A 57,671-nucleotide genomic window follows, 5' to 3' on the forward strand; every position below is an offset into this window, starting at 1 on the left:
CGCCGTAGGCAATAGATCCTTCCCCAAATGGTTGTTTCAACAGGCGGGGCGAAAACTATGGATGGGCTTTCCCTCAGCCTTGGGGTTATGGGCCACCAGGATCCGTCTTCAGGTGCCGGGGGCCGAGCACGCAGCAAGCTATCATCTCGAGCTGACCGCTCCGGAGGGAGTAGAAGTCGTCCGGGCGCGCCTGCTGGCGGATCGACTAAACGATGGCGACCCTCTCCACACCAATGACTGCGTCAAAGGGCACACGGCGACCGTGGGCCTTCACGCGGTCGAGGTCCCCAATGGTTCGCTGTGCCAGGCGCAGGTCGATTTCAGGGTCACCTCGAAGGGCTGGCTTACCAACGCCGTCTTTTCCTGCGGCTTTGTCACGGCGGTGTTGCTCGCGCTCTCCTTGCAGGCGACGGCTGCTGACGTGTCGTGGTCGACGGGGCAGGTCACCAACATCATTGCACTGCTCATCACGACGGCCGCGGCAGTGGGCGCAATTATTGCGCATTCGTCCTTTACCGGCGTCGCGGCCCGTATGGTTGCTCGTCTGCGCGGTTTGGCAGCCGTTGCGGTCGCCCAGCCCGTCGTAGCGGCAGGGGCTCTGGCATTTGCTCCGGAGGTCGATGGTCGCACCTCGACGGTCCGGCTCGACGGCGGCACTATCGCTGTCCTGTGGACGGCGACCAGTGCAGCGGGCGTCGTATTCGCGCTGATCTTCAGCGCCCTCATGTCGAGCCTGTACTGCGAGCGCCGAGGCTACAGGGTGGCGTCTCCCTGGGACCAGACGACGGACGAGGAACGTGAAAAAAAGGACCCACCGGCAACTCTTGATGAGGCTCGCGAGAGATACAAATTCACTCGGTCTGCCATCGGAATACTCTCTGCGGAGGGATGGCACGAGCGGTACGCATGGACCAATGACAAGCAGCGTGCGGCGGTCAGGGCGCTTGAAGGCCTGGCGCCGAAGTCACCTCGGGTGCTTCGGGGGTGCGAGCTGGACCGGCAGTTTCACGCGTGCGGCATGAGCGCTTCGTGTCACACCAGAAGGCCCTCCGTCGACAGCACCCCCTCTTGAACCGACCATGATTCAAGTCGTCGCCTTCAAGGCCCGGCAAGCTCGCGGCGCGGCGAGTCCGCACTCCCGACACCCGCTACAGATGCGCAACCGCCGTCCCGTCGCGGCTCCGCACACCCGGGGTACATTGGGCCCATGGCCAGCGAAGCGATGATCCTCGACGTCGATTCACCGGACGGACCGCGGGCGGTCCGCCTCTCCAGTCCGTCCCGCCTGCTCTGGCCCCGGGCGGGCCTGACGAAGCTCGACCTCGCGCGGTACCTCCTCGACGTCGCGCCGGCGTTCCTGACCGCCAACGGGGACCGGCCTGTCTCTCTGCAGCGCTTCGGCGGGGACGTGGACGGCGAGCACTTCTTCAGCAAGAACCCGCCCAAGGGTGCGCCCGACTACGTCCGCAGCGTGACGGTCACCTATCCCAGCGGCCGCCAGCACCCCCAATTGGTGCTGGACGAACCCGCCGCGGCCGTATGGGCGATCCAGATGAACACCGTCGTCTTCCACCCCTGGGCATCCCGGGCGGGCGCCCCCGATCTGCCCGACGAGCTGCGCATCGACCTCGACCCGCAGCCCGGCACCACCTTCGCGGACGTCGTCGCCGCCGCCCACGAGCTCCGTGCGGTGCTCGGTGAGGCCGGATTGGTGGGCTTCGTGAAGACCTCGGGCAACCGCGGCCTCCACGTGTTCGCGCCCATCGAGCCGGCCCACGAGTTCCTCGAAGTACGGCGCGCCGTCATCGCCGCGGCGCGGGAGCTCGAGCGCCGCATGCCGGAGGCCGTGACGACGGCGTGGTGGAAGGAGGAGCGCGGAGCGCGCATCTTCGTGGACTACAACCAGGCCAACCGGGACCGCACCATGGCCGGCGCCTACAGCCCGCGGGCCCTGCCGCACGCGCCCGTGTCCTGCCCCGTCACCTGGGACGAACTGGACGGCGTCGACCCCGCCGCCCTCACCATCGCCACCGTGCCCGAGCGGCTGCGCAGCCTCGGCGATCCGTGGGAGCATCTCCACGCCGAGCCCGGCAGCATCGACGTGCTGCGCGCCTGGTGGGACCGGGACGTGGAGAACGGCCTCGGCGAGCTGCCCTTCCCGCCGGACTTCCCCAAGATGCCCGGCGAGCCGATGAGGGTGCAACCGAGCCGCGCACGCAACCGCGCCTGATTCCTGCTGTCCTGCCCGCTGTCAACGCTCCGCCCCGGACCGGGCCGCCCTGCGGGGCGCCGTCCTGCTTTGGTAGAACAGGAAGGACCGTTGCCGCGCCCGGCAGGAGCCGGGCCTGACTCCGCGCCGGCCCCGCGCCCGGCCACTGGGAGACCCATGAAGAAGAGCGTGCTGTCAGCCACCGTCCTGGTGCTCCTCGTGACGGGCTGCGGCGGCAACCCCGCCACTGGCCCCGAACCCGCCGGACCCACGCCGAACCCCGCCGAGACCGCCACGGAGCAGGCCGCGGCGCCGTCGGACGCCCCCTCGGTCGAGGGCCTCGCCGACGCCGACAGCGGTACCTTCGCGTTCCTCCTCGACGCCGCGAAGGGCGAGATCGTGCTGCCCGCCGAGGCGCCCGAGGAGGTCGAGGGCCTGCGGACCCAGCTGGGCGAGGAGGCGGTGACCTACGCGCTCGTCACGGTGCAGAACCCTGAGGGCGGTCCGACGCTCGACCTCGAGACGATCACGGTGTCCACCCCGGAGGGCCAGGACCTCGAGCTCAGGCCTGCGTCCACCGTGATCGAAGAGTGGGGTGCGGCGGCGAACGGCGGGGAGTCCTCGCCCGACGTCGTGGGGCTCGTCGAGCAGTACAGCGGAGGAGCGCTGCCGGGTCAGACCAGCGAGCTCCTCATGATCGGCGGGTTCCCCGAGGTACCGGACATCGTGCGCACCGTGACCGTGCAGCCGGCAGGCGGCGGAGAGCCGGTGGAGGCGACCGTCCGTCCCGAGTCCTAGGTGCCTCCCCGGCCGCTGACGCGGCGTGCGCCGGAGTAAACTTGGCCCCATGCTGAGCACCGAGCACTCCCGCACCGCGGTCGTCATCGAGGACGACGACGACGTCCGCGACCTGCTGCACACCGTGCTGACCGGAACGGGGTTCCGCGTCCACACGGCGCCCGCGGGGCTCGCCGGCGTGGAGATGGTCCGGCGCCTGATGCCGGACGTGGTCACCCTCGATGTGGGACTGCCGGACATCGACGGCTTCGAGGTGGCCGAGAGGATCCGCCGCTTCTCCACCACCTTCATCGTCATGCTGACGGCGCGTGCGGACCCGTCGGACGAGAAGCGCGGGCTCGACGCCGGAGCGGACCGCTACCTGCGCAAACCCTTCCGGCCCGCCGACCTTCGCCGGCACATCCAGGAAGGCACGAGGACGGCCGACGCCTGACGCGCCGACCCGTTCAGTGCGAGTGCGCGCCCGCGTCGGTCTCCAACTCCGGCGCGATGACCGCGTCGGACACCAGGCCCGTGACCAGCGCGTAGACGCCCTTGTGCAGGTAGTCCACCACCTTCTCGCCGAAGGGCCACAGGCGCGGGGCAGCTCCTGCTCCCGTCGCGTTCTCGAGCGTCTGGTCGAATGCGAGGCGCACGACCGCATGGGCCGCGGTGGCGGACGGCCCTCTGATGCCCGTCACGGACCAGACGCCCCTGAGCGCCCCGAGGGTGGCGCCGGTCAGCCAGTGCATGGCATGGTTCCAGCCCGGGTAGAGCGCGGTATTGCTGGTGGGCCGGCCGAACAGACTGCGCAGCGTCCGCCCGGGGATGTGCGAGTCGGGGCGGTGCGTGAGGCGCTGCTCCACGAGCTCGCCCGCGGTCATGGCAGCCGTGCCGAGAAGACCGACCGCCGCTCCGCGCAGTGCTGCCCGCGCCAGGGCGGGCCCGCGCCCGGCCACTAGTCGTCGTCCCCGCGGGCGTCGTCGTCGAGATCGGTGTCGATGCCGTTGTTGTCGTCGTAGTTCCCGGTGTCGGTGCCGGAGTTGTCGCTGTCCTGGTTGCCGAGGTCGCAGCCGCCGAGGAAGAGGCTGCCGGCGGCGAGGAGAGCGGCGATGGTCTTCAGCTTCTTGTCAGCCATGGGTCCGTTCCGAGGTGCTCGATCCGTCGGGCGCCGGTTCCGGCGTCCTTTCCCACGGTAGGCAGGGCGCGGGAGTGGGGCAACCGGACGCTCAGGGCACGGCAGTGCTTGCAATCGCGGCCCCCGTGCCCCGTCCGTTCGCCGCTGTCCCGCGCCGCCCCTGCCGGGATCAGCCGCGGACGTCGCGGATCATGTTCGTGATGCGGGCCGTCGAGAGCCTGCGGCCCTGGTCGTCCGTCATCACCACTTCGTGGGTCGTGAGGGTCCGGCCGAGGTGGATGGCCGTGGCGGTGCCGGTCACGAGGCCGGAGTCCGCACTGCGATGGTGGGTGGCGCCCACCTCGATCCCCACGGCCTGCCGCCCGGGGCCCGCGTGGAGCCCTGCCGCGAAGGAGCCGAGGGTCTCCGCCAGCACGACGTGCGCGCCGCCGTGGAGGATGCCGGCGACCTGCTGGTTGCCCTCGACCGGCATCGTCGCGACCACCCGCTCCGCGCTCATCTCGGTGAAGACGATGCCCATCTTGACGGTGAGCGCGCCCACCCCGTAGCGCCCCAGCCACCCGTGCATCTCGGCGGGGACCCCGGCGGCGACCAGTTCGGCCAGCCGGTCCTCGGAAGGTGTGGAGGGGGCGTCGGTCCGGGTGCGGTTGTCTGTCATGGGAACTAGGCTGGCACCTGTGAGTCAAACAGCCAAACCCGCCACCCTGACCGTCGATACCCCTCCGGAGACACCGCTGGAGACGCCGTCGACGCCGGCGGTGCCGGCCCGCCGCAGCGACGGTTCACGCAACCGGCTCCTCGTCATCGACGGTCACTCCATGGCCTTCCGGGCCTTCTACGCCCTGCCCGCCGAGAACTTCTCGACCGACACCGGCCAGCACACCAACGCCGTCTACGGGTTCACGGCGATGCTCATCAACCTCATCAAGGACCAGAAGCCGAGCCACGTCGCCGTGGCGTTCGACCTCGACACCCCGACCTTCCGCTCGGAGGAGTACACCGAGTACAAGGGTGGCCGCAACAAGACGCCCGAGGAGTTCCACGGGCAGGTGGACCTGATCATCAAGGTCATGGAGGCCATGCGGATCCCCACCATCTCCCTCGACGGCTACGAGGCGGACGACATCCTGGCGACCCTCGCCCACCAGGCGGCCGAGGCGGACTGGGACGTGCAGGTTGTGAGCGGGGACCGCGACGCCTTCCAGCTCGTCAACGACCGCGTGACGGTGCTGTACCCGAAGCAGGGCGTGACCAACATCCCGCAGATGGACGCCCAGGCCATCGAGGAGAAGTACTTCGTGCCGCCCCACCAGTACTCCGACCTCGCCGCGCTCGTGGGCGAGAGCGCCGACAACCTCCCCGGCGTGCCCGGCGTCGGGCCGAAGACCGCCGCCAAGTGGATCAAGCAGTACGGCGGGCTCGAGGGCATCCTCGAGAACCTCGACAAGATCGGGGGGAAAGTCGGAGACTCGCTGCGCGCCAACATCGACGACGTCAAGCGGAACAGGCGCCTCAACCGCCTCCTGACCGACCTCGAGCTGCCGGTGGACCTCGACGCCATGGTGTCGCAGCACCCGGACCGCCCGGCCGTGGAGGATCTCTTCGACTCGCTGCAGTTCAACACGCTCCGCAAGCGCCTCTTCGACCTGTTCGGCGAGGAGGAGACCGAGGACGAGGGCGACGAGCAGAGCGCGCCCGCTCACGTGCTGCTCGAGGACGCCGAGGCGCTCACGCAGTGGTTCCGCTCGACCAATCAGGCGCAGGCGTCCGTGGCCCTGGCGACCGAGACGACGGGCGGCACCCCTGACGTCGTCGGCATCGCGGTCGTCACCGGACTTCATGCCGCGTTCATCCCGCTCGAGCCGCTCGACGCGGCGGCCGAGAAGGTCCTCGGGGACTGGCTGTCCGCCACCGACGCCCCGAAGATCGTCCACGACTTCAAAACCGTGTTCAAGCTCCTGTCCGCCCGCGGGTTCCACCTGGCCGGCGAGGTGGACGACACCGCGATCTCCGGGTATCTCATCCAGCCCGACCGCCGCAGCTACGACCTCGCCGACCTCGCGCAGTACCACCTGCGCCTGTCCATCACAGCCTCGGCGAACGACTCCTCCGGGCAGCAGGCACTGGACCTCGGCGGGAACGACGTCGCATCACCCGCCGTCGTCGCCGCCTACGCCGCACTGCGCCTCAGCGAGCACTTCGCCGGCCAGCTCGTCGAGAAGGGTGCCAACCAACTGCTCGGCGGGCTCGAACTGCCGCTCGCCGAGGTGCTCGCCCGCATGGAGCTCACGGGTGTGGCCGTCGACCTCGACGGACTCGACCGGCTGTACGACGACTTCTCGAAGACCATCAGCGCCGCCGGCTCCGAAGCGTTCCGGATCATCGGCAAGGAGATCAACCTCGGCTCGCCCAAGCAGCTGCAGACGGTCCTGTTCGACGAGCTCGAACTGCCGAGGACCAAGAAGATCAAGACGGGCTACTCCACCGACGCGGACGCCCTCACCGACCTGATCACCAAGACGGGCCACCCGTTCCTCGAGCAGCTCCTCGCGTACCGCGACGCCACCAAGCTGCGCCAGACCGTGGAGGGCCTTCGGAAGGCCGCGGGCGACGACGGTCGCATCCACACGACCTACCTGCAGACCATCGCGGCGACCGGGCGCCTGTCCTCGACCAACCCGAACCTGCAGAACATCCCCGTCCGCTCCGACGAGGGGCGGCGCATCCGCGAGGTGTTCGTCGTCGGCCAGGGCCGCGACGGCCAGGCGTTCGAGAGCCTCATGACGGCCGACTACTCGCAGATCGAGATGCGCATCATGGCGCACCTCTCCGGCGACGAAGGGCTCATCTCCGCCTTCCAGGAGGGCGAGGACCTGCACCGGTTCGTGGGCTCGCACATCTTCGGGGTCGCGCCCGAGCAGGTGACCAGCGCCATGCGCTCGAAGGTGAAGGCCATGTCCTACGGTCTCGTCTACGGACTGAGCTCGTTCGGGCTCTCCAAGCAGCTGAACATCTCCGTCGACGAGGCGCGCACCCTGATGCGCGACTACTTCGAGCGGTTCGGCGCGGTGCGCGACTACCTGCGCGGCATCGTGGAGCAGGCCCGCAAGGACGGCTTCACCTCGACGATCGAGGGACGGCGCCGCTACCTGCCCGATCTCTCCAGCGACAACCGCCAGCTGAGGGAGATGGCGGAGCGCGCGGCGCTCAACGCGCCCATCCAGGGATCAGCCGCCGACATCATCAAGAAGGCCATGCTCGGCGTCGACGACGCCCTGACCACGCGGGGGCTGGCCTCGCGCATGCTGCTGCAGGTGCACGACGAACTGGTCCTCGAGATCGCCCAGGGCGAGGCCGAGGAGGTCGAGGCGCTGGTCCGCGAACAGATGGGCAGCGCCGCCGACCTCACCGTGCCGCTCGACGTCTCGGTCGGAACCGGCGCCACCTGGCACGAGGCCGCGCACTAGGCGACCCGACCAGCTGCCCGGGCCTGCCGGGCCGCCCGGGGCAGGTGGTCGGGCAGGATCGCCCCCGCTAGGGTGGTGAGGTGTGAGCCACTACGCACCCGACCTGCAGACCGAAACCTTCACCCTCGGCCCCGACGAGGACGCCACACCGGACGGGCGCTTCGCCAAGTGGCTCGACGCCGAGGGGATCGGCTTCCACGAGGGGACCTTCGACCCCGAGGACGTCCCCCTCTACCTCGCTGCATACCAGGCCGACCGGCGCGTGCTCTGGGGCGTCCACGACCGGGCCCAGCCCGCCGAAGCGCTCGGTGCGGACCAGCCGGTGGCCACCTACGGCACCATGGTCCACGCCCTCAACGTCGGAGCCGCGCAGCTCGACGCGCACCAGATCACCGCTGTCACGGTCCGCACCAGCCACCGGCGCAACGGCATCCTCCGCTCCCTGATGATGCGGGACCTGCGCGAGGCGAAGGAGCGGGGTCTGGCGCTGGCGATCCTGACGGCCTCGGAGGCCACGATCTACGGGCGCTTCGGATTCGGCTGCGCGACCTTCACCCAGAGCATCGAGGTGGACGTGCGCGAACGCTTCGAGGTGACGGCGCCGAGGATCGGCACGACGACGCTCGTGGCCCGCGAGCACGCCATCGGCCTGGCCGAGAGGATCTTCGCGGGCTTCCAGGCAGCGACGTTCGGCTCCGTGGGCCGGCAGTACGCCTACCCGCGCCGCGCCTCGGGCGCCTGGGGCCGCGAGCGACCCGTCGAGGACCGCGCCGTGCGGATGGCCGTGCACTACGACGACGCCGGGGAGCCCGCCGGGTTCGTCAGCTACCGGTTCGCCGGCTGGGACTCGGAGCCCCCGACGATGAAGATCGTGGACCTCGTGGCCTCCACGCCGTCGGCCTACCTCGAGCTGTGGCGCTACCTCGGGTCCCTGGACCTCGTGGAGCGCATCACCTGGGACGGTGCGCGGCTCGACGACGCCCTGCCCTGGGCGCTGCGGGACCGGCGCTGCTACCAGGTCAAGGGCACCGACGACGTGCTCTGGGTCCGGCTGCTCGACGTGCCGGCCGCGCTCGGGAAGCGCTCGTACCGGGGCAGCGGCCGGCTCGTGCTGGAGGTGGTGGACGAGCACGGGCTCGTCGACGGCTCCTACGTGCTGACCGTCGTCGACGGCGCGGCGCAGGTCGAACCCGTCGACACGGCCGCGGCCCCGGACGCCACCCTGACGGCCAACGCGCTCGGCTCGCTGTACCTCGGGGGAGTGGGCGCCTCCACGCTGGCGGACGCCTGCGGTCTGACGGCCCACGCCGACGACGCCGTGAGCCTGCTCGACTCCCTCTTCGGGCGGGCTCAGCAGCCCTACTGCATCACCCACTTCTAGGCGCCGAGCCGCGGGTGAGGGCGCGTTCCGCGTGCCATCCGGCGCCTCTGCGCTGCTTTGACGGTGTTGGAGCCCGCGGCTAGACTAATCAGGCGCGTAGTGCGCTCTGGCAGGTCCCGATGAAGATCGGGCGCCCGCGGGGTGCGCCACTCCTCCTGAATCTTTCGAGGTTCTTTCCATTTCGTCCACATCCGGACATCGGAACCCGCTCCCGGCGCAGCCGGAATCGCGGGGTCCGCCATGACCGGAGCAAGTCATCATCCACAACGGAGCCCCAACTACATGACCATCACCACCACCGAGAAGCAAGGTGCCCCCGTCGTCGCCATCAACGACATCGGCACCGCTGAGGACTTCCTCGCAGCGATCGACGCCACCATCAAGTACTTCAACGACGGAGATCTCGTCGAGGGTACGGTCGTCAAGGTCGACCGCGACGAGGTCCTGCTCGACATCGGTTACAAGACCGAGGGTGTCATTCCTTCCCGCGAGCTGTCCATCAAGCACGACGTCGATCCCGGGGACGTCGTCTCCGTGGGCGATCAGGTCGAGGCTCTGGTGCTCACCAAGGAAGACAAAGAAGGCCGACTGATCCTCTCCAAGAAGCGCGCTCAGTACGAGCGTGCCTGGGGCGACATCGAGAAGGTCAAGGAAGAGGACGGCGTCGTCACCGGCACCGTCATCGAGGTCGTCAAGGGTGGCCTCATCCTCGACATCGGCCTGCGCGGCTTCCTGCCCGCGTCCCTCGTCGAGATGCGTCGCGTCCGCGACCTGGCTCCGTACATCGGCCAGCAGATCGAAGCGAAGATCATCGAGCTCGACAAGAACCGCAACAACGTCGTGCTGTCGCGTCGTGCGTGGCTCGAGCAGACGCAGTCCGAGGTGCGCTCCACGTTCCTCAACAAGCTCGAGAAGGGCCAGGTCCGTCCGGGCGTCGTCTCCTCGATCGTCAACTTCGGTGCGTTCGTGGACCTCGGCGGCGTCGACGGTCTCGTGCACGTCTCCGAGCTCTCCTGGAAGCACATCGACCACCCCTCCGAGGTCGTCGAGGTCGGTCAGGAAGTCACCGTGGAGGTCCTCGAGGTCGATCTCGACCGCGAGCGCGTCTCCCTCTCGCTGAAGGCCACGCAGGAAGATCCCTGGCAGACCTTCGCCCGCACGCACGCCCTGGGCCAGGTCGTCCCGGGCAAGGTCACCAAGCTCGTTCCCTTCGGCGCGTTCGTCCGCGTCGAGGACGGCATCGAGGGCCTCGTGCACATCTCGGAGCTGGCCGTCCGCCACGTGGAACTGGCCGAGCAGGTCGTCTCCGTGGGTGACGAGCTCTTCGTCAAGGTCATCGACATCGACCTCGAGCGCCGCCGCATCTCCCTCAGCCTCAAGCAGGCCAACGAGGGCGTCGACGCGGACAGCACCGAGTTCGACCCCGCGCTCTACGGCATGGCCGCCGAGTACGACGAAGAGGGCAACTACAAGTACCCCGAGGGCTTCGACCCCGAGTCGAACGAATGGCTCGAGGGCTACGAAACGCAGCGCGCCGCCTGGGAGGCCCAGTACGCCGAGGCACAGTCCCGCTGGGAGTCGCACAAGAAGCAGGTCGTGCAGCACGCGTCCGACGACGCCGCCGCAGCGAACGAGCCCGTCGAGTCGAACTCGACGAGCTACTCGTCCGAGCCCGTCGTCACGGACTCCGGTTCGGGTACGCTCGCTTCCGACGAGGCTCTCGCCGCACTGCGCGAGAAGCTGACCGGAGCGTAAGCACCGCGCGTCAGCGGTCCGCTGACGCACAGCACAGGGAGGGTCTCCGCCGGTCGGCGGGGGCCCTCCTTGCGTTTTCGGTGGCCCTGCCGTTGCCGCGGCGTCAGCGGCGCGTCGACACCGCGACGGTGAAACGCGGGGAGCGGTCGAGCTGGCGGGTGGGGCCGACGAGACGCTCGAGGACGGGCCGGTAGCGGAGGTGGCTGTTCCACACCGTCCAGAGTTCGCCTCCCGGGGCCAGCACGCGGTCGCAGGCGCCGAACAGCCGGTGCGCGATGCCCGCGTGGACGGTGCTGCCGATGTGGAACGGCGGATTCAGGACGATCACGCCCGCCGAGGCATCCGGTACCGCCGACAGGGCGTCGTCCCTGCTCACCCTCACCTGGTCCGCCACGCCGTTCGCCTCCGCCGTGGCGAGCGTGGAGGCGGTCGCCGACGCCGACTGGTCCGTGGCATGGACGGTCAGGTGGGCGTCGTTCAGGGCGAGGAAGGCCGTGATCGCGCCGTTCCCGCACCCCAGGTCGATGACCTCCGCCGGCCGGGACGGTCCGGACAGTGGATCCGTCAGGCCACGCAGGTGGGGGAGCAGCAGCTGCGTCCCGGGGTCGAGGGCGGCGCCGCCGAAGGTCGCCCCGTAGGCGCGGAGCTCCAGCGGCGCGCCGAGGCCGACGTCGTACCTCGCGCTCCGGGGGAAGGGGGACGCGGCTCCGGGGCGCGGCCCCGACGCGACGAGGACCCGTGACTTCTGGCGGGCGAGCCCCGCGGAGACGGCCGTGAAATGGCGGGCGAGCACAGCGTTCATGGAGAGTGACATGTGCTTGACCCGACCCGCGGCGAGGACCTGAACATCGGGTGGGGCGTACTGTGCGATGGCCCCGGCGATCTCGTCCAGCTCGTCGAGGGATCGGGGCAGCCGCAGGAGCACGGTGGTGACGCCGTCCAGCAGGGCGGCAGTGAGCGGGAAGGACCGGTAGGTACCCTGCAGCCCCAGGTCCGCCGCGTTCAGGGCCAGGGCCCGTTCGTGCACCACGCCGTCCTGGAACGCGCGGACGGCAACCCCGGACGCCTGCGCCGCGCCGAGCGTGAGGGCGCCGTAGGCATCGTTGACGGTCGCGATGCCGCCCCCCGCACGGAGACGGTCCGCGGCCGTGTCGAGGAGCAGACGGTCGGCGGCATCGACGGCAACCAGTTCCGGTGCCTCCACATCGGGACGGCGGCGCAGGAGGTCGACACTGAACGGGCTCACCCTCTTCATCCTAGGTGGCTCACCGCGCCGCTCAGGAAGCGTCCGGCCCGGTGTCCTCCGGGCGAGGACCATCGGCCAATGTGCCGTCGGGACGGGTGCCGTCCGCGGGCGCGTCCGTGGTCGTCGTGTCGAGGAGCCAGTCCAGCGGACGACCGGTCGGGCCGGCCGGGTCCGGGGCCCACGGCGCTTCCGGTGCCGCGTCCCCGTCCCCGTCGCCGTCCCCGGTACCGGGGACGAGGTCCGTGCTGTACGGGGCCCGGGGCGGCGCGGGCAGGCGGTCGATCAGCTCGTTCGCGGCATGCGCGAGGAGGTCGCGCTGCAGGGGAGGGAGGGTGAAGGATCCGTGGAGGTAGGCCTCCACCTCGTACTCCCCGGCGTCGCCGGCCAGCCCGAAGTAGTGCAGCCACAACTCGCCCGGGTCGATCTGCGCTGCGCGGATCGCTCGAAGGAGGTGGATGCGCTGGTATTCGTGGTCCGGATGGTTCTCCACCTGCTGTGCCTTAGCGGGGGCTGCCGGCGGTGCCGTCGATCACGGAGAGGGCTACCGCCCGCAGGTCCACTCTCGTGGACGACGCCTGCGAGAGCATCCTGCGCATCGCGGCGTCGTTGTCGATCGCGTGCCGTTCCATGAGGATGCCCCGCGCGGTGGAGACGAGGTCACGGGTCGCGATGGCGTCCCGCAGTGCCCGGCTCGCCGCCGCCGCCGAGCTGTCCGCCTGGACGTTGCCGAGCAGTGTCGCCGCCGGGGACGCGAGGAGCTCGAGCTGCTTGCGGTCCTGCGGGGAGAACGCAGACGGGAGCGGCGAGTAGACCTTGAGCGCGCCGATGCTCCTGCCGTCGTAGATCAGCGGGGTGCTGAGGGTGGAGCGCAGCGGGAGGTGACTGACGGCATCCCGCCACAGGGGCCAGCGCTCGTCCTCGTGGATGTCGTCGATCTGCACCGTGACCTCCGCGGCCCAGGCGGTGAGGCACGGGCCCTGACCGAGTTCGTACTGCAGCGCATCGGCTTCGGCGACGACCTGGTCGGTGAATCCGGTGCTGCGCCGTCGGCCCTGCGGGTCGAGGAGGGAGACGCCCGCTCCGAGCGAGCCGGGGACCGACTTCTTGATGGCTTCGGCGAGGTCCTCGACCGCACGCGACGCCGTCTGTTCCGTCAGGAGCAGGCCCTTGAGCCGCGCGAAGACGAACGTCAGTTCTTCCATCGGTGATGTCACGGTTCCAGCCTCGGCAGCAGGGCAAATGCGGTCGGACCAACGCTATCAGGATCCATACGTCGTCCAACGGCATACGGGCCGGGTCTTACGGTTGCGGGGCGGCTCCCGAGCGGGGTGCGGGGGCACCTGCCGGCATCCGCGACCAGTGGCCGGCACCGTCCACGACCTGCTTGCCCCGCGGCGATCCGCGTGTCTAGGGTTGAATTACTAAGCACCCTTTCCAACGAGCCCAGGAGTCGACATGACCGGATCAGGCCACGATGCATTGCCGCTGCCCGACTACGACCACATCCCGCTCGGAACACTGCCGACGCGCATCACGGGCCTCGATGAGAGCGGCCTGCAGGCACTCCTCGACTACGAGGAGGCTCATGGCGACCGCCTGCCCGTGAAGCTCGTGCTGCAGCACAGGCTCGAGGCCGTACAGGGTGGCGCCGAACTGTCCGAGGGCGCCGCCACCTCGATGCCGGAGGTCGGCAGTACGGCCGGCGGGTCGCCCGTGATGCCCGCGACGTCGGGCCCGCCCATCAATCCGCCGTCGCACGGCGACCCGACCAACCCTGCCATGCCGCGCTGAGCCTGCGACACCCTCCGGGCCGCCGTCAACCCGCGCAGCCCGACGCATCGAGCACATGCCCGGTGTCGTGCCGTCCGCCTCAGCCGGCGGACGGCACGGCGGTGAGCAGCTGTTTCTCCTCGACGAGTTCGGTGGAGAGGGTCTTGTAGCCCACGGAGTCGAACAGCACCGTGATGATGCCGTCCTCGTATCCCATGACCGTCCCGCGCCCCCATTCGGGGTGCTCCACGACGGTGTCGACGTCGAAGGGCACGTGCGCTTCCGGTACCGCGTCGCCGGGCTGCTCCGCGAGGGTTCCGGCCGACTCCTGCCGGGAGCAGGTGTCGCAGTTGCCGCAGGCCTCCGGCAGTTCCTCCCCGAAGTAGGAGAGCAGGAACTGACGCCGGCAGCCCCGCGTCTCCGCGTAGCGGCGCGCCATCTCGACGCGCGACCGGTCGATGCGCTCACGGTTCTCCGCCTGCGTGACCGCCGCCTCGACGGCGTCAGCGGTGGACATCTTCCGCGCCCGGTACCCCTTGACGCCGTCCGTGACCGCGCCGGCGGCCTCGAGCAGGTTCAGGAGGCCCGCCAGTTTCCGGGGCGGGAGGCCGGAGAGCTCCTTCAGCTTCTTCGTCTTCACTGGCTTGCCCTGCGCACAGAGGAGGGCGAACAGCTCCCTCAGCTGCGTACGGTTGACGGACTTCGCCGCGAAGAACCGACGGAGCGACAGATCCTCCGGTCGGTAGTGCAGGACGGCCTTCGAGGGGAGCCCGTCGCGTCCTCCGCGGCCGATCTCCTGGTAGTAGCTGTCGAGGGAATCCGGGATGTCGGCGTGGAGGACGAAGCGTACATCCGGCTTGTCGATGCCCATCCCGAAGGCGGTGGTCGCGACGACGACGTCGATCGACCCGTCGAGGAAACCCTCGTGCACCGCCTGCCGCTCCTTCTTGAGCCGGCCGGCGTGATAGACGTCCGCGCGACGCCCGCGCTCCTGGAGGTCGGCGGCAAGCGCGTCGGCGGACTTCTTCGTCGCGACGTACACCAGGCCGGGCCCTTCGAGGTCGAGGACCCGGTCGCGCACGGCGCGTTCCTTCTCGCCGGCCTCCACGTGTTGCACCACCTCGAGGGACAGGTTGGGGCGGTCGAAGCCCTCAACGATTACCGTGGGATCGGCCAGGTGGAGCCGTTCCACGATCTCCGCCTGCACGGGGTGGGAAGCCGTCGCGGTGAGGGCGACCACCGGTGCCCGCAGGTCCCTGAGGAGGTGGCCCAGCTGCAGGTAGTCGGGCCGGAAGTCGTGTCCCCAGGACGCCACGCAGTGCGCCTCGTCGACCACCACGAGCGACACGTCGAGCGCCTTCAGGCGGGCGGCCACCTCATCGCGCGCGATCTGCTCGGGCGCGAGGAAGAGGAACTTCGCCCGCGTCGCCTCGTCGTCGTCTCCTGCAGCCTCCCACGCGGCGTCGAGCTCGGCCTTGCTCACCGCGGAGTTGATGACGTAGGCACGGGTGGACCCTGCGCTCTCGTTGATCGACTCCGCCTGGTCGTGCTGCAGGGCGATCAGCGGGGAGATGACGACGGCCGCCCCGGGCAGCGCCATCGCGGGTACCTGGTAGATGGCCGACTTGCCGGAGCCGGTCGGCATGACGCAGAGGATGCTCCGGCCCTCCAGCACCTCCTTCATGGCGTGCTCCTGGCCGGGGCGCAGGTCGTCCCAGCCGAACGTGGCGGCGGCGGTCGATTGCAGGTCGTGCAGGGTGATGGTCACTGTGCTCCTCACGGACGGTCAGTCCCCTCAGCGTATTCAGGCGCACCGACACCCGGCCGCAGCCACCGCCGGTCCCGGGCGGGGTTGACAGCGGATGCGGGAGCCCGGGCTAGGGTTGGTCCATGCTGCGTGTGGGACTGACAGGAGGCATCGCCGCGGGGAAGTCCGCCGTGGCCGGCCGGCTCGCCGGGCGGGGTGCCGTCGTCGTCGACGCGGACCTTCTCGCCCGCGAGGCCGTGGCGCCCGGTTCCGCCGGCCTCGACGAGGTCGTGTCCGCCTTCGGCCCGCGGGTCCTGGGGGTGGACGGTGCGCTGGACCGGCCGGTGCTCGGGGCCCTGGTCTTCGCGGACGCCTCCGCGCGGGAACGCCTCAATGCGATCGTGCACCCGCGCGTGCGGGCCCTGGCCGCGGGGCTCATCGACGCGGCGCCGGAGGACGCCGTCGTGGTCGAGGACATTCCGCTGCTCGTGGAGACCGGGCAGGCGGCGCGCTTCCACCTCGTCGTCGTCGTCGATGCGCCGGACGAGTTGCGCATCGACCGCATGGTAGGACAGCGGGGCATGGACCCGGCGGACGCGCGACGGCGCATCGCGGCCCAGGCCTCACGTCCGGACCGGCTGCGGGAAGCGGACGCGGTCCTCACCAACGACCGGAGCCTCGACGACCTCCTGGCCGCGACCGATGCGCTCTGGGACGGGCGGATGATCGCGTTCCGGGACAACCTCATGGCGGGTACGCCCGCCGGGGAAATCATCGGCCCGGTCGCTGCAGGGCTTGCCGGGACCACCGGACTCGCTCGGCGCGTCCGGGCGAAGCTCGCCGCGCTGCTGCCGCCCGACGCCTCGATGGAGACCCTGGGCGGCGCCGGCGGACAGCAGGACGGGCATGACCCGGCCACGCCGGACCTGCACGACGCCGGGCGCGTGACGGTGCGCGTGACGGTCGCCCCGGACGGCGATCCGGAGGCCGTGTCCGCAGCCGTGCGCGCCGCAGGATTTCCCCGCGCCCTGCGCGCGGACCGCCTTCGGGACCTGTCCGTGGAGGCTGCGGGGGCGGTGCACCGCGCTGCCGATCCGGGGGTCGACGTCACGGTGGTCGTGAGCGCTCCTCCGGCTCCGGCCTGAGCCTCCGCGCCGGCTGCGAGCTGCGTTCAGCCGCCAGCAGATCCGAGGAGAAGTGTCACAGCCAGGGGCTACCGTTAAGCCATGAGTCTTGCGCAGGATATCAAGCGTGTCGTCGCTCCGTTCGAGGTCATCAGCGAGTACCGGCCGGCCGGCGACCAGCCCACCGCCATCAAGGAGCTCGCCGAGCGCATCAACGCGGGCGAGAAGGACGTGGTCCTCCTCGGGGCCACCGGTACCGGCAAGAGCGCCACCACCGCCTGGCTCATCGAGCAGGTGCAGCGCCCCACCCTCGTCATGGTGCAGAACAAGACGCTCGCCGCGCAGCTCGCCAACGAGTTCCGGGAGCTCCTGCCGAACAACGCGGTCGAGTACTTCGTCTCCTACTACGACTACTACCAGCCCGAGGCGTACGTTCCGCAGACGGACACCTTCATCGAGAAGGATTCCTCCATCAACGAGGAGGTGGAGCGCCTCCGGCACTCGGCCACCAACGCGCTGCTCACGCGCCGCGACGTGATCGTCGTCGCCACGGTCTCCTGCATCTACGGACTCGGCACGCCCGAGGAATACATCAACAAGATGGTCACGCTGCGCCGCGGCGACCAGATGAACCGCGACGAGCTCCTGCGGCAGTTCGTCGGGATGCAGTACACGCGCAACGACATGGATTTCCACCGCGGCACCTTCCGCGTGCGCGGCGACACCGTCGAGATCATCCCGATGTACGAGGAGCACGCGCTGCGCATCGAGTTCTTCGGCGACGAGGTCGAGAACATCTACACGCTCGATCCGCTGACCGGGAACGTCATCCGCGAGGAGGAGGAGATGTACGTCTTCCCCGCCTCGCACTATGTCGCCGGGCCCGACCGCATGACGCGGGCCATCAAGGACATCGAGGACGAGCTGCAGCAGCGGCTGGCCGAGCTCGAGTCGCAGAACAAGCTCGTCGAGGCGCAGCGCCTCCGGATGCGCGTCACCTACGACCTCGAGATGATGCAGCAGATGGGCTTCTGCAACGGCATCGAGAACTACTCGCGCCACATCGACGGGCGGGACCCCGCCTCCGCACCGCACTGCCTGCTCGACTACTTCCCCGACGACTTCCTGCTCGTCGTCGACGAGTCCCACGTGACCATCCCGCAGATCGGCGCGATGTACGAGGGGGACTCCTCCCGCAAGCGCACCCTCGTGGACCACGGGTTCCGGCTCCCCTCCGCGATGGACAACCGCCCGCTGAAGTGGGACGAGTTCCTCGACCGCATCGGACAGACGGTCTACCTCTCGGCGACACCCGGCAAGTACGAACTGGGCAAGGCCGACGGCTACGTGCAGCAGATCATCCGCCCCACGGGTCTCGTGGACCCCGAGGTGGTCGTCAAGCCCACCAAGGGGCAGATCGACGACCTGCTGGGCGAGATCCGCAAGCGCACCGCCGTGAACGAGCGCGTGCTCGTGACCACGCTGACCAAGCGGATGGCCGAGGACCTCACCGGGTACCTCCTCGAGCACGGGGTGAAGGTCGAGTACCTCCACTCCGACGTGGACACCCTGCGGCGCGTGGAACTGCTGCGCGAACTGCGCATGGGCACGTTCGACGTCCTGGTGGGCATCAACCTCCTCCGTGAGGGCCTCGACCTGCCCGAGGTGTCGCTCGTCAGCATCCTCGACGCCGACAAGGAGGGGTTCCTGCGCAGCACGACGTCCCTCATCCAGACCATCGGCCGCGCCGCCCGCAACGTCTCCGGCGAGGTGCACATGTACGCGGACCGGATCACCGACTCCATGGAGCGCGCGATCGACGAGACCAACCGGCGCCGCGCCATCCAGGTGGCGCACAACCTCGAGCACGGGATCGACCCCACGCCGCTGCGGAAGCGGATCGCGGACATCACCGACACCATCAACCGCGAGGACGCCGACACCCGGGCGCTCCTCGAGGAGGCCGCGAAGGGGCGGAAGCCGAAGAAGGGCGCCGGGCGGCACGACGGTCTCGCGTCGGTACCGGCCGAGGACCTCACGGACCTCATCCAGCAGCTGACCGACCAGATGCACGCCGCCGCAGCGGAGCTGCAGTTCGAGCTCGCCGGGCGGCTGCGCGACGAGGTCGGCGATCTCAAGAAGGAACTCCGGCAGATGCAGTCCGCCGGCCACGCCTGATCTGCGGCGGTGCGAGGCGGTCGGCCCGGGCCGGGGGCGACGTCGACGGTGTCCTACCGTGTCCTACCGTGTCCTACCGTGCCCGACGATGCTGTCAGGTCGGGCCGCGTCAAGGGTGCAGGCGGGAGACACCACCGATAGCGGGTATTCGTCCGCCGTGCGCCAGCCCGGGTAGCATTGACCGGACGTAGGGGAGTATCCCAAGCGCTACGAACGTCAGCACGCAGGGCACAGTTGCCCTGCCGGGCGTAGCGGCGAGACGGCATCATGCCGCCGCGGAGAGACTTACGGCGATCACCTGCACCCCCGGAAGGTACTTCATGCCCGCTCTGCCCCTGGCATTCGAGATCGGCACGTTCGTCGTGCTCGGGATCATCCTGCTGTTCGACCTGCTCCTCGTCGTCAAGCGCCCCCACGAGCCGTCGATGAAGGAGGCGGGACTGTGGGTCACCTTCTACGTGGGCCTCGCGCTCGTGTTCGCGGCCCTCATGTTCGTCTTCACGGGCGCGGAGTACGGCAGCCAGTTCGTCGCCGGCTGGATCACCGAGTACAGCCTGAGCATCGACAACCTGTTCGTCTTCATCATCATCATGGCGCGGTTCTCGGTGCCCCGGAAGTACCAGCAGGAAGTGCTGATGGTGGGCATCATCATCGCGCTGATCCTGCGCGGCATCTTCATCGCCCTCGGCGCGGCCGTCATCGAGAACTTCAGCTGGATCTTCTACATCTTCGGCGCCTTCCTCCTCTACACCGCCTACAAGCAGGCCACGGACTCCGGTGAGGACGAGGAGGACGCGGGCGACAACAAGCTCATCGCGAAGCTCCGGTCCGTCCTGCCGATGTCCGACTCCTACGACGGCAACAAGCTGCGCACCGTCGTCGACGGCAAGAAGGTGTTCACGCCCATGCTCATCGTCTTCGTGACGATCGGCCTGACCGACCTCCTCTTCGCCGTCGACTCGATCCCCGCCATCTTCGGCCTGACGCAGAGTGCGTTCATCGTGTTCACCGCGAACATCTTCGCCCTCATGGGCCTGCGCCAGCTCTACTTCCTCCTGGGCGGCCTGATGACGCGCCTGATCTACCTGAAGCACGCGCTCTCCGTGATCCTCGCCTTCATCGGCGTCAAGCTCGTCCTCCACGCGATGCACGTCAACGAGCTCCCCTTCATCAACGGCGGCGAGCACATCGAGTGGGCCCCCGAGATCCCCACCTTCGTGTCCCTCGCCGTGATCGTCGCGACGATCGTCATCGCGGTCGTCGCCAGCCTGATCCGTTCGCGGGCCGACGAGAAGGCCGCCGTCCGTTCGGCCTCGACGTCCTCGCCCGCCGTGGCCGACGGACTGGACGAGGCCGCTGACGAGGCCGGCGCGAAGGAACCGCGCCGCTAGACCCGGACGCAGACAGGGAGGGACCCCGCACGCGATGTGCGGGGTCCCTCCCTGTCTGCGTCCGGAGCACGGCGCCGTCCGGGCCGAGCGCGTCCGGTCAGGAACGCGTCATGCCGAGCAGCCGCTCGAAGATCGCCTCGCCGTCGTCGGCGATGCCGTCGTGGTGGAACTCGTCCGTCTCCCACACCTCGAGCCGACGGACGGCGGCTGCCGTGGCGAGGGAGAGCCCCCTGTCCACATAGATGTCGTGCCGGTACACCGCTGCCGCGGCGGGGACGGTGTTCGTCGCGAGGACGTCCCGGTCGTACAGGCTGCCCCAGTCCTCCTTCGCCGCCAGGATGTCCGCGACCTCGCGCAGCGGACGGAGGGCAGGGTCCTCCTCGAAGTACCAGGGGTAGACCATCTCGCCGGTGAACAGGACCTCGGCGGCGTCGTCGCGGAACTGCGGGTACTCCTCGAGCACGCGCCGGGCTGCCCAGTCGGAGGCGAAGCCCTGGCAGTAGATGGACTCGTGCAGCAGCGCGTACAGCGGGTGCGACGCACGGCTGACGACGCCCTGGACCTGTTCGAGGAACCATGCCGACAGGCGGGGCCCGTCCAGCGTGTCGGTGAACGCGTCCTCGAGGAGGTAGTGCAGCCCGTGCACCCTCGTGTTCCCGCCCAGGAAGGAGCCCACCATCTGGAAGCGCCGTACCGTCAGGCGTTCACCGCTGGGCAGGTGCTCCTCGACGGCCTCGAGGTGGCGGGCGATACGCGTGACCAGGTCGCGGTCCTCGGGGTACCACGAGAAGTACTCCCGGTTGCGTTCCTCGACCCGGGCGAACGTGGCCCGGTACACCTCGTCGGGCGGGCCCGCTAGGGGAGCGAGCCCGCCGGTGAGGAGCGCGCGCTCGATCCCTTCCGGGGCGTTCGAGAGGTAGGTGAGGGTGCAGAAGCCGCCGTAGCTCTGCCCGAAGACGGTCCACGGTCCGCTGCCGAGACGGTGGCGGATCAGCTCGGCGTCCGCGACGATCGAGTCAGCGCGGAAGTGGGTGAGGTACTCGGCCCGGGCCTGCGGCGACGGCAGCACCGCGAGCGTCGCGGCGTCGGCGGGCGTGGAGAGCCCCGTGCCCCGCTGGTCGAGCATGAGGATCCGGAACTCCTTCGCGGCGGCCTTCATCCAGCCCGAGAGCTGCGTGGTGCGGACACCCCGGCCACCGGGTCCACCCTGCAGGAAAAGGAGCCACGGCAGGCGGGCGGTGTCCTCGTCGCTGTGCTCGAGCGAGGAGTACTCCCGGGCGAACACGTCGATGTGGGGGGACGCCGGGTCCCCGTGGTCGAGCGGCACGCGGAAGGTGTGGCCCGTGGCGCGCAGCCCGCGCATGAGGGCGGTCCGGCCGACGACGTGACCGTCGGCGTCCGTCGCGGACCCGGCAGCGGTCCCGGCGGCCGGGGGTGACGCGGGCGGTGAAGCGGGCTGTGGAGCGGGGGCCGATGGCGGCGTGGACGGCGTCGTCACAGCGCGGCCACCTCGGCGAGGGCGCTGCCCGTGAGCCGGAAGGTGCTCCACCCGGTCTGGGGGCGGGCGCCGAGCTGCTGGTAGAAGCGGATGGACGGCTCGTTCCAGTCGAGCACCGACCACTCCACGCGGGCGTACCCGCGCTCGGCGGCGATCCTCGCGAGGTTGGCGAGCAGCGCCTTCCCGTGCCCCGCTCCGCGCGCCTCGGGGCGCACGTACAGGTCCTCGAGGTAGATGCCGTTGACGCCCTCCCAGGTGGAGTAGTTGAGGAACCAGAGCGCGAATCCCTGGACCTGCCCCTCGGCCTCGGCGACGTGGGCGAAGATCGTGGGGCGGTCGCCGAACAGGGCGTCCTCGAGGGACCCGACGGTGTTCCTGACGGCGTCCGGCTCCTTCTCGTAGAGGGCGAGATCGTGGATGAGCTGGAGGATGACCGGGACGTCCGCCGGCCGTGCTTCGCGAATCGACATGCCCCAAGACTAGCGAAGCGCGCGTGGCGGCTCAGGCGGCGATGGGCGCCCCGACACCGAGGATCCGTACCACCGGGCTGCCCGCCTCGTCCGACGCCGGGAGGTCGATCTCGGCGTTGATGCCCCAGTCGCCGTTCCCCTCGGGGTCCTTGAGGATCTGGCGCACCCTCCACACTCCCGGTGCCTTGGTGATGAGCAGCAGGGCCGGCCCCCGGGCCTCGGGGCCGTCGTCGATGTCCTCGTAGTCCCCGAAGTAGCCGTCGAGGGCCTCGGCCCAGCGGTCGGCGGTCCACCCCGAGTCGGCGTCGAGGGCGCCGAGCGCCTCGTCCCGTTCGTCGGCGAAGAGTTTCACGCGCTGGAACATCTCGTTGCGGACCATGACCCGGAAGGCGCGCTCGTTGGACGTGACCGAGGGCGGTTCCTCGGGGAGGTCCACGGCGTCCCCCGGGGCCGGCGTGAGACCGGCGGAGAGCTGGGTCCACTCGTCGAGGAGGCTGCTGTCGACCTGCCGCACCAGTTCGCCGAGCCACTCCATGATGTCGCTGAGGTCCTCGCGCAGGGCTTCGACGGGCACGGTGTGGCGCAGGGCCTTGTAGCAGTCTGCGAGGTAGCGCAGCAGGATCCCCTCGGAGCGCGTGAGGGCGTAGAACGCCACGTACTCGCCGAAGCTCATGGCCCGCTCGTACATGTCGCGCACCACCGACTTGGGGGCCAGCTCGAAGTCGTTGAGCCACGGCGCCGACGTCCGGTACACGTCGAATGCCTGCTGCAGCAGCTCCTCGAGCGGCTTCGGGTAGCCGATCTCCTCCAGGCGGGCCATGCGCGCGTCGTAGTCGATGCCCTCGGCCTTCATGGCGGCGACGGCCTCCCCGCGGGCCTTTTTCTCCTGGGCGTTGAGTACCTGCCGGGGCTTTTCCAGCGTGGCCTCGATGACCGAGACGACGTCGAGCGCATAGCCCGGCGCCTCGGGGTCGAGGAGCTCGAGGCTCGCGAGGGCGAACGGGGAGAGGGGCTGGTTCAGGGCGAAGTTGGCCTGCAGATGGACCCGGAGCCGCACCTGCCGGCCGTCCGGCTCGGGCACGGGCAGGCGCTCGACGATCCCGGCGGTCACGAGCTCCCGGTAGATCCCGATGGCGCGGCGCATGAGCCGCAGCTGGGAGGCGCGTGTCTCGTGGTTCTCGGTGAGCAGCCGCTTGACGGCGGTGAAGGGGTCCCCGGGCCGCTCCAGCAGGTTCAGGAGCATGGAGTGGCTGACGGAGAACGACGACGTCAGGGGATCGGGGATGCTCTCGACGAGCCGCTCGTAGGTGGGCTTGCCCCACGACACGAAGCCCTGGGGCGGCTTCTTGCGCACCACCTGGCGCAGCTTCTTCTGGTCGTCACCGAACTTGGAGACCGCCTTCGCCATGGCTCTGGTGTTCTCGACCACGTGGTCGGGCGCCTGCACGACCACCGTGCCCGCGGTGTCATAGCCCGCCCGCCCGGCGCGTCCGGAGATCTGGTGGAACTCGCGCGCGTTGAGCAACCTCGTGCGGACGCCGTCGTACTTGCTCAGGGCCGTCAGGAGCACGGTGCGGATCGGCACGTTGATGCCGACCCCGAGGGTGTCGGTGCCGCAGATGACCTTCAGCAGCCCGGCCTGGGCGAGCTGCTCGACGAGGCGCCGGTACTTCGGCAGCATGCCGGCGTGGTGCACGCCGATCCCGTGGCGGACCAGCCGGTTGAGGGTCTTGCCGAACCCCGAGGAGAACCGGAACGTCGCGATGAGGTCCGCGATGCGGTCCTTCTCCTCGCGCGTGCACACGTTGACGCTCATGAGGTTCTGCGCCCGCTCGATCGCTTCCGCCTGGCTGAAGTGCACCACGTACACGGGCGCCTGCCGGGTGGAGAGCAGTTCCTCGAGGGACTCCTGCACCGGTGTCTCGACGTAGTAGTAGTGCAGGGGGATGGGCCGTTCCACGGACGTGACCGTCGCCGTCGGTCGGCCCGTGCGCTCGGTGAGGTCCTTCTCGAAGCGCGTGACGTCGCCGAGGGTCGCGGACATGAGCAGGAACTGCGCCTGCGGCAGTTCGAGCAGCGGGACCTGCCACGCCCAGCCGCGCTGCGGGTCCGAGTAGAAGTGGAACTCGTCCATGACCACGGTGTCGACGTCGGCCAGGGCGCCCTCCCGCAGGGCGAGGTTCGCGAGGATCTCCGCGGTGCAGCAGATGATCGGCGCGTCCTGGTTCACCCCGGAGTCACCGGTGATCATGCCGACGTTCTCCGGCCCGAAGATGTCGCAGAGCGCGAAGAACTTCTCGGACACGAGGGCCTTGATCGGCGCCGTGTAGTAACTCGTCCGTCCGTCCGCGAAGGACTTCAGGTGGGCCGCGACAGCGACCAGTGACTTCCCGGAACCGGTGGGGGTCGCGAGGATCACGTTGTTGCCTGAGACGAGCTCCATGGCGGCCTCGTCCTGCGCGGGGTAGAGGGCCAGGCCGCGCGCCGTCGCCCACGCCGTGAAGGCCTCGTAGACCGCGTCCGCGGTGAGTCGGCCGTCGTCGTGCCGGGGCAGGTGCTCTTGGATCCTCATGGTCCGTTCAGCCTACCGGTGGGCGCGTTAGGGTGGATCATGCGCTGGGACCCTGGACTGTATGCCCGCCATGCCGGTCATCGCGGGCGGCCGTTCTTCGACCTCGTGGCGCGGATCGACCACCCTTCTCCGCGGAGCGTCGTCGACCTCGGCTGCGGCCCGGGGGACCTGACGGAGGCGCTCGCGCGGCGGTGGCCCGACGCGACGGTGCGGGGGATCGACGCCGGCGCCGACATGATCGACGCCGCCCGCCGCCGCCCGGCCCTGCCGAACCTGTCCTTCGAGGAGGGCGACCTCCGCGGCTACCGGCCGGGATCCGACGACGTCGTCGTCACCAACGCGGCCCTCCAGTGGGTGCCCGGCCACCAGGACCTCGTCTCGGCCTGGGCGGACGGGCTGCCGGCAGGAGGCTGGCTCGCGCTGCAGGTCCCCGGCAACTTCTCCGCACCGTCCCACGTCCTCATGCGCGAGCACGCAGCCAGTCCCCGCTGGGCCGGGACGCTGCAGGGTGTGCTCCGCCACGACGACGCGGTCGGCGCCGACTACCTGCAACTGCTCCTCGCCGCGGGCCTCGACGCCGACGTGTGGGAGACCACCTACCAGCAGGTGCTGCCGGGGGAGGACGCCGTGCTGGGCTGGGTGCGCGGCACCGCGCTGCGGCCCGTGCTGGAGGTGCTGGGGGCCGGGGACGCCGCCGGGTTCGAGGCCGGCTACGCGGAGCTGCTCCGGACGGCCTACCCGCGGGGCGAGCACGGCACGGTGTTCGGCTTCCGCCGGATCTTCGCCGTCGGGCACCGCCGCGCCTGAGGCGGCCCGGTTCCGGCCGGCCGCAGCCGGCCGCAGCCGGTTCTTGTTCCTACCAGCCGCGCTGCTTCCACTCCGGGAGGGAGCCCCGCTCCGCGCCGAGCGTGGTGCCCTTGCCGTGCCCCGGGTGCACGACGGTGTCGTCCGGCAGGCGGTCGAAGATCCGGGTCACGACGTCGTCGTACAGGGACGCGAACCGCTCCGGGTCGCCCTGCGTGTTGCCCAGCCCCCCGGGGAACAGGGAATCGCCCGTGAACACGTGCGCCGGCCCGTGGGGATCCCGGTAGAGGATCGCGACGGAGCCCGGCGTGTGGCCCCGGAGGTGGATCGCCTCGAGGTCGAAACCCTCGAAGGACCCCACGTCGCCGTGCCGCAGCGGGACGTCCGTCGGTACGGCGATGTCCGTGACGTCTTCCTCGCCCGCGGCGGTGCGCGCCTTCGCGACCTCCGCGACCTCGGCGAGCGCCCGGACGTGGTCCCAGTGCGAGTGCGTGGTGATGACGAGGGCCACGCGGGCCTCGGCGTCCGTGTCCTCCTGCGCGTCCGCGAGCAGGCCGAGGATCGCCGGCGCGTCGTCCGCGGCGTCGATGACCACCTGCGCGCCACTCGACTTCGAGGTGAGGACGTACACGTTGTTGTCCATCTCGGACACTGCGATGCTGCGGATGGTGAGCTCGCTGAGGTCGTGCAGGGGGCCGGTCATGAGCACAGTGTAGACACGGCGCGCACGGGCGGGCACGGGGGACGCGAACCCGGCGGGTAGGGTGTCGAGGACACCGCGGCTTCCTCCGGCCCGGCGGCAGATCCTCCCGGAAAGGGGCAGGGCGTGGAGCAGGACATCCCCCGGTGGCTCAAACTCGATCCGCAGAGCGCGGTACCACCCTTCGAGCAGGTCAAGCAGGCCGTCCTGGCGGCCGCCGCCTCGGGAAAGGCCGCCGTGGGGACCCGACTGCCGCCGGTCCGCGCGCTCGCGGCGCACCTCGGCATCGCTGCCAACACCGTCGCCCGGGCGTACCGCGAACTTGAGCAGGCAGGGGTCGTGGAGACCCGGGGCCGGGCCGGCACGGTCATCACCGCAGGGGGAGACGAGGCGCGCCGTCGGGTCGCCGTTGCGGCGGATGACTTCGCCGCCGTCGTCCGGTCCTCGGGGCTGTCCGAGCGCGACGCCGTCGCCTTCGTGCAGGCCGCATTGCGCCGAGCGTGAACGGCGCGCCGCAGGCCGCGGCAACCACGCGGAAAACGCACCATTCGAATATGTCTTCGAAGGCCTTTTCACCTACAGTGGATGGGTGTCTATTGCAAATTCCCTCGAGCAGCACGCCCACAATCCGGAGCCGGCCCCCCAGGACCTGTCCCGGCTGATCGTCAAGGGCGCGCGCGAGCACAACCTGCGCAACGTCGACCTCGACCTGCCGCGCGACGCCATGATCGTGTTCACGGGCCTCTCCGGCTCGGGCAAGTCGTCGCTGGCCTTCGACACCATTTTCGCGGAGGGCCAGCGTCGCTACGTCGAGTCCCTCTCGGCGTATGCCCGGCAGTTCCTCGGCCAGGTGGACAAGCCCGACGTCGACTTCATCGAGGGTCTCTCACCGGCCGTGTCGATCGACCAGAAGTCCACGAGCAAGAACCCCCGGTCCACCGTGGGCACCATCACCGAGATCTACGACTACATGCGCCTCCTCTGGGCGCGCGTCGGCCGCCCCCACTGCCCGGTCTGCGGTGAGCCCGTCGCGAAGCAGACACCCCAGCAGATCGTCGACCAGCTCCTCGAGCTCGACGAGGGCACGCGCTTCCAGATCCTGGCGCCCGTCGTGCGGGCCCGCAAGGGCGAGTTCGTGGACCTCTTCCAGGAGCTCACCGCCAAGGGCTACTCGCGTGCCCGCGTGGACGGCAAGCTCATCCAGCTCAGTGATCCGCCGAAGCTCGGCAAGCAGTACAAGCACACCATCGAGGTCATCATCGACCGCCTCGTGGTCAAGGGCGGTATCCAGCAGCGCCTCACCGACTCCGTCGAGACCGCCCTGAAGCTCGCCGACGGCCGCGTGCTCGCGGAGTTCGTCGACCTGCCCGAGGACGACGCGAAGCGCCTCCACGCCTTCTCCGAGCACCTCGCCTGCCCGAACGAGCACCCGCTGGCCATCGACGAGATCGAACCGCGCTCGTTCTCCTTCAACAACCCCTTCGGCGCGTGCCCGGCCTGCACCGGCATCGGCAGCAAGCTCGAGGTCGACGAGGAGCTCGTGGTCCCCAACCCGGACCTCAGCCTCGCCGAGGGTGCCATCGCCCCGTGGTCGCTGGGCACCGCGACGCTCGAGTACTGGACCCGCCTGCTCGAGGGGCTCGCGTCGGAGCTGAGCTTCGACATCACCACCCCCTGGCGGAAGCTCCCCGACCGCGCCCGCGAGGCCGCGCTGTACGGCAAGGACCACAAGGTCGTGGTGCAGTACAAGAACCGCTTCGGCCGGGAACGCAAGTACAGCACCGGCTTCGAGGGAGCCATCCAGTACATCCAGCGCAAGCACGCCGAGACCGAATCCGACAACGCGCGGGACCGCTACGAGGAGTACATGCGGGAGATCCCGTGCCCCACCTGCGGTGGCGCACGCCTCAACCCCGCGTCGCTCTCGGTCCTCATCAACGGCCGCTCCATCGCCGAGGTCTCCGCCATGCCGATGCGCGACTGCGCAGAATTCCTCGACAACCTCGTGCTGACCGGCCGTGAGGCGCAGATCGCCAACCAGGTCCTCAAGGAGATCCAGGCGCGCCTGACCTTCCTGCTCGACGTCGGCCTGGAGTACCTCAACCTCGAGCGGGCCTCGGGCACGCTGTCCGGCGGGGAGGCGCAACGCATCCGCCTCGCCACGCAGATCGGCTCCGGCCTCGTCGGCGTGCTCTACGTGCTCGACGAGCCGTCCATCGGGCTGCACCAGCGCGACAACCGCCGGCTCATCGAGACCCTCACGCGCCTGCGGAACCTCGGCAACACGCTCATCGTGGTCGAACACGACGAGGACACCATCGCCGAGGCCGACTGGATCGTCGACATCGGACCGGGCGCAGGGGAGCACGGCGGCCAGGTGGTGCACTCGGGCCTCCTCGAGGACCTCCTCGCCAACGAGCAGTCCCTGACCGGCGACTACCTCTCCGGGCGCCGGAAGATCGAGATCCCGGCCAAGCGCCGCAAGATCGACCGGTCCCGGCAGCTGAAGGTCGTCGGCGCGCGCGAGCACAACCTCGTCAACGTGGATGCCAGCATCCCGCTCGGCGTACTCACCGCCGTCACCGGCGTGAGCGGCTCCGGCAAGTCGACCCTCGTCAACGACATCCTCTACAAGGTCCTCGCCAACAAGCTCAACGGCGCCAAGCAGGTCGCGGGCCGGCACAAGCGCATCGACGGCCTGGAACACCTCGACAAGGTGATCCATGTCGACCAGAGCCCCATCGGGCGTACGCCCCGGTCCAACCCGGCCACGTACACCGGTGTCTTCGACAACATCCGGAAGCTCTTCGCGGAGACCACGGAGGCCAAGGTCCGCGGCTATCTGCCCGGCCGGTTCTCCTTCAACGTCAAGGGCGGGCGCTGCGAGGCGTGCTCCGGCGACGGCACCCTGAAGATCGAGATGAACTTCCTGCCGGACGTGTACGTGCCGTGCGAGGTGTGCCACGGCGCCCGGTACAACCGCGAGACCCTCGAGGTGCACTACAAGGGCAAGACCATCGCCGACGTGCTCGACATGCCCATCGAGGAGGGCGCGGAGTTCTTCGCCGCGTTCAGCCCAATTGCCCGGCACCTGAACACGCTGGTCGAGGTGGGCCTCGGCTACGTGCGCCTCGGGCAGCCCGCCACCACGCTGTCCGGCGGCGAGGCGCAGCGCGTCAAGCTCGCCAGCGAGCTGCAGAAGCGGTCGAACGGCCGGAGCATCTACGTCCTCGACGAACCCACCACGGGTCTGCACTTCGAGGACATCCGCAAGCTCCTGCTCGTGCTGCAGGGCCTCGTGGACAAGGGCAACACCGTGGTGACGATCGAGCACAACCTCGACGTGATCAAGAGCGCCGACTGGGTGATCGACCTCGGCCCCGACGGCGGCTCCGGCGGCGGGCAGATCATCGCGACGGGCACGCCCGAGCAGGTCGCCCGGAACGAGGCGAGCTACACGGGGACGTTCCTCAAGGAGGTCTTCGAGAAGGCGCAGTAGCCGGACCCGCCGGTCCGGGTATGCCGGGCAGGGTATGCATGGCGCGTGCCCTGCCCGTGCTATGGCAAGCTTGCCCGGTGGCATATATGCATTCGCTGATACTCTTCGACCTCGACGGAACGCTCGTCGACCCGGCGGGAGCGATCACCGAGGGTATCGCGGACGCCCTGCGCCGCCACGGCCTCCCCGTGCCGGGTGACGACGCCCTCCGGGCCATGGTGGGCCCGCCCCTCGTCTCCTCGCTGACCGAGCGTGCCGGCGTGCCCGTCTCCCGCGTGCAGGACGTCCTCCACACCTACCGCACGGGGTACGTGGACACGGGCATGGCACGGAGCCGTCCCTACCCCGGGATCGCCCGCTGCGTGGAGGCGCTGGCGCGTCGCGGCGCGGTGGTCGCGGTCGCCACCCAGAAACCCGAGTGGCTCGCCGAGGAGCTCCTCACCGCGCAGGGGCTCCGGCACCTCTTCGCCTCGGTGCACGGCTCCCCACGGGACGAGACCAGGGCCGCTGCCGGGAAGGCATCGATCATCCGGGCGGCCCTCGAGCGGCACCCGGGCGCGGCCGGCTCCGCGGTCATGATCGGCGACCGGCGGCACGACGTCGAGGGCGCCGCGGCGAACGGCCTGCCGTGCATCGGCGTCCGCTGGGGCTTCGCGGCACCGGGCGAACTGCAGGGCGCCGGGGCCACGGCCGTCGTCGAGTCCGCGGACGAGCTCCTGGAGGTGCTCGGTGGGAGTCTATGACCTGACGCGCAGCACCACCCGAGGGCTCATCGCAGGTCTCTGCCGCCCCACGGTCGAGGGACTGCACCACGTCCCCGCGGACGGTCCGTTCATCGTCGCGGCGAACCACCTGTCCTTCCTCGACAGCGTCCTCGTGCAGGCACTCATGCCCCGCCCCGTGGCCTTCTTCGCCAAGGCCGAGTACTTCACGGGCACCGGCGTAAAGGGCGCCCTCATGAAGTCCTTCTTCGAGGGCGTGGGGTCCATCCCCGTCGAACGCGGGCAGCAGGCCGCCAGCGTGCAGGCCCTCAAGACCCTCCTCGACCTGCTGGAGAAGGGCGACGGCGTCGGCATCTACCCGGAGGGGACCCGCTCCCGCGACGGGAGGCTCTACCGGGGACGGACCGGCGTGGGCTGGCTCGCGCTCACCACCGGCGCCCCCGTGGTGCCGGTGGGACTGATCGGCACCGATGCCCTGCAGCCGGCCGGGAAGAAGGGCGTCCGGCCGCAGCACTTCACCCTCCGGGTCGGCCGGCCGCTGGTCTTCGCGAAGACCGGCCCCGGGCACCCGCTGCCCGCCCGGCGCAACGCCACGGACGCCATCATGGACAGTATCGCGGCGCTCACCGGCCAGGACCGGGTGCCGCACTACAACCAGAGCCCCGCCGCCGAGTAGCCGGCTCGCGGCGGGCACCCGGCGGGTCGGGCGTCAGCGGTGAGCGGAACCGGGCGGCCCGCGTCGGGGCGTGTCGGCGTCCGCACCTAGGATTGACGTGTGGCGAATCCAGTGACATACCGGCCGAAGACCGGCGAGATCCCGCTCGATCCGGGGGTCTACCGGTTCCGGGACGAGCACGGCCGCGTCATCTACGTCGGCAAGGCGAAGAACCTGCGCTCCCGCCTCAACTCCTACTTCGCGAACCCGCAGGGGCTGCTGCCCAAGACCCGCAGCATGGTCTTCACCGCGGCGAGCGTCGAATGGACGGTCGTTGGCAGCGAGCTCGAGGCGCTGCAGCTCGAGTACACGTGGATCAAGGAGTTCGACCCGCGGTTCAACGTCATGTTCCGCGACGACAAGACCTACCCCTACCTCGCCGTCACCATGGGGGAGAAGTACCCCCGCGTACAGGTCATGCGCGGCGACAAGAAGAAGGACACGCGCTACTTCGGGCCGTTCTACCCGGCGAAGGCGATCCGCGAGACGGTCGACACCATGATCCGCGTCTTCCCGGTCCGTACCTGCAGCGCCGGGGTGTTCAAGCGCGCCGAACGGACCGGCAGGCCATGCCTTCTCGGATACATCGACAAGTGCTCCGCGCCGTGCGTGGGCCGCATCAGTCCCGAGGACCACAAGGCCCTGGCGGGGGATTTCTGCGACTTCATGTCCGGTGAGGCCAAGAAGTTCATCTCCGGGCTCGAGAAGAAGATGGCCGAGGCCGTCCAGGAACTCGACTACGAGTCCGCGGCGCGTCTCCGCGACGACATCGCGGCCCTCCGACGCGTCTTCGAACGCAACACCGTCGTGCTCAGCGAGGACACGGACGCCGACATCTTCGCGATCAGGGAGGACGAGCTCGAGGCCGCGGCCCAGGTCTTCCACGTCCGCGGCGGGCGCATCCGCGGCCAGCGCGGCTGGGTGGTGGAGAAGGTCGAGGACATGGACACGCCGGACCTCGTGGAACACCTGCTGCAGCAGGTCTACGGGGAGGGCAGCAGCAGCAACGAACAGATCCCGCGCGAGGTCCTCGTCCCCGTCCTGCCGAGCAACTCCGACCAGATGCTCGAGTGGCTGCGCGGTCTCCGCGGCGCCCGCGTGGACGTGCGCGTGCCGCAGCGCGGTGACAAGGCCACCCTCATGGGCACGGTGGAGCAGAACGCCGCCGAGGCCCTCCGCCTGCACAAGAGCCGCCGCGCCGGCGACATCACCACCCGGTCCACCGCGCTGCAGGAGCTGCAGGAGGCCCTCGACCTGCCCCAGCCGCTCATGCGCATCGAGTGCTTCGACATCTCCCACGTGCAGGGCACCAACGTCGTGGCGTCGATGGTCGTCGTCGAGGACGGGCTGCCGCGCAAGTCCGAGTACCGGAAGTTCTCCATCACGGGCGACGCCGCCCGCGACGACACCGCCTCCATGTACGACGTCATCCACCGCCGGTTCCGCAACTACCTCGCGGGGAAGGCGGGCCCGGCGCGGGACGCCGCTGCCCCCGACCCGGAGACCGACCCCGTCGACGACGACGCGTCGGTCCTCGCACACCCGGCCGTGGACGAGCCGTCCGACGATGGCCCGCTGCAGGACACGACGACGGCGATCACCCGCAACCGGTTCGCCTACCCGCCGAGCCTCGTGGTCGTCGACGGCGGTCCGCCGCAGGTGGCCGCCGCGTCGCGGGCGCTGGCCGATCTGGAGATCGACGACGTCTTCGTGATCGGACTCGCCAAGCGGCTCGAGGAGGTGTGGATCCAGGACAGCGAGTTCCCGGTGATCCTCCCGCGCGCCTCGGAGGGGCTGTTCATGCTGCAGCGCATCCGCGACGAGGCGCACCGCTTCGCCATCACGTTCCACCGGCAGAAGCGCGGCAAGTCGATGACCGCCTCGGCGCTCGACGAGATCGCCGGGCTGGGCCCCGCCAAGCGCAAGGCCCTGCTCAAGCACTTCGGGTCGGTCAAGAAGATCCGGGCGGCCACCGTCGAGGAGCTCGTCGAGGTACCCGGCGTGGGCCCCACGCTCGCCGAGACCATCCGCACGTCCCTCGCCGTCGCCCCCGAGGACGCGCCCGCCCCGGCCGTGAACATGGCCACGGGCGAGATCATCGAAGATTAGTTAGGCTGAAGGCGCGGCCGCAGGTGCCGCGCCACCCCCAGGGCAGGCCGGGAGACCGGATGCCCCGTCGAGCCGGAACGGATGCACCACGATGACTGAGGCCACGAGCCTGACTCCGGTCGAACCCGCCGAATCCGAGCTGCTGGTGGTGACCGGCATGTCGGGGGCCGGCCGCAGCACGGCCGCGAACGCCCTCGAGGACCACGGGTGGTACGTGGTGGAGAACCTCCCGCCACAGATGCTCACCACGCTGACCGAGCTCGTCGCGCGGACGCCCGAGACCATCCCCAAGCTGGCCGTCGTCGTCGACGTGCGCGGCAAGGAGCTGTTCCGCGACATCCAGGCGTCCCTCGCGGGCCTCCGCTCCGCCGGCGTGAAGTACCGCGTGCTGTTCCTCGACGCCGACGACGCCGTGCTGGTGCGGCGCTTCGAGCAGGGCCGCCGGCCGCACCCGCTGCAGGGCGACGGCCGCATCCTCGACGGGATCGCCGCCGAACGCGAGGTGCTGAAGGAACTGAAGCACTCCTCGGACGACGTCATCGACACGACCGACCTCAACGTGCACGCCCTGGCCACCAAGGTCACGGAGCTGTTCTCCGAGTCCGGGCCGATCGTGCTGCGGCTCAACGTCATGAGCTTCGGGTTCAAGTACGGCCTCCCCGCGGATGCCAACTACGTGGCGGACGTCCGCTTCATCCCGAACCCCCACTGGGTGCCGGCCCTCCGTCCCCAGACGGGGCTCGACGCGCCGGTCAGCGACTACGTGCTCGGGGCGCAGGGCGCCGGAGACTTCATCGAACGCTACGTGAACGCCCTGATCCCCGTCCTCGACGGCTACCGCCGCGAGAACAAGCACTACGCCACCATCGCCGTCGGCTGCACGGGCGGCAAGCACCGCTCGGTGGCCGTCACGGAGGAGATCGCGCAGCGCCTGGCCCAGCTGCCGGGAGTGCAGGTCGCCGCGCACCACCGCGACCTCGGTCGTGAGTAGTGGGACCGTTCTCCGGGCCGCTGCCCCTCGTCCCGCCGTCCGCGCGCCGGCAGGGTGACTCCGGCGCCGGGCCGTCCGTCGTCGCCCTCGGCGGCGGCCACGGACTCTCGGCGTCCCTCTCGGCCCTGCGGCTCCTGACCCAGGAACTGACCGCGGTGGTCACGGTCGCCGACGACGGCGGCTCCTCCGGCCGCCTCCGCCACGAACTCGGGGTGCTGCCGCCCGGGGACCTGCGCATGGCCCTCGCCGCCCTGTGCGACGACACGGACTGGGGCCGCACGTGGCGCGATGTCATGCAGCACCGTTTCACCGCGCGCCACGGCGTCGAGAGCCCGCTGGACAACCACGCCATGGGCAACCTGCTGATCGTCACACTGTGGGAGCTGCTGGGGGATCCGGTGGCGGGCCTGCAGTGGGCCGGCGCCCTCCTCGGTGCACGCGGGCGGGTCCTGCCCATGGCCAGCGTCCCGCTGACCATCGAGGGGGACCTCCTCAGCGAGGTACAGGGAACCCTGCGCGTCACGACGGTGACGGGCCAGGCGAAGCTCGCCGTCGCCTCCGAGACGGGCAACGTGAGCAATGTCCGGCTCCTCCCGCCTGCCGCCCCGGCGTGCACGGACGCCCTGGATGCCATCGAACTGGCCGACTGGGTGATCCTCGGGCCGGGCTCCTGGTACACCTCCGTGCTGCCGCACCTGCTGCTGCCGGAGCTGCGGGACGCCCTGTGCCGCACGTCCGCGAAGCGGTGCCTCACCATGAACCTCAGCAACGACACCAAGGAGACCCAGGGCATGAGCGCCGTGGACCACCTCCACGTGATCTCGCGCTACGCACCGGATCTCACGGTCGACGTCGTGCTCGCGGACCCGTCCGTGATCGCCGACCGGGACGAGTTCGAGCAGGTCGTGGCGGGAATGGGCGGACGCGCCGTCTTCGGTACAGTGGGAGCTTCGACCGGTAGGCCCGTCCACGACCCGCTCCGGCTGGCGACGTCCTACAACGACATGTTCGGAGAGAACTAGGAGTGCATCTGTGGCCCTGACCGCCGACGTCAAAGAGGAGCTCTCGCACCTCGACGTCAAGAAATCCTCGGTCCGCAAGGCCGAGGTGTCCGCCCTCCTGAGGTTCGCGGGCGGCCTCCACATCATCTCGGGCAGGATCGTCATCGAGGCCGAGGTGGACCTCGCCTCGACCGCCCGCCGGCTTCGCGCGGCCATCGCCGAGGTGTACGGCCACAACAGCGAGATCATCGTGGTCAGCGGCGGCGGACTCAAGCGCGGCAACCGGTACGTGGTCCGCGTGGTCCGCGACGGCGAATCCCTGGCCCGCCAGACGGGCCTCCTCGACAGCCGCGGCCGCCCCGTGCGGGGCCTGCCCTCCGCCGTCGTCAACGGCTCGACGGCGGACGCCGAAGCCGTCTGGCGCGGTGCGTTCCTGGCGCACGGCTCGCTCACCGAACCGGGCCGGTCCTCCTCGCTCGAGGTCACCTGCCCCGGCCCCGAATCCGCCCTCGCCCTCGTCGGCGCCGCACGCCGCCTCGACATCTCCGCGAAGGCGCGGGAGGTCCGTGGCATCGACCGGGTGGTCATCCGCGACGGTGACACCATCGCGGCACTCCTCACGCGCATGGGAGCCCACGACGCGCTCATGGTGTGGGAGGAGCGCCGCATGCGCAAGGAGGTCCGTGCCACGGCCAACCGCCTCGCCAACTTCGACGACGCGAACCTGCGCCGCTCCGCGCAGGCCGCCGTCGCCGCCGGAGCGCGCGTGGAGCGCGCCCTCGAGATCCTCGGCGAGAGCGTGCCCGAGCACCTGCGCTACGCGGGGGAGCTGCGCGTGGCCCACAAGCAGGCGAGCCTCGACGAACTCGGGCGCCTCGCCGACCCTCCCATGACCAAGGACGCCATCGCCGGGCGCATCCGCAGGCTCCTCGCGATGGCCGACAAGCGGGCCTCGGACATCGGGATCCCCGGGACGGACGCGAATGTGACCGCGGACATGCTCGACGAGTGAAGAAGTGCATAGGATGGAACAGCAAGCCCGCTTCCGATCGATCGGGCCGCCTGCCCTCCGCACCCCGGGGACGACGGTCCGCGCGGGCATCTGGGACCACACCTGAGATCGCATCTGAGATCACTACATGGAGGACTACGTGAGCGAATACGTACTGCCGGATCTTGACTATGACTATGCAGCCCTCGAGCCGCACATCTCGGGCCGGATCATGGAGCTCCACCACTCCAAGCATCAGGCCACCTACGTCAAGGGCGCCAACGACGCCCTCGCACAGCTCGCCGAAGCCCGCGCGAAGGGCGAGTTCGGCACCATCCCGAAGCTGTCCAAGGACCTCGCCTTCCACGTCGGCGGGGTGATCAACCACAGCATCTTCTGGAAGAACATGTCCCCCGAAGGGGGCGACAAGCCCGACGGCGAGCTCGCCGCGGCCCTCGACGACGCCTTCGGGTCCTTCGACGCCTTCCGTGCTCACTTCACCGCCGCCGCCACCTCGCTGCAGGGGTCGGGCTGGGCCGTCCTCGCGTACGAGCCGCTGGGCAGGAACATCGTCATCGAGCAGCTCTACGACCAGCAGGGCAACGTGCCGGTGGGCACCATCCCGCTGCTCATGCTGGACATGTGGGAGCACGCCTTCTACCTGGACTACGTCAACGTGAAGCCGGACTACGTCAAGGCCTGGTGGAACCTCGTCAACTGGGCGGACGTCCAGACCAGGTTCCAGGCAGCACGCACCGGCGCCTCCGTCCTCATCACGCCCGGCGCCTGACAGTCCGCGGACGGGCACGGCCGGCATCACGGCCGCCCGTCCGCGGCAACCGGCGTCGGCCGGTCGGCGTCGGCCGGCCGGCGTCGGCCGGCCGGCGTCCCGGATGCGTGCGACACGCCGTGCTGAGTAAGGTGGGAGCCGGGGGGCCCCCGGCCCCGCCGCAGGACCCGAAGAACCGCTCCGCGAGGAGCCCGCAGGACCCGAAGAATTTCGGCACGAAGGTGTGCCCGGTACCAGATGTATACGTCGCCGGACTCGCCCGAGAAGGGTCAAGCAGGCGGCACCACCTATGAAGGAGATGGAAACCAGTGACTACTCGTGTTGGCATCAACGGCTTCGGCCGCATCGGCCGCAACTACTTCCGCGCCGCTCTCGAGCAGGGCACGGACCTCGAGATCGTTGCCGTCAACGACCTCACGAGCCCCGAGGCACTCGCCCACCTGCTGAAGTACGACTCCGTCACCGGACGTCTGAAGGCCTCCGTGGAGGTCGACGGCGGTGACCTGGTGGTCGACGGCAAGCGCGTCCGCGTGCTCGCCGAGCGTGACCCCGCGAACCTGCCCTGGGCCGACCTCGGCGTCGACATCGTCATCGAGTCCACCGGTTTCTTCACGAAGGCCGCTGACGCGCAGAAGCACATCGACGCCGGCGCGAAGAAGGTCCTGATCTCCGCCCCCGCCTCCGACGAGGACCTCACCGTGGTGCTCGGCGTCAACGACGGCGACTACGACCCCGAGAACCACCACATCATCTCCAACGCCTCCTGCACCACCAACTGCCTCGGCCCCCTCGCCAAGGTGCTGCACGACTCCTTCGGTATCGAGCGCGGCCTGATGACCACGGTCCACGCCTACACCGCCGACCAGAATCTGCAGGACGGCCCCCACAAGGACCTCCGCCGCGCGCGCGCAGCAGCCATCAACATGGTCCCCACCTCCACGGGTGCGGCCAAGGCCATCGGGCTCGTGCTGCCCGAGCTCAAGGGCAAGCTCGACGGCTACGCCATCCGCGTGCCCGTCCCCACCGGTTCCGCGACCGACCTCACCGTCACCGTGAGCCGCGAGGTCACGGTCGACGAGGTCAACGCCGCCTACCGGGCCGCCGCGGCCGACGGCTCCCTGAAGGGCTACCTGTCCTACACCGACGCCCCCATCGTCTCCTCGGACATCGTGACGGACCCGTCGTCGTGCATCTTCGACTCCGGCCTCACCAAGGTCCTCGGCAACCAGGTCAAGGTGGTCGGCTGGTACGACAACGAGTGGGGCTACTCGAACCGCCTGGTGGACCTGACGGAAATCGTCGCCGCCAAGCTCTCCTAGGCCGGTCCGCCCATGGCTTACGCAACGCTCGACGATCTCCTGGCCGAAGGGGTCCGGGGCCGCCGCGTCATCGTGCGCTCCGACCTCAACGTGCCCCTCGAGGGCGAGGTCCCGTCCCTGACGGTGACCGACGACGGCCGCGTGCGTGCCTCGCTGCCCGTCCTGCGGAAACTGAGCGAGGCCGGCGCCGCCGTCATCGTCCTCGCCCACCTGGGGCGGCCCAAGGGCGCGCCCGAGGAGAAGTACTCGCTGAAGCCCGCCGTCGACGTGCTCCGCGAGCTGGCCGACTTCCCGGTCACCCTCGCCCCCGACACCACCGGCGACGGTGCGCGCGCTGCGGCGGCCGCCCTCGCCGACGGCGAGGTGCTCGTCGTCGAGAATGTGCGCTTCGACGCGAGGGAGACGAGCAAGGACGACGCCGAGCGCTCGGCGTTCGCCCGCGAGCTGGCCGACCTGGCGGGCGCCGACGGCGCCTACGTCGACGACGCCTTCGGCGCGGTGCACCGCCGGCACGCGAGCGTGTACGACATCGCCGCGCTGCTGCCCGCCTACCAGGGCGACCTCGTGCGGGACGAACTCGTGGTCCTCGAACGGCTGACGAAGGACCCGCAGCGGCCCTTCGTCGTCGTCCTCGGCGGCTCCAAGGTGTCCGACAAGCTCGCCGTCATCGAGAACCTCATCGGCACCGCCGACCGGATCCTGGTGGGCGGCGGCATGGTGTTCACGTTCCTGGCCGCCCAGGGGCACCATGTCGGCGCCAGCCTGCTCGAGGAGGACCAGATCGACACGGTCCGCGGCTACCTCGAGCGCGGACCGCGCGACGGCACGCAGTTCGTGCTGCCGACGGACATCGTGGTCGCGGAGAAGTTCGCCGCCGACGCCGGCCACAGCGTGGTCGCCGCCGACACCATCGAGTCCGGCACCTACGGCGCCACGGGGATCGGGCTCGACATCGGACCCGCGACGGGCGAGGACTTCGCGGCGAACATCGCCGAGGCGAAGACCGTGTTCTGGAACGGCCCCATGGGCGTCTTCGAGTTCGACGCCTTCGCCGGCGGGACGCGTGCCGTCGCCCAGGCACTCACCGACGCGCAGGCCGGCGGCGCCCTGACCGTGGTGGGCGGCGGTGACTCCGCGGCCGCGGTGCGCGGGCTGGGCTTCGCCGACGACCGGTTCGGGCACATCTCGACGGGCGGCGGCGCGAGCCTCGAGTACCTCGAGGGCAAGGAACTGCCCGGACTGACCGCCCTGGCCCGCGACTAGCGGGACGGCCGGCAGACGGTGCCGGGCCGTCCCGACCAGCCGCCCGACACGGGCGCGCCGGAACGGCGGGATCCGCGGGGCCTCGGACCCGCGGATCCCGCGTCCATGACACGAACAGATGGAGTACGACGATGACCACCTCGACCAACGGCGCCTATGATCGCCGGCCGCTCATCGCGGGCAACTGGAAGATGAACCTGGACCACATGCAGGGCATCACCTTCCTGCAGAAGCTCGCCTGGACCCTCGACGACGCGGGCCACGACTTCTCGCGGGTCGAGGTGTCCGTCTTCCCGCCGTTCACCGACCTCCGGGGCGTCCAGACGCTCGTGAAGGGCGACGACCTGCAGCTCGTCTTCGGCGGGCAGGACCTCTCGCCCGAGGACTCCGGCGCGTACACCGGCGACATCTCCGGCCAGTTCCTCGCGAAGCTCGACTGCACCTACGTGCTCGTGGGCCACTCCGAGCGCCGCACCCTGCACGCCGAGTCGGACGAGCTGCTGAACCGCAAGGTGCACGCCGCCTACCGGCACGGCCTTGTGCCGGTCCTCTGCGTCGGCGAGGGCCTCGAGGTCCGGCAGGCCGGGGCGCACGTCGAGCACACCCTCCAGCAGGTGCGGGCCGGCGTCGCCGGGCTCACGAACGAGCAGGCGGCGTCGCTGGTCATCGCGTACGAACCCGTGTGGGCCATCGGTACCGGCGAGGTCGCCGGCCCCGGTGACGCGCAGGAGATGTGCGCCGCCATCCGCGCGGAGCTCGGCTCGCTGTTCGATGCCGCCACCGCCGGGAAGACCCGTCTCCTCTACGGTGGCTCGGTCAAGGCGGCCAGCGCCGCGAGCATCCTCAGGGAGCGCGACGTGGACGGCGTCCTCGTCGGCGGTGCGAGTCTCGACGTGTCCGAGTTTGCTAGTATTGTCAGGTTCGAACAGCATCTGGTGACAGACTAGTTCCGTGCGCCGGCCGCGTCAGACAGCGGCTACTCAGCCTTGAAAGGGCCCCGTGGAAATCCTTCGTATCATCCTGCTCGTCCTGCTCGGGATCACCAGCCTCCTGCTGACCCTGCTGATCCTGCTCCACAAGGGACGCGGCGGCGGCATGTCGGACATGTTCGGTGGCGGCATGACCTCGAGCATGGGGTCCTCGGGTGTGGCCGAACGGAACCTCAACCGGTTCACGGTGGCCCTCGGGCTCGCCTGGGGAGTCGTGATCGTGGCCCTCGGCCTGATCCAGCGGTTCGCCGGCGAAGCGTAGACACCCGGCACCCCCGATTCGACGAAGCCCCCGTTCCCTGCAGGGAACGGGGGCTTCGTGCGTCCTGACCGTCCGGCCCGCGCAGGGATCGGCTGTCAGCCGGCGGGCTCGTCGTCGTGGTCGAGGAGTCGGCCGGGCAGCTTCTGGGCGGCGTCCTGGTCGATCAGCCACAGGGTCTTCTTCACGCCGCGGGCCCCGGCGGCAGGGACCTGGACGTGGCCGGCACCGGCGAGGGCGAGGCCCACGGCGCCGGCCTTGTCGCTGCCGCTGACCGAGAGCCACACCTCCTGCGCCGTGTTGATCGCCTCGAGGGTCAGGGAGATGCGCTGCGGTGGCGGCTTCGGCGCGTCCGGCACGCCCACCGTCGTCGCTCCCTTGGTACGGATGCCCGACAGCTCCGGGAACAGCGATGCGACGTGCGCGTCCGGGCCCACACCGAGGAGGAGCACGTCGAAGCGGGGGAGCCGGGCATCGGCCTGGGCCGCCTCCGGGTCCGCGTCGAGCTCGGCCCGCGCCGCGGCCGCCAGCTGCTCCGCGTAGTCCGCGGCGGCGGCGTCCTCGTCGGGGAACTCGTCCTTGGACCCGAACTCGTGGATCTTCACCGGGTCGACTGCGATCCGGTCGAGCAGCGCCGCACGCGCCTGGACGGCGTTGCGGTCGGGGTCCTCGGCGCGCAGGAACCGCTCGTCACCCCACCAGAAGTGCACGTTGGCCCAGTCCACGGCGGTGTGAGCGGGTGACTCGACGACGGCCTGCAGGGCGGCCGTGCCGATCGAACCGCCCGTGAGGACGATGGTTGCCGTACCCCGGTCGCTCTGCACGTCGACGAGGCGCGTGATCAGCCGTGCCGCCACCGCCGCCGCGAGCGAGGCCTGGGAAGGATGGATGCTGACTTTCGGTTCAGCGCTCACTCGTGCGCACACTCCTTAGGTTGGTCCGGGCCAGGCCCTCCGTGATCACTTCTCCGAAGACCTCGTCCGGGTCGAGGCGCCGCAGCTCCTCCGCGAGGCAGTCCCGCAGGCTCCGGCGGGGCAGCGAGATGTGCTGGACGGGCTGGTTCGGCTGGTGGAGCTCGGCGACGTTCTTGTCGGGACGCTGCAGCTCGATGTCGCCTCCGCTCCGCGTCAGGCGGACCCGCTTCAGGCCCGTCCCGACCTGCCCGGACACGATGCTGACCGGGGCGTCGAGGGCCTTCGTCAGCCATGCCGCGAGCAGCACCGTGCTGGGGGAGTCGGACGCACCCTCGACCGTGATGGCCGTGATGGGCTGACTCCCCTCGAGCTGGTCGAGGACAGCGGCGAGCTGGATGCGCCAGTTGGTCAGGCGCGTCCAGGCGAGATCCGTGTCGCCGGCCGCGTACGTGCTGCTGAGGTTGAACAGTGCCGCCGTCGGATCCGCCTCGTTGGCGGAATCGGTGATCCTGCGGTGCGCGATGCCTCCGATCGAGGTCTGCGACGCCGCTTCGGGCACGCCGTGCGGCCACCAGGCCACGATCGGGGCGTCCGGGAGGAGGAGGGCGGAGACGAGCGACTCGTTCTCGTCGGAGAGGTCACCGTAGCCGCGGAGGACCACGACCTCGGACGCGCCGGCGTCGCCGCCCACGCGGATCTGGGCGTCGAGCCGCGTCTGCTCGTCCGCCGATCCCTCGGCCAGGACGATGATGCGGCACGGGTGTTCCCGGCTCGCTTCGTTCGCGGCGTCGATCGCCGCCTCCTCGTAGCCGGACCGGGTGATGACAACCAGCGTCAGCACACGTCCGAGCGCGACGACGCCGCCGCGGTCGCGCATGGCCATGAGTTCCTTCGACACCCTCGAGGTGGTGGTGTCGGGCAGGTCCACTATCAAGGTCGCCTCCAGGTGCGTCCGTCGGCGGCGAGCAGGGCGTCCGCCGAGGCGGGCCCCCAGCTGCCGGGCACGTAGGGTTCGGGTTGGCCGGCGAGGGACGCCCAGTGTTCCTCGAACGGGTCGAGGATCTTCCAGGACAGCTCCACCTCCTGCTGCCGGGGGAAGAGCGGCGGCTCCCCGAGGAGCACGTCGAGGATGAGCCGCTCGTAGGCCTCGGGGCTGGACTCGGTGAAGGAGTGGCCGTAGCCGAAGTCCATCGTGACGTCGCGGACCTCGGCCTGGGTGCCCGGCACCTTGGAGCCGAACCGGATGGTCACGCCCTCGTCGGGCTGAACGCGGATCACGACGGCGTTCTGGCCGAAGTCCTCGTCGTCGTGCGAGTGGAACAGCAGGTTGGGGGCGCGCTTGAAGACGACGGCGATCTCCGTGACGCGCCGACCCAGGCGCTTGCCCGCCCGCAGGTAGAACGGCACGCCGGCCCAGCGTCGCGTGTTGATGTCGAGCCGGAGCGCGGCGAAGCTCTCCGTCGTCGAGTCGTCGGGGATGCCCTCCTCGTCGAGGAAGCCGTTCACCCGCTCACCGCCCTGCCAGCCGGCCTCGTAACGTCCGCGCGCCGAGCGCCCCGAGAGGTCGTCGGGCAGGGTGACGGCCGCGAGGACCTTCTCCTTCTCGGTGCGCAGGTGGTCGGCGTCGAACGAGATGGGCTCCTCCATGGCCGTGAGGGCGAGGAGCTGCAGCAGGTGGTTCTGGATGACGTCGCGGGCGGCGCCCACGCCGTCGTAGTACCCGGCCCTGCTGCCGATCCCGATGTCCTCCGCCATGGTGATCTGGACGTGGTCCACGTAGTTCGCGTTCCACAGGGGCTCGAAGAGCTGGTTCGCGAAGCGCAGGGCCAGGATGTTCTGGACGGTCTCCTTGCCCAGGTAGTGGTCGATCCTGAACACGGCGTCGGCAGGGAAGACCTCCTCGACGATCGTGTTGAGCTCGCGTGCGGACTCGAGGTCGTGCCCGAAGGGCTTCTCGATCACCACGCGGCGCCACTGGCCGTCGTCTGGCTGCGCGAGGCCGTGCTCGGAGAGCTTCTGGCACACCGCCTCGAAGGCCTTCGGCGGGATCGAGAGGTAGAACGCGGCGTTGCCGCGCGTGCCCCTGCTCTGGTCCAGTCCGTCGAGGCTCTCCTTCAGCTGCTTGAAGGCGTCGTCGTCGTCGAAGTTGCCCGTGACGAAGCGGATGCCCGCCGAGAGCTGCTCCCAGACGGTCTCGTTGAACGGCGTCCGCGCGTACTGGGTCACGGATTCCCGGACCTGCTCCACGAACTCGGCGTCGCTCCAGTCGCGGCGGCCGAAGCCGACGAGGCCGAAGCTCGGCGGCAGGAGCCCCCGGTTCGCGAGGTCGTAGATGGCGGGCATGAGCTTCTTCCGGGCGAGGTCGCCCGTCACCCCGAACAGGACGAGGGAGGAGGGCCCGGCGATGCGGCTCAGGCGCCGGTCCCGCGGATCCCTCAGGGGATTGGCGTTGCGCGCCCCGGTGCTGTCGGCCACGGCTCAGCCGATCCCGTGCGCCGACCGCCCGGAGGCGGTGAGGGAGGCGATGACACCGCGCAGCTGCTCGACGCCGGCCGCCCGGTCCGTGAGGTGGAGGCGGAGTACGGGGCGGCCGTGGTCGGCGAGGACCTGGGCGTCCCCGGCGGCCTGCGCCGAGATCAGCTCACCGAAGGTGAAGGGCAGGCCCGGGATCGCGAGGTCGGTGCTGCTGGCCCCGGTGAGCTGGAGGTACGCCCCGATCGGGGAGCCGCCCTTGTGGTACTGGCCCGTGGAGTGCAGGAACCGCGGCCCCCAGCCGAACGTGACCGGCCGGTCGGTGGCTGCCGCGAGCGGCGAGCGGATCTCCTCGAGGGCCGCCTGGCGGTGGCGGTCGAGGTACGCCTGCACCGAGAGGTAGCCGTCGGCCGGGATGGCCGCCAGCAGGGCCTCCAGCGCTTCGGCGACGGTGGCGGACGAGCCGAGCACGCCCGCGTCGCCGCGCACCTCCACGGCGCCGTCGACGAACGCGGCCGGAGCCGGCTCCGGCCGGGCGTCGAGCAGGCCGCGGGCGGCCTTCTTCGCGGCCTCGACGTCGGGCTGGTCGAAGGGGTTGATGCCCAGCAGCCGGCCGGCCACGGCGACGGCGTACTCCCAGACGAACAGCTGGCTGCCCAGCGTGCCGCTGACCGTGACCCGGGTCCCGCCTGTCATCTCGTCGCTGGGGGCCTCGTCGAACGGTGCCAGCAGCACGGGCAGGACGTCGTCGGCCACGGCGGCGAGTTCGGGGGCGCCGCTGGAGGCGACGACCGGCAGCAGGCCGGTACCGAGCTTCCCGGTGGACTCCGCGATGAGCTGTTCGGCCCAGTCCGCGAAGCCCGGGAGGCCGGACCCGGCGTCGGCGAAGACGATCTTGTCGCGCAGCGGAGCTGTCCCGCCGAGGACGGCGCCGAGCTGCAGGCCGACGTTGTCGTCGACGTCGTCACCGAGGAACTCGGCGGCGTCCTCGGCGTCGTCGAGGAGCGCCGCGATGTCCGCTCCCGCGAGTCCCGAGGGCACGAGGCCGAAGGCCGTGAGCGCGGAGTAGCGGCCGCCGACCTCGGGGTTCGCATTGAACACCTTGCGGTAACCGGCCTTGCGTGACGCCTCGTCGAGCGGGGAGCCCGGATCGGTCACGATCACGATCCGGGAGGCGGCGTCGATGCCGGCGTCGGTGAATGCCTGCTCGAACAACCGCCGCTGGGAGTCCGTCTCCACCGTGGATCCGGACTTCGAGGAGACCACGATGGCGGTGCGCTGCAGGTCCTCCTCGAGGGCCGCGCGGACCTGCTCCGGGTCGGTGGAATCGAGCACGACGAGCTCGACGCCGGCCTCCTTCGTGATGACCTCGGGGGCGAGCGACGAGCCGCCCATGCCGCAGAGGACGATCCGGTCCACGCCTTCTGCGTGGAGATCGGCCCGCAGGCCGGCGATGTCCGGTACGAGGGCGCGGGAGCCCTCGAAGAGGTCGATCCAGCCGAGCCGGATCGAGGCCTCCGACTCGGCGTCGGTACCCCACAGGCTGGGGTCCTTCGCCATGAGGCGGGAGGCCACGCGGTCGTGCACGAGCGCGGGGACGGCCGACTCGACGGCGGCGAGCGCGTCTCCTGATGCTGTGATGGCGAACGATCCCATGGGTATCAGCCCTTCGCGGCGTCGAGGGCGGCCTGGACGGTCTCGAGGAGCTCCGACCAGCTGGCGACGAACTTGTCGAGGCCCTCGGTCTCGAGCTGGTCGACCACCTCGTCGTAAGAGATGCCCAGGGCGTCGAGCCGGTTCAGGACCTCGTTGGACTCGTCGTAGGTGCCGGTGACCGTGTCGCCCTCGATGACGCCGTGGTCGGCTGTCGCGAGGAGCGTCTTCTCCGGCATGGTGTTCACGACGTTCGGGGCCACGAGGCCCGCGACGTAGAGCGTGTCGGGAAGGTCGGGGTCCTTGACTCCCGTCGACGCCCACAGGGGGCGCTGGGCGTTCGCGCCCGCCGCCGCCAGGACCTGCCAGCGCTCCGAGGCGAACTGCTCCTCGAAGATCTGGTAGGCGAGGCGCGCGTTGGCGAGCCCGGCCTTGCCCTTGAGCGCGGACGCGTCCTCGGTGCCGATCGTGTCCAGCCGCCCGTCGATCTCGGCGTCGACGCGGGAGACGAAGAAGGAGGCGACGGAGGTGATCTTCGTCAGGTCGTGCCCGTTCTCCTTCGCCTGCTCGATGCCGAGCATGAACGCGTTGATGACGGCCCGGTAGCGCTCGAGGGAGAAGATCAGGGTGACGTTGACGCTGATGCCCGCGGCGATCGTCTCGGTGATGGCCTCGAGTCCCTCGACCGTGGCGGGGATCTTGATGAGCACGTTGGTGCGCTGCACCTTGGCGTGCAGGCGCTTGGCCTCGGCGATGGTGCCCTGGGTGTCACGGGCGAGGCGGGGGTCCACCTCGATGGAGATACGGCCGTCGGCGCCGTTGGTGCGCTTGGCTTCGGCAGCGAACAGGTCGCAGGCCTGGGCGACGTCGTGCGTGGTGATGTCGAAGACCGCCTGGTCGACGTCGGCGCCCGCCTCCGCCAGCGCCCCGACCTGGGAGGCGTAGGACTCGCCGTTCTTCAGTGCCGCGGCGAAGATGCTCGGGTTGGTCGTGACGCCGACGACGTTCAGGTCCTCGATGAGGTGCTTGAAGGCGCCCGAGTTGATGCGTTCCCGGGAGAGGTCGTCGAGCCAGATGGATACTCCGGCGGCCGAGAGGTCGGCTGTGGGTGATGCGGTCATGATGTGCTCCTTATCCGCTTCCGCGGAGATGTGTCGTGAACGGATCGGTCGGATCGAGAAGAGGTGGAGGGCCGCTCCCGGGCCGGGGGCCCGGGAGCGGTGCGGGCTACTGCTGGTCGCCGGTCTCCGTGGCCTGGTGGCCGGAGGGCATCGCGGCCGTTCCGTTGGGTGCCAGGGGGTCGGCGGCAACGGCCTCGAGCGAGTCCTTCGCTGCAGCCACGACGGCGTCGGCCGTGATGCCGAACTCGCGGTAGAGCGTCTTGTAGTCGGCGGAGGCGCCGAAGTGCTCGAGCGAGACGCTCCGGCCGGCGTCGCCGACGATCCCGTGCCAGCTCTGCGAGACGCCTGCCTCGACCGAGACGCGGGCGCGGATGGTGCGCGGAAGGACGCTGTCGCGGTAGGCGGCGTCCTGGGCGTTGAACCACTCGAGGCACGGCATGGAGACGACGCGCGCCGAGATGCCCTGTGACTCGAGCTGCTCGCGGGCCTCGACGGCGAGCTGCACCTCGGAGCCCGTGCCGATGAGGATGACATCGGGGGTGCCGCTCTTCGCCTCGGCGAGCACGTACCCGCCCTTGGCGACGCCCTCGGCCGAACCGAACGTGTCACCCGTCGCGGCGCCGTCGCCCCGCTCGTAGGTGGGGATGTTCTGGCGCGTGAGGACGATGCCCGCGGGGTTCTCGGTGTTCTCGAGGATGGTGCGCCAGGCGATCGCCACCTCGTTCGCGTCACCGGGCCGGACCACGTCCAGTCCGGGGATGGTCCGCAGCGAGGAGAGCTGCTCGACGGGCTGGTGCGTGGGGCCGTCCTCGCCCAGGCCGATGGAATCGTGCGTCCACACGTAGATCGCCGGCACGCCCATCAGGGCGCCGAGGCGGACGGCGGGACGCTGGTAGTCGCTGAAGATGAGGAAGGTGCCCGAGAACGCGCGCGTGCTGCTGTGCATCACGATGCCGTTGACGATGGCGGCGGCAGCGTGCTCGCGGATGCCGAAGTGCAGCACCCGCCCGTACTGGTTGCCGGACCAGGACTTCGTCTGCCGGCTCTCCGGGATGAAGGACGGGGATCCCTCGATGGTCGTGTTGTTCGACTCGGCCAGGTCGGCGCTGCCGCCCCACAGTTCGGGGAGCACGGGGCCGATCGCCGTGAGGACCTTGCCGGACGCCGCCCGGGTGGACACGTCCTTGCCGGCCTCGAAGCTGGGGAGGCTGGACTCCCAGCCCTCGGGGAGGGTGCGTGCCTGGATCCGCTCGAGCAGGGCTGCCTCCTCGGCGTGGCCCGCCTTCCAGGCGTCGAAGCCCTCCTGCCAGGCGCTGTGCTCCTCGGCGCCGCGCTGCACCACACCGCGCGCATGCTCGAGGACCTGCGGGTCGACGTCGAAGTGCTGCGCAGGGTCGAAGCCCAGGGCTTCCTTCAGTGCTGCGACCTCGTCCGTGCCGAGCGCCGAGCCGTGGATCTTGCCGGTGTTCTGCTTGTTCGGTGCGGGGTAGCCGATGATGGTGCGCAGCGAGACGATGCTCGGGCGGGAGGTCTCGTTCTTCGCGGCCAGCAGTGCCGTGTACAGCTCGGCGACGTCCTCGACGTACTCGCCGGTCTTCGTCCAGTCGACGCGCTGCGTGTGCCAGCCGTACGCCTCGTAGCGCTTCAGCACGTCCTCGGTGAAGGAGATGTCGGTGTCGTCCTCGATGGAGATGTGGTTCTCGTCGTAGAGCACCACGAGGTTACCGAGCTGCTGGTGGCCCGCGAGGGACGAGGCCTCGGAGGTGACGCCCTCCTGCAGGTCGCCGTCCGAGGCGATGACCCAGATGGTGTGGTCGAAAGGGCTGGTGCCGGCCGGGGCGTCGGCGTCGAACATGCCGCGCTGGCGGCGCTGGCCGTAGGCGAAGCCGACGGACGTCGCGAGTCCCTGGCCCAGGGGGCCGGTGGTGATCTCCACACCCTTCGTGTGGCGGTACTCGGGGTGTCCAGGGGTGAGCGAGCCCCAGGTGCGCAGGGCCTTGAGATCGTCGAGCTCCAGGCCGTAGCCGGACAGGAAGAGCTGGATGTAGAGGGTCAGCGAGGTGTGGCCGGGGGAGAGGACGAAGCGGTCGCGTCCGGTCCACTCGGGGTCCGAGGGGTCGTGCCGCATCAGCTTCTGAAAGAGGAGGTAGGCGGCCGGTGCGAGACTCATCGCCGTGCCCGGGTGTCCGTTCCCCACCTTCTCCACGGCATCCGCCGCGAGGATGCGCACGGTGTCGACCGCCTTCTGGTCCAGTTCGGTCCAGGTCAGTTCCTGCTCTTGCGTCTGTGGCACGTTTCCGGGCCCCTCTCTGTCCGGAACGGCACCCTAGCTGGCGACGGCGTACCTCGGGGCACGCCGTCGGGCTGGCCGTTCACCGTTGAATCCTGCGAAGTTAGGCTCCGACCGGGGACAGCACTGAATTCGGACATCATGGTCCGGAGGCGCTTCCACAGCGGGCTTTCGAATCCACACTATCCCTTCCGGACAGCGTTGCACCGTGGGAGGCGAAGAATGTCCTTCCTCACATTCCGGGGTTGCACTGCTGCGGCCCGGTACGCCGTCCGCCGGTGCCCGGCGGGGACCGCTCGTCCTGTCGGACCGTGGGCGCGGGCGTCCCGTGCCCCGTCCGCGGGCGGCGCAGACCGGGACGGGCACGGTCGAGCGACCGTCCCCGCGGTTCGCAAGGGCCGCGCTGCCGTGATCCGGCGCCGATTTCTACACGGCGTAAAAGGGTATGATGGCGTTGTCTTTTACTCCGGAAGAATCGAAAGTGTTGCCTCGTGAAGACCCAGCAGGCTCCTGCTCCGGCACGTTCCCCGCAGGCCCGTCAGGGTTTCGGGCGCAAGGCGAAGGCCTACCTCGCGCTGACGAAGCCCCGCGTGATCGAGCTTCTCCTGGTGACCACCCTTCCCACGATGATCTTCGCGCAGGGCGGCTTCCCGCCCCTCGGACTGATCCTCGCCACCATGGTCGGCGGTGCACTCGCGGCCGGTAGCGCGGGCGCGTTCAACTGCTATATCGACCGTGACATCGACAAGCTCATGCACCGCACGGAGAACCGCCCGCTCGTCACGGGCGAGGTGACACCGCGCGAGGCTCTCGCCTTCTCGTGGATCCTCGGCGTCGTGGCGATCGCCGTCCTCTGGTTCGGCGCCAACCCGCTGGCCGGGATGCTCGGGGTCGCCGCGATCTTCCTGTACGTCGTGGTCTACACCCTGGTGCTCAAGCGCCGCACGTCGCAGAACATCGTCTGGGGCGGGGCCGCCGGCTGCATGCCCGTGCTCATCGCCTGGGCGGCGGTCACCAACTCGATCGAGTGGCCCGCCGTCGTGCTGTTCCTCATCATCTTCCTGTGGACGCCGCCGCATTACTGGCCGCTGTCCATGAAGTACGGCGACGACTACCGTGCAGCGAGCGTCCCGATGCTCGGTGCGATTGCCGGCGCGCGCGTGGTGTCCGTGCAGGTGGTCCTGTACGCATGGGCCATGGTGGCCTGCTCGCTCCTGCTGATCCCCGCCGGCGCCGGGTGGGTCTACTCCGTGGCTGCGCTCGTCGGCGGCGCCTGGTTCATCCGCGAGTCCCACCGCCTGTACTCGCTGGCGCAGCAGGGCGAATTGAGCAGCAAGGCCGCGATGAAGGTCTTCCACGGCTCCATCAGCTACCTGACGGTGCTGTTCCTGGCCCTCGCGATCGACCCCTTCGTCGGATCGGCCGTCCTCGCCTGATCCCGGCACGGCGGTACCTGTCCATCCGCTTAGGCTTGCTGCCATGGACTTCACCGGCCTCATCGCCTACCCCGTCACCCCGTTCGCCGCCGATGGTTCCGTGGGCCGGGACGATCTCCGTGGCCTCGTGGGCCACCTCGCCACGACGGCGGTCGACGCCGTCACGGTGCTCGGGTCCTCCGGAAGCTTCGCCTACCTCGACCGCGCGGAACGCTCCCTCGTGGCCCGGACGGCCATCGAGGCCGTGGACGGACGGGTGCCGGTGGCCGTCGGCATCAGTTCCGTGGGGACGCGTGAGGTGCTCGACGCCGCCGCCGACGCGCAGGCGGCCGGTGCGGACGGCCTCGTCCTCTCGCCCGTCTCGTACGTCCCGCTGACCGACGACGAGGTCGTGGCACAGGTGCACGCCATCTGCTCGGCCACCGACCTGCCGATCTGCCTGTACAACAACCCGGGCACCACGCAGTTCGACTACTCGCTGCAGGTGGTCGCCGAACTGTCCGCGCTACCGCAGGTCGTCGCGTTCAAGGACACTGCCGCCGACGCCGCGACATTCAACGCGCGGCATGCACGGCTCGCCCCACTCGTCCCCGAGGGCTTCAGCCACGGCGTGAGCGGCGACCTCCTCATGATGACCGGGGAGGTCGCGGCCGATGCGTGGCACAGCGGCCCCGCGGCGCTCCTTCCCGCGTACTACGCCCGCCTCCGCGCCGCCGTCGTCGCCGGCGACCGGCACGCGATCGACCGCGTGCGGCATGTCCTCGAACCGCTGGTCGACCATGTGGCGGGACTGCGGAAGATCAGCGGGCTGCACCTGCTGGCGCGTGCGTGCGGCATCGCCGCAGGAGACCCCCGCCCGCCCCTGCTGCCGAGCCCCGGGTCCGAGCTGCGCGAACTCGGTCGCCTGCTCGACGTGCTCCAGGCGGAGTTCGACGACGACTGAGGCAGGACCGACAGGGGACCTCGCCGTCGTTCCCGGCTCCTACGCCACGGACTCCCGCACTCCGGCACGGACCGTCGCGCCCGGCAGCGGTTTCGTCGTCGTCCCGACGTAGAGCGCGTGGACCGCGGCCGCCATGAGCAGCGACGCCCCCAGCATGTGCAGGGCCACGAGGGCGATGGGCAGGTGCAGGAAGTGCTGCGTGTACCCGATGGCGCCCTGGACCACGACGACGACGGCCAGCAACGTGAGCGCCCTGCGCAGCGTCCCGTGGACGCCGCTGCGGTACGCGACGACGACGGCGAGCGCCACGGTGGCGACGAGCAGGTACACCGGGAGGGCGTGCAGGCGGGTCACGAGAAGGGCGTCGAGCCCGTTCCGGGCTGCGCCGTGGTCGCCGGCGTGGGGACCGGACCCCGTCACCACCACGCCGAGGAGTATGGCGACGGAGGTCAGCACCGTCGCGGTGACGAGCAGCTGGCGCAGGAGGGGCGAAGCGGCCGGTGCGCGCCGACTCCGGTACTGCTCCGTGGTCAGCCGCGCACGGTCGACCAGTACCGTCGCGAGGGCGACGAGGATCATGGACACGACGAAGTGCAGGCCCACGACCCAGGGGTTGAGGTCCGTCCAGACCGTGATGCCACCGATCACGGCCTGCGCCGGGATGCCGAGGAAGAGCCCGATGGACAGCCGGAAGAGATCCTTGCGTTCCCGCCGCAGGCCGAGGACCGCGACGATCATCGCGAGGGCGATGATCACCAGGACGAAGGTCAGGAGCCGGTTGCCGAACTCGACGACGCCGTGGAAGCCCATCTCGGGGGTGGTGATGATCGAGTCGGGCGTGCAGCGCGGCCACTCGGGGCAGCCGAGACCCGACGCCGTCAGGCGCACCGCGCCGCCCGTGACCACGATGGCGATCTGCGAGACGAGGGACGCGACGGCCAGTCTGCGCACGAGCGGCGTGGTGTCGCGGGGGAGGGCCCCGCGGACGCGGGACAGGACGGGGATGGTCATTCGGTCAGCTCCATTTGAACCAGCGGATGGCCGCGAGGCCGGCGAGGGCGGCCCAGGCGAGGAGCACCAGGCACGCGATGGGATCGAGGATGCCGTCCGCGAGGGCGCTCCGCAGTCCGTCGCCCAGTGCGGCGGACGGGAGGACGGCGACGAACGGTTCGGCGGCGGCGGGCAAACTCGCCGCCGGGATGATGACCCCGCCCGCCGCGGCGAGCAGGATCCACACGAGGTTGGTGACGGCGAGCGTGGCCTCGGGGCGCAGGGTCCCGGCCACGAGCAGGCCGAGGGCCGTGAAGGCTGCGGACCCGACGAGCAGCAGCAGGACGGCCGGGAGCAGTCCCTCGGCCCGCGGCGACCAGCCCATGAGCAGCGCGGCACCGCCGATGACCACCAGCTGGACGGCGAGGACGGCGGCGACGGCGACGGCCTTGCCGAGAATGAGCCCGGATCGGCCGAGCGGGGTGGTCGACAGGAACCGGAGGACGCCGTAGCGGCGGTCGAAGCCCGTGGCGATGCCCTGCCCCGTGAAGGCGGTGGACATGGTGCAGAGGGCCAGGACGCCGGGCGCGGCCACGTCGATGCGGCTGGGCCCGTACGCGTCCAGCAGCGGCGTGATCACCAGGGCTGTCAGCGCCAGGAGCGGCAGGACGATCGCCAGGACGAGCTGCTCGCCGTTGCGGAGCATGGCCAGTGCCTCGTAGCCGCCGTGCCGCAGCACGCGCGCCACGAGGGGTGCCGCCGTGCCGGGGGCGGGGGAGGATGCCGCGCTCATCGGATGCTCCTTCCGGAGATGTCGAGGAAGACGTCCTCGAGGGAACGCGGTGCCATGGAGATCGCCGTGGGCATGACGCCGCAGGCGTCCCACCAGCGGGCGAGGTGCGCGACGTCGGCGGCCGTGAGGGCGCCCCGGAGGACGTACTGTCCCGGCTCGTCCTCGCGCTGGTGCAGGTGGGGGAGGAGATCCGGCGGCAGCGTGAGACCGGGCACCGTCTCGAACCGCAGCTCCCGCATGCCGTCGGCGTCCTTGTCCGCGGTCAGGGCGGCGACGGTGCCCTCGGCGACGGTCCGGCCCCCCTCGAGGATGTAGACGTAGTCCGCGAGCCGCTGGGCGTCGTCGAGCAGGTGCGTGGTCAGGATGACGGCGAGGCCGTCGGCGCGCAGCTCGCGGATCAGCTCGAACACGATGGTGCGGGACTGCGGGTCGAGGCCCGCGCTCGGCTCGTCGAGGAACACGACCTCGGGCCGCCCCACGAGGGCGCACGCGAGGGCCAGACGCTGCTTCTGCCCGCCGGAGAGCCTGCGGATGGACACGCTCCCGAACTCGTCGAGCCCGAGGCGCTCGGCGAGGGCATCGACCGGCAGCGGCGAGCTGTACATGGAGGCGACGTGCCGCAGGAGGGCCATGGGGCGCACGGACGGCGGGAGGCCGCCGTCCTGGAGCATCACCCCCACTCTCGCACGCAGGTGCGGCGACGCGCGGTACGGGTCCTCGCCGAGGAGACGCACCGTACCGCCGTCGGCGCGCTGGAGTCCCTGGGCGCATTCGAGCGTCGTCGTCTTGCCCGCTCCGTTCGCTCCGAGGAGGACCGTGACGGCGCCGCGGGACGCGCTCAGGCTCACGCCCTCGAGCACGCGCACCATCCGCCCGTCGAGGGCGCCGACGGGACCGAAGTCCTTGATGAGGCCGTCGATCTCGAGGGCTGGGGGAGGTGTCGGCACGCCCTTATTCTACGTCAGGTAGTAATCGAGCCGGGGCTGCCGATGGGTAGCCTGGCCTAACTGGTGGCGCGGAATACATTAGGTCATGCTTGTGTTGTCTAATGTGTGCCGACAGTGAGGAGTGGACCGTGACCGCAACATCCCGCGCTGACGCCCAGGCTCCTGCCGACGCCCCCGCCGACCGGACGGCGCAGATCGTCTCGCCGGACCCCGACGAGCGCACCCGCGACCGCGTCCTGTCCGCCGTCCTCGAACGTGGCCCCGTCAGTGCGGCGGAGCTCGGTGACGGCCTCGGCTTCACCCCGGCTGCCATGCGCCGCCACCTCGACGCCCTGTCGCAGGACGGGCTGATCGAGGTCAAGCGCTCCCGCGCCTCGGCGACCGGCGCCGGCCGTCCCGCCCGCCGCTACGTCCTCAGTCAGCGCGGCCAGGCCAAGATGGGCAACGACTACCTCGACATCGCTACGGCCGCCCTCGCCCAGCTGGGTGCAGCGGCCGGACCGGCGGCCATCGAGGAGTTCGCCCGCACGCGGTTCGCCGGCATGGAGGAGCGCTACCGCCCCATCGTCGAGGCTGCGGGGCCTGACCTGGAGGCACGCGCGCGGGCCCTGGCCGCCGCGCTGACCACGGACGGCTTCGTCGGCTCCACCAAGGCCGTGGGCCTGCCGCAGGGACGCGGCGCCCGGAGCGTCCCGCGCGCCCGTCCGGTGATGCTCAGCGTCCAGCTCTGCCAGGGGCACTGCCCCATCCAGGGCCTCGCCTCCGCCTTCCCCGCCTTCTGCGAGCAGGAGACGGGCGTGTTCGCCCGCCTGCTCGGCGTCGACGTGCGCCGCCTGTCGACGCTCGCCGCCGGCGGCCACGTCTGCACCACCCATATACCCCTGGGACGGACGACGGCGGTGCCCCCACCGGGCACCCCTGACGCCTCCGGGCCCGCCGCGACACCGGATGATCCGGCAGCAGCGACCCCCGGCACCCCAGCAACGCTATCCATCCATCAGCAAGGAAGGCCATGATGACGGATCAAGTAGACCGCAAGCCAGTCGCGTCGGCAGTGCCGGAGTCGGTGATCACCGACATCCTGGAGAAGAACCCGGAGCTCGAGGGCATCGGCACCTACCAGTACGGCTGGGCCGACAAGAACGAGGCCAGCGACAATGCGCGCCGTGGCCTGAGCGAGGAGGTCGTCCGCGACATCTCCGCCAAGAAGAACGAGCCCGAGTGGATGCTCGATCTCCGCCTCAAGGGCCTCAAGTACTTCGACCGCAAGCCCATGCCGGCCTGGGGCGCGGACCTCTCCGGCATCGACTTCGACAACATCAAGTACTTCGTGCGCTCCACGGAGAAGCAGGCGAACACGTGGGAGGACCTCCCCGAGGACATCCGGAACACGTACGAGAAGCTCGGCATCCCCGAGGCCGAGCGTGCCCGCCTCGTGTCCGGCGTCGCCGCCCAGTACGAGTCCGAGGTGGTGTACCACCAGCTCCGTGAGGACCTCGAGCGCCAGGGCGTCATCTTCCTCGACACCGACACCGCACTGCGCGAGCACCCGGAGATCTTCAAGGAGTACTTCGGCACGATCATCCCCGTGGGCGACAACAAGTTCGCCTCGCTCAACACCGCGGTGTGGTCCGGCGGCTCGTTCGTGTACGTTCCGAAGGGCGTCCACGTCGAGATTCCGCTGCAGGCCTACTTCCGGATCAACACCGAGAACATGGGCCAGTTCGAGCGCACGCTCATCATCGCCGACGAGGACTCCTACGTGCACTACATCGAGGGCTGCACCGCCCCGATCTACACGTCGGACTCCCTGCACTCGGCCGTCGTCGAGATCGTGGTCAAGAAGGGCGCCCGCGTCCGCTACACCACCATCCAGAACTGGTCGAACAACGTGTACAACCTGGTGACCAAGCGCGCCATCGCGCACGAGGGCGCCACCATGGAGTGGATCGACGGCAACATCGGCTCGAAGGTCACCATGAAGTACCCGGCCGTGTACCTGGTCGGCGAGCACGCCAAGGGCGAGACGCTCTCGATCGCCTTCGCCGGCGAGGGACAGCACCAGGACACCGGATCGAAGATGGTGCACATCGCGCCGAACACCAAGTCCTCGATCATCTCCAAGTCCGTGGCACGCGGCGGTGGGCGAGCCGCCTACCGCGGGCTGGTCCAGGTGCGCGACGGCGCCAAGCACTCCGCGAACACGGTGCGCTGCGACGCGCTGCTGGTCGACACCATCTCGCGCTCGGACACGTACCCGTACGTGGACATCCGCGAGGACGACGTCACCATGGGCCACGAGGCCACCGTGTCGCGCGTCAGCGAGGAGCAGCTGTTCTACCTCATGTCCCGCGGGCTCCCCGAGGACGAGGCCATGGCCATGATCGTGCGCGGCTTCATCGAGCCGATCGCCCGCGAGCTGCCCATGGAGTACGCGCTCGAGCTGAACCGGCTGATCGAACTGCAGATGGAAGGGGCCGTAGGCTAGTAATGGCTGAGACCACCCACACGGACATTTCACCCACCACCGACCCCGAGGGCGAGGTCACCGATCTCGGGGACCTCGACGAGAAGGCCCGCCTGGGCGCCCCCTCGGGTGCCTCGGCCGCCATCGACGGGTTGACGGAGGAGGGCGAGAGCCTCTCCGCCCGCAACGAGGGCTCGGAGCAGTTCGGCCTCAAGAAGCACAGCCACGGCAACGCCCCCGTGGTGCCCGAGGCATCGCGGGGCGAGCGGCGCAGGTCCTTCGACCTCGCCGACTTCCCGACGCTCACCGGGCTCGAGGAGGACTGGCGCTTCACGCCGCTCAAGCGCCTGCGCGGACTGCACACCGACGCCCTGACCGGACCCGCGCCCGCCGTCGAGGTCACCGGTGCCGGGAACGTCACCGTGGAGACGGTGGAGCGTACCGATGCCCGCCTCGGCTCCGCGGCGACGCCCGAGGACCGCGTCTCCGCCGCAGCGTGGAACGCGTTCTCCCACGCGACCGTGATCACCATCCCGAAGGAGACGGTGGCCGACGGCGAGGTCATGGTCGGTGTCGTCGGATCGGCCGCGGACGCGGCGGCGCAGCACATCCTCATCCACGCCGAGGCCTTCTCCAAGGCCGTCGTCGTCCTGGACCACTCCGGGTCGGTCACGCTCGCCCAGAACGTCGAGATCATCGTGGGCGACGGCGCGGAGCTGACCGTCGTCAGCGTCCAGGAATGGGACGACGACGCCGTGCACGTGTCCTCG

The 57,671-nt window shown here is 70.2% G+C and carries 50 protein-coding genes (2 of these 50 only partly in view); 30 read left to right on the forward strand and 20 right to left on the reverse strand.

The genetic code is table 11. The annotated features are described in order from the left end of the window. The 4 genes from AC4D2C_RS05200 to AC4D2C_RS05215 form a co-directional block, all read left to right on the forward strand. Window positions 1-1,072: the 3' portion of a hypothetical protein gene (locus AC4D2C_RS05200; protein WP_490913194.1), read on the forward strand. The gene continues 830 nt to the left of window position 1, outside the view; 1,072 of the gene's 1,902 nt are visible here — the last part of the coding sequence; its start codon lies off the left edge, out of view; the stop codon is at window positions 1,070-1,072. A gap of 135 nt (window positions 1,073-1,207) precedes the next feature. Beyond that, complete coding sequence (gene ligD / locus AC4D2C_RS05205; RefSeq protein ID WP_490906116.1) at window positions 1,208-2,230, forward strand: non-homologous end-joining DNA ligase; 1,023 nt, start codon at window positions 1,208-1,210, stop codon at window positions 2,228-2,230. Window positions 2,231-2,386: 156 nt separating this feature from the next. Further along, window positions 2,387-3,007, forward strand: coding sequence for a hypothetical protein (locus AC4D2C_RS05210; protein ID WP_490913195.1), 621 nt, complete (start codon window positions 2,387-2,389; stop codon window positions 3,005-3,007). Window positions 3,008-3,056: 49 nt separating this feature from the next. After that, a complete protein-coding gene (locus tag AC4D2C_RS05215; protein WP_490906114.1) occupies window positions 3,057-3,440 on the forward strand; it encodes a response regulator transcription factor in 384 nt (127 codons plus the stop codon). Between the two features lie 13 nt (window positions 3,441-3,453). Here AC4D2C_RS05215 and AC4D2C_RS05220 read toward each other — a convergent pair whose 3' ends face one another. From AC4D2C_RS05220 to AC4D2C_RS05230, 3 genes are all read right to left on the reverse strand, one after another. After that, window positions 3,454-3,945, reverse strand: coding sequence for a hypothetical protein (locus AC4D2C_RS05220; RefSeq protein WP_490913197.1), 492 nt, complete (start codon window positions 3,943-3,945; stop codon window positions 3,454-3,456). After that, window positions 3,945-4,124, reverse strand: coding sequence for a hypothetical protein (locus AC4D2C_RS05225; RefSeq protein WP_490913198.1), 180 nt, complete (start codon window positions 4,122-4,124; stop codon window positions 3,945-3,947). Before AC4D2C_RS05225 ends, AC4D2C_RS05220 begins: the two co-directional genes overlap by 1 nt. Before the next feature lie 169 nt (window positions 4,125-4,293). Further along, window positions 4,294-4,782 carry a hotdog fold thioesterase gene (locus AC4D2C_RS05230; RefSeq protein WP_490906111.1) on the reverse strand — a complete coding sequence of 163 codons (489 nt, stop codon included), beginning with the start codon at window positions 4,780-4,782 and terminating at the stop codon, window positions 4,294-4,296. Here AC4D2C_RS05230 and polA point away from each other — a divergent pair. From polA to rpsA, 3 genes are all read left to right on the forward strand, one after another. Further along, the gene (gene polA / locus AC4D2C_RS05235; RefSeq protein WP_490913200.1) at window positions 4,781-7,591 is read left to right on the forward strand and encodes a DNA polymerase I; all 2,811 of its coding nucleotides are present in this window, start codon (window positions 4,781-4,783) and stop codon (window positions 7,589-7,591) included. The genes AC4D2C_RS05230 and polA overlap by 2 nt on opposite strands. An 82-nt stretch (window positions 7,592-7,673) precedes the next feature. After that, a complete protein-coding gene (locus AC4D2C_RS05240) occupies window positions 7,674-8,972 on the forward strand; it encodes a GNAT family N-acetyltransferase (protein WP_490913202.1) in 1,299 nt (432 codons plus the stop codon). A gap of 282 nt (window positions 8,973-9,254) precedes the next feature. Next, a complete protein-coding gene (gene rpsA / locus AC4D2C_RS05245; protein ID WP_490906108.1) occupies window positions 9,255-10,727 on the forward strand; it encodes a 30S ribosomal protein S1 in 1,473 nt (490 codons plus the stop codon). Window positions 10,728-10,830: 103 nt separating this feature from the next. Here rpsA and AC4D2C_RS05250 read toward each other — a convergent pair whose 3' ends face one another. The 3 genes from AC4D2C_RS05250 to AC4D2C_RS05260 are packed head-to-tail and all read right to left on the reverse strand — an operon-like array spanning window position 10,831 to window position 13,187. Continuing rightward, window positions 10,831-11,973, reverse strand: a complete 1,143-nt coding sequence (locus AC4D2C_RS05250) for a class I SAM-dependent methyltransferase (RefSeq protein ID WP_490913203.1) — start codon at window positions 11,971-11,973, stop codon at window positions 10,831-10,833. Between the two features lie 31 nt (window positions 11,974-12,004). Beyond that, window positions 12,005-12,463: a hypothetical protein gene (locus AC4D2C_RS05255; RefSeq protein WP_490913204.1), complete on the reverse strand. Its 459-nt coding sequence runs from the start codon at window positions 12,461-12,463 to the stop codon at window positions 12,005-12,007. 10 nt (window positions 12,464-12,473) lie between these two features. Continuing rightward, on the reverse strand, window positions 12,474-13,187 hold the full coding sequence (locus AC4D2C_RS05260) for a GAF and ANTAR domain-containing protein (protein WP_490913206.1): 714 nt from the start codon (window positions 13,185-13,187) through the stop codon (window positions 12,474-12,476). A gap of 241 nt (window positions 13,188-13,428) precedes the next feature. Between AC4D2C_RS05260 and AC4D2C_RS05265 the strand changes: the two genes are divergently transcribed. Next, entirely contained in the window at window positions 13,429-13,764 is a 336-nt protein-coding gene (locus AC4D2C_RS05265) for a DUF8129 domain-containing protein (protein ID WP_490913208.1), read from the forward strand. A 79-nt stretch (window positions 13,765-13,843) separates the two neighbouring features. Here the strand turns inward: AC4D2C_RS05265 and AC4D2C_RS05270 are convergent, their stop codons facing one another. Continuing rightward, window positions 13,844-15,511: a RecQ family ATP-dependent DNA helicase gene (locus AC4D2C_RS05270; protein WP_490913210.1), complete on the reverse strand. Its 1,668-nt coding sequence runs from the start codon at window positions 15,509-15,511 to the stop codon at window positions 13,844-13,846. Between the two features lie 122 nt (window positions 15,512-15,633). On the opposite strand from AC4D2C_RS05270, the gene coaE reads away from it, so the two are divergent. The 3 genes from coaE to AC4D2C_RS05285 all read left to right on the forward strand — a co-directional run bounded on the left by coaE (window position 15,634) and on the right by AC4D2C_RS05285 (window position 20,183). Beyond that, window positions 15,634-16,635, forward strand: coding sequence for a dephospho-CoA kinase (gene coaE / locus AC4D2C_RS05275; protein WP_490913211.1), 1,002 nt, complete (start codon window positions 15,634-15,636; stop codon window positions 16,633-16,635). 81 nt (window positions 16,636-16,716) lie between these two features. Next, entirely contained in the window at window positions 16,717-18,792 is a 2,076-nt protein-coding gene (uvrB, locus tag AC4D2C_RS05280; RefSeq protein WP_490913213.1) for an excinuclease ABC subunit UvrB, read from the forward strand. A gap of 320 nt (window positions 18,793-19,112) precedes the next feature. Further along, window positions 19,113-20,183, forward strand: coding sequence for a TerC family protein (locus AC4D2C_RS05285; protein WP_490913215.1), 1,071 nt, complete (start codon window positions 19,113-19,115; stop codon window positions 20,181-20,183). Between the two features lie 97 nt (window positions 20,184-20,280). On the opposite strand, the gene AC4D2C_RS05290 is transcribed toward AC4D2C_RS05285, so the two are convergent. The 3 genes from AC4D2C_RS05290 to AC4D2C_RS05300 all read right to left on the reverse strand — a co-directional run bounded on the left by AC4D2C_RS05290 (window position 20,281) and on the right by AC4D2C_RS05300 (window position 24,723). After that, window positions 20,281-21,546, reverse strand: a complete 1,266-nt coding sequence (locus AC4D2C_RS05290) for an alpha/beta fold hydrolase (RefSeq protein WP_490914007.1) — start codon at window positions 21,544-21,546, stop codon at window positions 20,281-20,283. Between the two features lie 131 nt (window positions 21,547-21,677). Beyond that, window positions 21,678-22,151, reverse strand: coding sequence for a GNAT family N-acetyltransferase (locus AC4D2C_RS05295; protein WP_490906099.1), 474 nt, complete (start codon window positions 22,149-22,151; stop codon window positions 21,678-21,680). A gap of 31 nt (window positions 22,152-22,182) precedes the next feature. After that, complete coding sequence (locus tag AC4D2C_RS05300; protein WP_490913217.1) at window positions 22,183-24,723, reverse strand: DEAD/DEAH box helicase; 2,541 nt, start codon at window positions 24,721-24,723, stop codon at window positions 22,183-22,185. Between the two features lie 39 nt (window positions 24,724-24,762). On the opposite strand from AC4D2C_RS05300, the gene AC4D2C_RS05305 reads away from it, so the two are divergent. Then, on the forward strand, window positions 24,763-25,530 hold the full coding sequence (locus AC4D2C_RS05305) for a methyltransferase domain-containing protein (protein ID WP_490913219.1): 768 nt from the start codon (window positions 24,763-24,765) through the stop codon (window positions 25,528-25,530). A 49-nt stretch (window positions 25,531-25,579) separates the two neighbouring features. Here the strand turns inward: AC4D2C_RS05305 and AC4D2C_RS05310 are convergent, their stop codons facing one another. Further along, window positions 25,580-26,230, reverse strand: coding sequence for an MBL fold metallo-hydrolase (locus tag AC4D2C_RS05310; protein ID WP_490913220.1), 651 nt, complete (start codon window positions 26,228-26,230; stop codon window positions 25,580-25,582). A 123-nt stretch (window positions 26,231-26,353) separates the two neighbouring features. Between AC4D2C_RS05310 and AC4D2C_RS05315 the strand changes: the two genes are divergently transcribed. From AC4D2C_RS05315 to secG, 13 genes are all read left to right on the forward strand, one after another. Further along, complete coding sequence (locus tag AC4D2C_RS05315; RefSeq protein WP_490913221.1) at window positions 26,354-26,731, forward strand: GntR family transcriptional regulator; 378 nt, start codon at window positions 26,354-26,356, stop codon at window positions 26,729-26,731. An 85-nt stretch (window positions 26,732-26,816) separates the two neighbouring features. Further along, entirely contained in the window at window positions 26,817-29,726 is a 2,910-nt protein-coding gene (uvrA, locus tag AC4D2C_RS05320) for an excinuclease ABC subunit UvrA (protein ID WP_490913223.1), read from the forward strand. 86 nt (window positions 29,727-29,812) lie between these two features. Further along, complete coding sequence (locus AC4D2C_RS05325) at window positions 29,813-30,469, forward strand: HAD hydrolase-like protein (RefSeq protein ID WP_490914008.1); 657 nt, start codon at window positions 29,813-29,815, stop codon at window positions 30,467-30,469. Further along, on the forward strand, window positions 30,456-31,124 hold the full coding sequence (locus tag AC4D2C_RS05330; RefSeq protein ID WP_490913224.1) for a lysophospholipid acyltransferase family protein: 669 nt from the start codon (window positions 30,456-30,458) through the stop codon (window positions 31,122-31,124). The genes AC4D2C_RS05325 and AC4D2C_RS05330 overlap by 14 nt, the downstream gene beginning before the upstream one ends. A 99-nt stretch (window positions 31,125-31,223) precedes the next feature. Continuing rightward, complete coding sequence (uvrC, locus tag AC4D2C_RS05335; protein ID WP_490913225.1) at window positions 31,224-33,272, forward strand: excinuclease ABC subunit UvrC; 2,049 nt, start codon at window positions 31,224-31,226, stop codon at window positions 33,270-33,272. 91 nt (window positions 33,273-33,363) lie between these two features. Beyond that, window positions 33,364-34,263, forward strand: a complete 900-nt coding sequence (rapZ, locus tag AC4D2C_RS05340) for an RNase adapter RapZ (protein ID WP_490906078.1) — start codon at window positions 33,364-33,366, stop codon at window positions 34,261-34,263. After that, window positions 34,263-35,285 carry a gluconeogenesis factor YvcK family protein gene (locus tag AC4D2C_RS05345; RefSeq protein WP_490913226.1) on the forward strand — a complete coding sequence of 341 codons (1,023 nt, stop codon included), beginning with the start codon at window positions 34,263-34,265 and terminating at the stop codon, window positions 35,283-35,285. Before rapZ ends, AC4D2C_RS05345 begins: the two co-directional genes overlap by 1 nt. 10 nt (window positions 35,286-35,295) lie before the next feature. Then, entirely contained in the window at window positions 35,296-36,276 is a 981-nt protein-coding gene (whiA, locus tag AC4D2C_RS05350) for a DNA-binding protein WhiA (protein WP_490906076.1), read from the forward strand. A 139-nt stretch (window positions 36,277-36,415) separates the two neighbouring features. Continuing rightward, window positions 36,416-37,045, forward strand: coding sequence for a superoxide dismutase (locus AC4D2C_RS05355; RefSeq protein WP_490906075.1), 630 nt, complete (start codon window positions 36,416-36,418; stop codon window positions 37,043-37,045). Between the two features lie 308 nt (window positions 37,046-37,353). Further along, a complete protein-coding gene (gap, locus tag AC4D2C_RS05360; RefSeq protein WP_490906074.1) occupies window positions 37,354-38,364 on the forward strand; it encodes a type I glyceraldehyde-3-phosphate dehydrogenase in 1,011 nt (336 codons plus the stop codon). Between the two features lie 12 nt (window positions 38,365-38,376). Beyond that, the gene (locus AC4D2C_RS05365; protein ID WP_490913227.1) at window positions 38,377-39,627 is read left to right on the forward strand and encodes a phosphoglycerate kinase; all 1,251 of its coding nucleotides are present in this window, start codon (window positions 38,377-38,379) and stop codon (window positions 39,625-39,627) included. A 131-nt stretch (window positions 39,628-39,758) separates the two neighbouring features. Then, complete coding sequence (gene tpiA, locus AC4D2C_RS05370) at window positions 39,759-40,574, forward strand: triose-phosphate isomerase (RefSeq protein ID WP_490913228.1); 816 nt, start codon at window positions 39,759-39,761, stop codon at window positions 40,572-40,574. A 52-nt stretch (window positions 40,575-40,626) separates the two neighbouring features. Continuing rightward, window positions 40,627-40,878: a preprotein translocase subunit SecG gene (secG, locus tag AC4D2C_RS05375; protein WP_104179598.1), complete on the forward strand. Its 252-nt coding sequence runs from the start codon at window positions 40,627-40,629 to the stop codon at window positions 40,876-40,878. Window positions 40,879-40,973: 95 nt separating this feature from the next. Here secG and pgl read toward each other — a convergent pair whose 3' ends face one another. The 6 genes from pgl to tkt all read right to left on the reverse strand — a co-directional run bounded on the left by pgl (window position 40,974) and on the right by tkt (window position 49,328). Beyond that, complete coding sequence (gene pgl / locus AC4D2C_RS05380; RefSeq protein ID WP_490913229.1) at window positions 40,974-41,789, reverse strand: 6-phosphogluconolactonase; 816 nt, start codon at window positions 41,787-41,789, stop codon at window positions 40,974-40,976. After that, on the reverse strand, window positions 41,779-42,723 hold the full coding sequence (locus tag AC4D2C_RS05385; protein ID WP_490913230.1) for a glucose-6-phosphate dehydrogenase assembly protein OpcA: 945 nt from the start codon (window positions 42,721-42,723) through the stop codon (window positions 41,779-41,781). The genes pgl and AC4D2C_RS05385 overlap by 11 nt, the downstream gene beginning before the upstream one ends. Beyond that, on the reverse strand, window positions 42,720-44,264 hold the full coding sequence (gene zwf / locus AC4D2C_RS05390; RefSeq protein WP_490913231.1) for a glucose-6-phosphate dehydrogenase: 1,545 nt from the start codon (window positions 44,262-44,264) through the stop codon (window positions 42,720-42,722). The genes AC4D2C_RS05385 and zwf overlap by 4 nt, the downstream gene beginning before the upstream one ends. A 3-nt stretch (window positions 44,265-44,267) precedes the next feature. Beyond that, entirely contained in the window at window positions 44,268-45,917 is a 1,650-nt protein-coding gene (locus tag AC4D2C_RS05395) for a phosphoglucose isomerase-related protein (RefSeq protein WP_490913232.1), read from the reverse strand. Window positions 45,918-45,922: 5 nt separating this feature from the next. Continuing rightward, window positions 45,923-47,035 carry a transaldolase gene (tal, locus tag AC4D2C_RS05400; RefSeq protein WP_490913233.1) on the reverse strand — a complete coding sequence of 371 codons (1,113 nt, stop codon included), beginning with the start codon at window positions 47,033-47,035 and terminating at the stop codon, window positions 45,923-45,925. A 106-nt stretch (window positions 47,036-47,141) separates the two neighbouring features. Beyond that, complete coding sequence (gene tkt, locus AC4D2C_RS05405) at window positions 47,142-49,328, reverse strand: transketolase (protein WP_490913234.1); 2,187 nt, start codon at window positions 49,326-49,328, stop codon at window positions 47,142-47,144. 488 nt (window positions 49,329-49,816) lie between these two features. On the opposite strand from tkt, the gene AC4D2C_RS05410 reads away from it, so the two are divergent. Then, window positions 49,817-50,761 (forward strand): heme o synthase, encoded by a 945-nt coding sequence (locus AC4D2C_RS05410; RefSeq protein WP_490913235.1) that lies wholly within the window; start codon window positions 49,817-49,819, stop codon window positions 50,759-50,761. A gap of 43 nt (window positions 50,762-50,804) precedes the next feature. Next, a complete protein-coding gene (locus tag AC4D2C_RS05415) occupies window positions 50,805-51,704 on the forward strand; it encodes a dihydrodipicolinate synthase family protein (RefSeq protein WP_490913236.1) in 900 nt (299 codons plus the stop codon). 39 nt (window positions 51,705-51,743) lie between these two features. Here AC4D2C_RS05415 and AC4D2C_RS05420 read toward each other — a convergent pair whose 3' ends face one another. The 3 genes from AC4D2C_RS05420 to AC4D2C_RS05430 are packed head-to-tail and all read right to left on the reverse strand — an operon-like array spanning window position 51,744 to window position 54,434. Then, window positions 51,744-52,715, reverse strand: a complete 972-nt coding sequence (locus AC4D2C_RS05420; protein WP_490913237.1) for a COX15/CtaA family protein — start codon at window positions 52,713-52,715, stop codon at window positions 51,744-51,746. A gap of 4 nt (window positions 52,716-52,719) precedes the next feature. Continuing rightward, window positions 52,720-53,487 carry an ABC transporter permease gene (locus AC4D2C_RS05425; RefSeq protein ID WP_490906062.1) on the reverse strand — a complete coding sequence of 256 codons (768 nt, stop codon included), beginning with the start codon at window positions 53,485-53,487 and terminating at the stop codon, window positions 52,720-52,722. Then, window positions 53,484-54,434 (reverse strand): ABC transporter ATP-binding protein, encoded by a 951-nt coding sequence (locus AC4D2C_RS05430; RefSeq protein WP_490913238.1) that lies wholly within the window; start codon window positions 54,432-54,434, stop codon window positions 53,484-53,486. Before AC4D2C_RS05430 ends, AC4D2C_RS05425 begins: the two co-directional genes overlap by 4 nt. 101 nt (window positions 54,435-54,535) lie before the next feature. Here AC4D2C_RS05430 and AC4D2C_RS05435 point away from each other — a divergent pair, with 101 nt between their 5' ends. The 3 genes in view from AC4D2C_RS05435 to sufD are tightly spaced (at most 2 nt apart) and all read left to right on the forward strand, a layout consistent with a single transcriptional unit that may run on beyond the window. Beyond that, window positions 54,536-55,450 carry a helix-turn-helix transcriptional regulator gene (locus tag AC4D2C_RS05435; protein ID WP_490913240.1) on the forward strand — a complete coding sequence of 305 codons (915 nt, stop codon included), beginning with the start codon at window positions 54,536-54,538 and terminating at the stop codon, window positions 55,448-55,450. Beyond that, on the forward strand, window positions 55,450-56,922 hold the full coding sequence (gene sufB, locus AC4D2C_RS05440) for a Fe-S cluster assembly protein SufB (RefSeq protein WP_307082645.1): 1,473 nt from the start codon (window positions 55,450-55,452) through the stop codon (window positions 56,920-56,922). Before AC4D2C_RS05435 ends, sufB begins: the two co-directional genes overlap by 1 nt. A gap of 2 nt (window positions 56,923-56,924) precedes the next feature. Further along, window positions 56,925-57,671, forward strand: partial view of a Fe-S cluster assembly protein SufD gene (gene sufD, locus AC4D2C_RS05445; protein ID WP_490913241.1) — the 5' portion only. The gene runs 588 nt beyond the window's last position; only the first 747 of its 1,335 coding nucleotides appear in the window; it begins with the start codon at window positions 56,925-56,927; the stop codon falls past the right edge of the window.

This window comes from Arthrobacter sp. TJ-240 (genome assembly GCF_058269195.1).

Excerpts from the sequence above, each read along its gene's own strand:
- polA (WP_490913200.1), top strand. The coding sequence starts at position 4,781 with ATGGGAACTAGGCTGGCACCTGTGAGTCAAACAGCCAAACCCGCCACC.
- AC4D2C_RS05285 (WP_490913215.1), top strand. The coding sequence starts at position 19,113 with ATGCCCGCTCTGCCCCTGGCATTCGAGATCGGCACGTTCGTCGTGCTC.
- uvrB (WP_490913213.1), top strand. The coding sequence starts at position 16,717 with ATGAGTCTTGCGCAGGATATCAAGCGTGTCGTCGCTCCGTTCGAGGTC.
- AC4D2C_RS05395 (WP_490913232.1), bottom strand. The coding sequence starts at position 45,917 with ATGGGATCGTTCGCCATCACAGCATCAGGAGACGCGCTCGCCGCCGTC.
- ligD (WP_490906116.1), top strand. The coding sequence starts at position 1,208 with ATGGCCAGCGAAGCGATGATCCTCGACGTCGATTCACCGGACGGACCG.
- AC4D2C_RS05230 (WP_490906111.1), bottom strand. The coding sequence starts at position 4,782 with ATGACAGACAACCGCACCCGGACCGACGCCCCCTCCACACCTTCCGAG.
- rapZ (WP_490906078.1), top strand. The coding sequence starts at position 33,364 with ATGACTGAGGCCACGAGCCTGACTCCGGTCGAACCCGCCGAATCCGAG.
- AC4D2C_RS05225 (WP_490913198.1), bottom strand. The coding sequence starts at position 4,124 with ATGGCTGACAAGAAGCTGAAGACCATCGCCGCTCTCCTCGCCGCCGGC.
- AC4D2C_RS05210 (WP_490913195.1), top strand. The coding sequence starts at position 2,387 with ATGAAGAAGAGCGTGCTGTCAGCCACCGTCCTGGTGCTCCTCGTGACG.
- AC4D2C_RS05310 (WP_490913220.1), bottom strand. The coding sequence starts at position 26,230 with ATGACCGGCCCCCTGCACGACCTCAGCGAGCTCACCATCCGCAGCATC.
- AC4D2C_RS05305 (WP_490913219.1), top strand. The coding sequence starts at position 24,763 with ATGCGCTGGGACCCTGGACTGTATGCCCGCCATGCCGGTCATCGCGGG.
- AC4D2C_RS05435 (WP_490913240.1), top strand. The coding sequence starts at position 54,536 with ATGTGTGCCGACAGTGAGGAGTGGACCGTGACCGCAACATCCCGCGCT.
- AC4D2C_RS05425 (WP_490906062.1), bottom strand. The coding sequence starts at position 53,487 with ATGAGCGCGGCATCCTCCCCCGCCCCCGGCACGGCGGCACCCCTCGTG.
- AC4D2C_RS05365 (WP_490913227.1), top strand. The coding sequence starts at position 38,377 with ATGGCTTACGCAACGCTCGACGATCTCCTGGCCGAAGGGGTCCGGGGC.
- AC4D2C_RS05265 (WP_490913208.1), top strand. The coding sequence starts at position 13,429 with ATGACCGGATCAGGCCACGATGCATTGCCGCTGCCCGACTACGACCAC.
- AC4D2C_RS05415 (WP_490913236.1), top strand. The coding sequence starts at position 50,805 with ATGGACTTCACCGGCCTCATCGCCTACCCCGTCACCCCGTTCGCCGCC.
- coaE (WP_490913211.1), top strand. The coding sequence starts at position 15,634 with ATGCTGCGTGTGGGACTGACAGGAGGCATCGCCGCGGGGAAGTCCGCC.
- AC4D2C_RS05420 (WP_490913237.1), bottom strand. The coding sequence starts at position 52,715 with ATGACCATCCCCGTCCTGTCCCGCGTCCGCGGGGCCCTCCCCCGCGAC.
- AC4D2C_RS05215 (WP_490906114.1), top strand. The coding sequence starts at position 3,057 with ATGCTGAGCACCGAGCACTCCCGCACCGCGGTCGTCATCGAGGACGAC.
- AC4D2C_RS05325 (WP_490914008.1), top strand. The coding sequence starts at position 29,813 with ATGCATTCGCTGATACTCTTCGACCTCGACGGAACGCTCGTCGACCCG.
- AC4D2C_RS05300 (WP_490913217.1), bottom strand. The coding sequence starts at position 24,723 with ATGAGGATCCAAGAGCACCTGCCCCGGCACGACGACGGCCGACTCACC.
- sufB (WP_307082645.1), top strand. The coding sequence starts at position 55,450 with ATGACGGATCAAGTAGACCGCAAGCCAGTCGCGTCGGCAGTGCCGGAG.
- AC4D2C_RS05290 (WP_490914007.1), bottom strand. The coding sequence starts at position 21,546 with ATGCGCGGGCTGCGCGCCACGGGCCACACCTTCCGCGTGCCGCTCGAC.
- rpsA (WP_490906108.1), top strand. The coding sequence starts at position 9,255 with ATGACCATCACCACCACCGAGAAGCAAGGTGCCCCCGTCGTCGCCATC.
- tal (WP_490913233.1), bottom strand. The coding sequence starts at position 47,035 with ATGACCGCATCACCCACAGCCGACCTCTCGGCCGCCGGAGTATCCATC.
- AC4D2C_RS05295 (WP_490906099.1), bottom strand. The coding sequence starts at position 22,151 with ATGTCGATTCGCGAAGCACGGCCGGCGGACGTCCCGGTCATCCTCCAG.
- tpiA (WP_490913228.1), top strand. The coding sequence starts at position 39,759 with ATGACCACCTCGACCAACGGCGCCTATGATCGCCGGCCGCTCATCGCG.